56 protein-coding genes and 1 tRNA gene (1 of these 57 only partly in view) are annotated in these 56,284 nt (G+C 51.3%); 30 read left to right on the forward strand and 27 right to left on the reverse strand.

Annotation, left to right across the window (positions count from 1 at the left end):
* The 7 genes from rfbA to AC5FXQ_RS01765 form a co-directional block, all read right to left on the reverse strand.
* Window positions 1–166, reverse strand: partial view of a glucose-1-phosphate thymidylyltransferase RfbA gene (gene rfbA, locus AC5FXQ_RS01735; RefSeq protein WP_493600779.1) — the beginning only. The gene continues 698 nt to the left of window position 1, outside the view; only the first 166 of its 864 coding nucleotides appear in the window; its start codon is at window positions 164–166; its stop codon lies off the left edge, out of view.
* A gap of 98 nt (window positions 167–264) precedes the next feature.
* A complete protein-coding gene (rfbC, locus tag AC5FXQ_RS01740) occupies window positions 265–822 on the reverse strand; it encodes a dTDP-4-dehydrorhamnose 3,5-epimerase (RefSeq protein WP_493600780.1) in 558 nt (185 codons plus the stop codon).
* A 24-nt stretch (window positions 823–846) separates the two neighbouring features.
* Window positions 847–1,896, reverse strand: a complete 1,050-nt coding sequence (gene rfbB / locus AC5FXQ_RS01745) for a dTDP-glucose 4,6-dehydratase (RefSeq protein WP_493600781.1) — start codon at window positions 1,894–1,896, stop codon at window positions 847–849.
* Window positions 1,897–1,944: 48 nt separating this feature from the next.
* Window positions 1,945–2,958, reverse strand: a complete 1,014-nt coding sequence (locus AC5FXQ_RS01750; protein WP_493600782.1) for an SDR family oxidoreductase — start codon at window positions 2,956–2,958, stop codon at window positions 1,945–1,947.
* 86 nt (window positions 2,959–3,044) lie between these two features.
* Window positions 3,045–4,340 (reverse strand): nucleotide sugar dehydrogenase, encoded by a 1,296-nt coding sequence (locus AC5FXQ_RS01755; RefSeq protein ID WP_493600783.1) that lies wholly within the window; start codon window positions 4,338–4,340, stop codon window positions 3,045–3,047.
* 214 nt (window positions 4,341–4,554) lie between these two features.
* A complete protein-coding gene (locus AC5FXQ_RS01760) occupies window positions 4,555–6,912 on the reverse strand; it encodes a GumC family protein (RefSeq protein ID WP_493600784.1) in 2,358 nt (785 codons plus the stop codon).
* Between the two features lie 22 nt (window positions 6,913–6,934).
* A complete protein-coding gene (locus tag AC5FXQ_RS01765) occupies window positions 6,935–7,723 on the reverse strand; it encodes a polysaccharide biosynthesis/export family protein (protein WP_493600785.1) in 789 nt (262 codons plus the stop codon).
* 394 nt (window positions 7,724–8,117) lie between these two features.
* Between AC5FXQ_RS01765 and AC5FXQ_RS01770 the strand changes: the two genes are divergently transcribed.
* Entirely contained in the window at window positions 8,118–9,014 is an 897-nt protein-coding gene (locus AC5FXQ_RS01770) for a flavin reductase family protein (protein WP_493600786.1), read from the forward strand.
* 170 nt (window positions 9,015–9,184) lie between these two features.
* Here the strand turns inward: AC5FXQ_RS01770 and AC5FXQ_RS01775 are convergent, their stop codons facing one another.
* The 5 genes from AC5FXQ_RS01775 to AC5FXQ_RS01795 all read right to left on the reverse strand — a co-directional run bounded on the left by AC5FXQ_RS01775 (window position 9,185) and on the right by AC5FXQ_RS01795 (window position 13,492).
* Window positions 9,185–9,943 carry a DUF6503 family protein gene (locus tag AC5FXQ_RS01775; RefSeq protein WP_493600787.1) on the reverse strand — a complete coding sequence of 253 codons (759 nt, stop codon included), beginning with the start codon at window positions 9,941–9,943 and terminating at the stop codon, window positions 9,185–9,187.
* Between the two features lie 274 nt (window positions 9,944–10,217).
* Window positions 10,218–10,880, reverse strand: a complete 663-nt coding sequence (locus tag AC5FXQ_RS01780; RefSeq protein ID WP_493600788.1) for a YceI family protein — start codon at window positions 10,878–10,880, stop codon at window positions 10,218–10,220.
* A gap of 417 nt (window positions 10,881–11,297) precedes the next feature.
* Entirely contained in the window at window positions 11,298–11,711 is a 414-nt protein-coding gene (locus AC5FXQ_RS01785) for a helix-turn-helix domain-containing protein (RefSeq protein ID WP_493600789.1), read from the reverse strand.
* Between the two features lie 456 nt (window positions 11,712–12,167).
* Complete coding sequence (locus tag AC5FXQ_RS01790) at window positions 12,168–12,818, reverse strand: YceI family protein (protein ID WP_493600790.1); 651 nt, start codon at window positions 12,816–12,818, stop codon at window positions 12,168–12,170.
* 221 nt (window positions 12,819–13,039) lie between these two features.
* Complete coding sequence (locus AC5FXQ_RS01795) at window positions 13,040–13,492, reverse strand: MarR family winged helix-turn-helix transcriptional regulator (RefSeq protein WP_493600791.1); 453 nt, start codon at window positions 13,490–13,492, stop codon at window positions 13,040–13,042.
* Between the two features lie 547 nt (window positions 13,493–14,039).
* Here AC5FXQ_RS01795 and AC5FXQ_RS01800 point away from each other — a divergent pair.
* From AC5FXQ_RS01800 to AC5FXQ_RS01810, 3 genes are all read left to right on the forward strand, one after another.
* Window positions 14,040–15,047 carry a cytochrome c gene (locus AC5FXQ_RS01800; RefSeq protein ID WP_493600792.1) on the forward strand — a complete coding sequence of 336 codons (1,008 nt, stop codon included), beginning with the start codon at window positions 14,040–14,042 and terminating at the stop codon, window positions 15,045–15,047.
* Between the two features lie 98 nt (window positions 15,048–15,145).
* Window positions 15,146–15,667 carry a methylated-DNA--[protein]-cysteine S-methyltransferase gene (locus AC5FXQ_RS01805; RefSeq protein WP_493600793.1) on the forward strand — a complete coding sequence of 174 codons (522 nt, stop codon included), beginning with the start codon at window positions 15,146–15,148 and terminating at the stop codon, window positions 15,665–15,667.
* Between the two features lie 97 nt (window positions 15,668–15,764).
* Window positions 15,765–16,196, forward strand: coding sequence for an RDD family protein (locus AC5FXQ_RS01810; protein WP_493600794.1), 432 nt, complete (start codon window positions 15,765–15,767; stop codon window positions 16,194–16,196).
* A 3-nt stretch (window positions 16,197–16,199) separates the two neighbouring features.
* Here the strand turns inward: AC5FXQ_RS01810 and AC5FXQ_RS01815 are convergent, their stop codons facing one another.
* From AC5FXQ_RS01815 to AC5FXQ_RS01830, 4 genes are all read right to left on the reverse strand, one after another.
* Complete coding sequence (locus AC5FXQ_RS01815; RefSeq protein WP_493600795.1) at window positions 16,200–16,760, reverse strand: SixA phosphatase family protein; 561 nt, start codon at window positions 16,758–16,760, stop codon at window positions 16,200–16,202.
* Window positions 16,761–17,124: 364 nt separating this feature from the next.
* Window positions 17,125–20,001 carry a tetratricopeptide repeat protein gene (locus AC5FXQ_RS01820; protein ID WP_493600796.1) on the reverse strand — a complete coding sequence of 959 codons (2,877 nt, stop codon included), beginning with the start codon at window positions 19,999–20,001 and terminating at the stop codon, window positions 17,125–17,127.
* A gap of 123 nt (window positions 20,002–20,124) precedes the next feature.
* Window positions 20,125–20,206 (reverse strand) — tRNA-Leu (locus AC5FXQ_RS01825).
* 124 nt (window positions 20,207–20,330) lie between these two features.
* Window positions 20,331–21,038, reverse strand: a complete 708-nt coding sequence (locus AC5FXQ_RS01830) for a phosphatase PAP2 family protein (RefSeq protein ID WP_493600797.1) — start codon at window positions 21,036–21,038, stop codon at window positions 20,331–20,333.
* A 92-nt stretch (window positions 21,039–21,130) separates the two neighbouring features.
* Between AC5FXQ_RS01830 and thpR the strand changes: the two genes are divergently transcribed.
* The 12 genes from thpR to AC5FXQ_RS01890 all read left to right on the forward strand — a co-directional run bounded on the left by thpR (window position 21,131) and on the right by AC5FXQ_RS01890 (window position 34,157).
* On the forward strand, window positions 21,131–21,703 hold the full coding sequence (thpR, locus tag AC5FXQ_RS01835; RefSeq protein WP_493600798.1) for an RNA 2',3'-cyclic phosphodiesterase: 573 nt from the start codon (window positions 21,131–21,133) through the stop codon (window positions 21,701–21,703).
* Between the two features lie 33 nt (window positions 21,704–21,736).
* The gene (locus AC5FXQ_RS01840; protein ID WP_493600799.1) at window positions 21,737–22,228 is read left to right on the forward strand and encodes a CinA family protein; all 492 of its coding nucleotides are present in this window, start codon (window positions 21,737–21,739) and stop codon (window positions 22,226–22,228) included.
* A gap of 17 nt (window positions 22,229–22,245) precedes the next feature.
* Window positions 22,246–22,890 carry a class I SAM-dependent methyltransferase gene (locus AC5FXQ_RS01845; protein ID WP_493600800.1) on the forward strand — a complete coding sequence of 215 codons (645 nt, stop codon included), beginning with the start codon at window positions 22,246–22,248 and terminating at the stop codon, window positions 22,888–22,890.
* Between the two features lie 58 nt (window positions 22,891–22,948).
* Window positions 22,949–24,784 carry a M61 family metallopeptidase gene (locus AC5FXQ_RS01850; protein ID WP_493600801.1) on the forward strand — a complete coding sequence of 612 codons (1,836 nt, stop codon included), beginning with the start codon at window positions 22,949–22,951 and terminating at the stop codon, window positions 24,782–24,784.
* Window positions 24,785–24,786: 2 nt separating this feature from the next.
* Window positions 24,787–25,281 (forward strand): hypothetical protein, encoded by a 495-nt coding sequence (locus AC5FXQ_RS01855; RefSeq protein WP_493600802.1) that lies wholly within the window; start codon window positions 24,787–24,789, stop codon window positions 25,279–25,281.
* Between the two features lie 231 nt (window positions 25,282–25,512).
* Window positions 25,513–26,106, forward strand: coding sequence for a hypothetical protein (locus tag AC5FXQ_RS01860; protein WP_493600803.1), 594 nt, complete (start codon window positions 25,513–25,515; stop codon window positions 26,104–26,106).
* 161 nt (window positions 26,107–26,267) lie between these two features.
* The gene (locus AC5FXQ_RS01865) at window positions 26,268–27,284 is read left to right on the forward strand and encodes an MBL fold metallo-hydrolase (protein ID WP_493600804.1); all 1,017 of its coding nucleotides are present in this window, start codon (window positions 26,268–26,270) and stop codon (window positions 27,282–27,284) included.
* Between the two features lie 52 nt (window positions 27,285–27,336).
* A complete protein-coding gene (locus AC5FXQ_RS01870) occupies window positions 27,337–28,794 on the forward strand; it encodes a sodium:solute symporter (RefSeq protein WP_493600805.1) in 1,458 nt (485 codons plus the stop codon).
* Between the two features lie 744 nt (window positions 28,795–29,538).
* Window positions 29,539–31,359, forward strand: a complete 1,821-nt coding sequence (locus AC5FXQ_RS01875; RefSeq protein WP_493600806.1) for an ABC transporter ATP-binding protein — start codon at window positions 29,539–29,541, stop codon at window positions 31,357–31,359.
* A gap of 297 nt (window positions 31,360–31,656) precedes the next feature.
* Window positions 31,657–32,181 (forward strand): hypothetical protein, encoded by a 525-nt coding sequence (locus AC5FXQ_RS01880; RefSeq protein ID WP_493600807.1) that lies wholly within the window; start codon window positions 31,657–31,659, stop codon window positions 32,179–32,181.
* 99 nt (window positions 32,182–32,280) lie between these two features.
* The gene (locus AC5FXQ_RS01885) at window positions 32,281–33,159 is read left to right on the forward strand and encodes a DUF2911 domain-containing protein (RefSeq protein ID WP_493600808.1); all 879 of its coding nucleotides are present in this window, start codon (window positions 32,281–32,283) and stop codon (window positions 33,157–33,159) included.
* 80 nt (window positions 33,160–33,239) lie between these two features.
* Window positions 33,240–34,157: a class I SAM-dependent methyltransferase gene (locus AC5FXQ_RS01890; RefSeq protein WP_493600809.1), complete on the forward strand. Its 918-nt coding sequence runs from the start codon at window positions 33,240–33,242 to the stop codon at window positions 34,155–34,157.
* Here the strand turns inward: AC5FXQ_RS01890 and AC5FXQ_RS01895 are convergent.
* From AC5FXQ_RS01895 to AC5FXQ_RS01905, 3 genes are all read right to left on the reverse strand, one after another.
* Window positions 34,154–35,854: a sodium:solute symporter family protein gene (locus tag AC5FXQ_RS01895; protein WP_493600810.1), complete on the reverse strand. Its 1,701-nt coding sequence runs from the start codon at window positions 35,852–35,854 to the stop codon at window positions 34,154–34,156. The two genes, AC5FXQ_RS01890 and AC5FXQ_RS01895, sit on opposite strands and share 4 nt — an antisense overlap.
* Window positions 35,851–35,994: a hypothetical protein gene (locus tag AC5FXQ_RS01900; RefSeq protein WP_493600811.1), complete on the reverse strand. Its 144-nt coding sequence runs from the start codon at window positions 35,992–35,994 to the stop codon at window positions 35,851–35,853. Before AC5FXQ_RS01900 ends, AC5FXQ_RS01895 begins: the two co-directional genes overlap by 4 nt.
* A gap of 86 nt (window positions 35,995–36,080) precedes the next feature.
* Entirely contained in the window at window positions 36,081–38,612 is a 2,532-nt protein-coding gene (locus tag AC5FXQ_RS01905) for a PIG-L family deacetylase (RefSeq protein ID WP_493600812.1), read from the reverse strand.
* 409 nt (window positions 38,613–39,021) lie between these two features.
* Here AC5FXQ_RS01905 and AC5FXQ_RS01910 point away from each other — a divergent pair, with 409 nt between their 5' ends.
* The 4 genes from AC5FXQ_RS01910 (at window position 39,022) to AC5FXQ_RS01925 (ending at window position 41,148) form a co-directional block, all read left to right on the forward strand.
* On the forward strand, window positions 39,022–39,705 hold the full coding sequence (locus tag AC5FXQ_RS01910; protein WP_493600813.1) for a hypothetical protein: 684 nt from the start codon (window positions 39,022–39,024) through the stop codon (window positions 39,703–39,705).
* Window positions 39,706–39,815: 110 nt separating this feature from the next.
* Window positions 39,816–40,187, forward strand: coding sequence for a DUF3221 domain-containing protein (locus tag AC5FXQ_RS01915; protein ID WP_493600814.1), 372 nt, complete (start codon window positions 39,816–39,818; stop codon window positions 40,185–40,187).
* Window positions 40,188–40,195: 8 nt separating this feature from the next.
* The gene (locus AC5FXQ_RS01920; protein ID WP_493600815.1) at window positions 40,196–40,558 is read left to right on the forward strand and encodes a Rieske (2Fe-2S) protein; all 363 of its coding nucleotides are present in this window, start codon (window positions 40,196–40,198) and stop codon (window positions 40,556–40,558) included.
* A gap of 113 nt (window positions 40,559–40,671) precedes the next feature.
* The gene (locus tag AC5FXQ_RS01925; protein WP_493600816.1) at window positions 40,672–41,148 is read left to right on the forward strand and encodes a hypothetical protein; all 477 of its coding nucleotides are present in this window, start codon (window positions 40,672–40,674) and stop codon (window positions 41,146–41,148) included.
* Here AC5FXQ_RS01925 and AC5FXQ_RS01930 read toward each other — a convergent pair.
* Window positions 41,145–41,348 carry a hypothetical protein gene (locus AC5FXQ_RS01930; protein WP_493600817.1) on the reverse strand — a complete coding sequence of 68 codons (204 nt, stop codon included), beginning with the start codon at window positions 41,346–41,348 and terminating at the stop codon, window positions 41,145–41,147. The two genes, AC5FXQ_RS01925 and AC5FXQ_RS01930, sit on opposite strands and share 4 nt — an antisense overlap.
* 340 nt (window positions 41,349–41,688) lie before the next feature.
* On the opposite strand from AC5FXQ_RS01930, the gene AC5FXQ_RS01935 reads away from it, so the two are divergent.
* The 4 genes from AC5FXQ_RS01935 (at window position 41,689) to AC5FXQ_RS01950 (ending at window position 45,331) form a co-directional block, all read left to right on the forward strand.
* Window positions 41,689–43,176, forward strand: a complete 1,488-nt coding sequence (locus AC5FXQ_RS01935) for an APC family permease (protein WP_493600818.1) — start codon at window positions 41,689–41,691, stop codon at window positions 43,174–43,176.
* 105 nt (window positions 43,177–43,281) lie between these two features.
* Window positions 43,282–43,935, forward strand: a complete 654-nt coding sequence (locus AC5FXQ_RS01940) for an alpha/beta hydrolase (RefSeq protein ID WP_493600819.1) — start codon at window positions 43,282–43,284, stop codon at window positions 43,933–43,935.
* Window positions 43,932–44,189: a hypothetical protein gene (locus tag AC5FXQ_RS01945; RefSeq protein ID WP_007658959.1), complete on the forward strand. Its 258-nt coding sequence runs from the start codon at window positions 43,932–43,934 to the stop codon at window positions 44,187–44,189. The genes AC5FXQ_RS01940 and AC5FXQ_RS01945 overlap by 4 nt, the downstream gene beginning before the upstream one ends.
* 2 nt (window positions 44,190–44,191) lie before the next feature.
* Window positions 44,192–45,331, forward strand: a complete 1,140-nt coding sequence (locus AC5FXQ_RS01950) for an NAD(P)/FAD-dependent oxidoreductase (RefSeq protein WP_493600820.1) — start codon at window positions 44,192–44,194, stop codon at window positions 45,329–45,331.
* A 146-nt stretch (window positions 45,332–45,477) separates the two neighbouring features.
* Here AC5FXQ_RS01950 and AC5FXQ_RS01955 read toward each other — a convergent pair whose 3' ends face one another.
* The 5 genes from AC5FXQ_RS01955 to AC5FXQ_RS01975 form a co-directional block, all read right to left on the reverse strand.
* A complete protein-coding gene (locus AC5FXQ_RS01955; RefSeq protein ID WP_493600821.1) occupies window positions 45,478–45,699 on the reverse strand; it encodes a hypothetical protein in 222 nt (73 codons plus the stop codon).
* A gap of 240 nt (window positions 45,700–45,939) precedes the next feature.
* A complete protein-coding gene (locus tag AC5FXQ_RS01960) occupies window positions 45,940–46,395 on the reverse strand; it encodes a hypothetical protein (protein WP_493600822.1) in 456 nt (151 codons plus the stop codon).
* Between the two features lie 5 nt (window positions 46,396–46,400).
* A complete protein-coding gene (locus AC5FXQ_RS01965; protein WP_493600823.1) occupies window positions 46,401–48,068 on the reverse strand; it encodes a DUF8614 domain-containing protein in 1,668 nt (555 codons plus the stop codon).
* A 116-nt stretch (window positions 48,069–48,184) separates the two neighbouring features.
* Window positions 48,185–48,799, reverse strand: coding sequence for a deoxynucleoside kinase (locus tag AC5FXQ_RS01970; RefSeq protein WP_493600824.1), 615 nt, complete (start codon window positions 48,797–48,799; stop codon window positions 48,185–48,187).
* A 236-nt stretch (window positions 48,800–49,035) separates the two neighbouring features.
* Window positions 49,036–49,722: an RNA polymerase sigma factor gene (locus AC5FXQ_RS01975; protein WP_493600825.1), complete on the reverse strand. Its 687-nt coding sequence runs from the start codon at window positions 49,720–49,722 to the stop codon at window positions 49,036–49,038.
* A 138-nt stretch (window positions 49,723–49,860) separates the two neighbouring features.
* On the opposite strand from AC5FXQ_RS01975, the gene AC5FXQ_RS01980 reads away from it, so the two are divergent.
* A complete protein-coding gene (locus AC5FXQ_RS01980) occupies window positions 49,861–50,286 on the forward strand; it encodes a tRNA (5-methylaminomethyl-2-thiouridylate)-methyltransferase (protein ID WP_493600826.1) in 426 nt (141 codons plus the stop codon).
* A 147-nt stretch (window positions 50,287–50,433) separates the two neighbouring features.
* Window positions 50,434–50,613 (forward strand): hypothetical protein, encoded by a 180-nt coding sequence (locus AC5FXQ_RS01985; protein ID WP_007658968.1) that lies wholly within the window; start codon window positions 50,434–50,436, stop codon window positions 50,611–50,613.
* Window positions 50,614–50,704: 91 nt separating this feature from the next.
* Here the strand turns inward: AC5FXQ_RS01985 and AC5FXQ_RS01990 are convergent, their stop codons facing one another.
* Window positions 50,705–51,337, reverse strand: coding sequence for a hypothetical protein (locus AC5FXQ_RS01990; RefSeq protein ID WP_493600827.1), 633 nt, complete (start codon window positions 51,335–51,337; stop codon window positions 50,705–50,707).
* 238 nt (window positions 51,338–51,575) lie between these two features.
* On the opposite strand from AC5FXQ_RS01990, the gene AC5FXQ_RS01995 reads away from it, so the two are divergent.
* From AC5FXQ_RS01995 to AC5FXQ_RS02010, 4 genes are all read left to right on the forward strand, one after another.
* The gene (locus tag AC5FXQ_RS01995; RefSeq protein ID WP_493600828.1) at window positions 51,576–54,014 is read left to right on the forward strand and encodes a GAF domain-containing protein; all 2,439 of its coding nucleotides are present in this window, start codon (window positions 51,576–51,578) and stop codon (window positions 54,012–54,014) included.
* Window positions 54,015–54,248: 234 nt separating this feature from the next.
* Window positions 54,249–55,052, forward strand: a complete 804-nt coding sequence (locus AC5FXQ_RS02000; RefSeq protein WP_493600829.1) for a hypothetical protein — start codon at window positions 54,249–54,251, stop codon at window positions 55,050–55,052.
* Between the two features lie 143 nt (window positions 55,053–55,195).
* Window positions 55,196–55,420, forward strand: a complete 225-nt coding sequence (locus AC5FXQ_RS02005; protein ID WP_220627690.1) for a CDGSH iron-sulfur domain-containing protein — start codon at window positions 55,196–55,198, stop codon at window positions 55,418–55,420.
* A gap of 31 nt (window positions 55,421–55,451) precedes the next feature.
* Window positions 55,452–55,874 (forward strand): putative signal transducing protein, encoded by a 423-nt coding sequence (locus tag AC5FXQ_RS02010; RefSeq protein WP_493600830.1) that lies wholly within the window; start codon window positions 55,452–55,454, stop codon window positions 55,872–55,874.
* Window positions 55,875–55,923: 49 nt separating this feature from the next.
* Here the strand turns inward: AC5FXQ_RS02010 and AC5FXQ_RS02015 are convergent, their stop codons facing one another.
* The gene (locus AC5FXQ_RS02015; RefSeq protein ID WP_196118493.1) at window positions 55,924–56,175 is read right to left on the reverse strand and encodes an acyl-CoA-binding protein; all 252 of its coding nucleotides are present in this window, start codon (window positions 56,173–56,175) and stop codon (window positions 55,924–55,926) included.
* Window positions 56,176–56,284 lie beyond the last annotated feature (109 nt).

The raw sequence follows: 56,284 nt of genomic DNA on the forward strand, positions 1-56,284 counted from the left end.
GGGGGGTTGAGATGATTAGAATCTCCCGGATGCCGGCCAGCATCAAAGTGGAGAGCGGGTAGTAGATCATGGGCTTGTCGTAGACGGGCATGAGCTGCTTGCTCACGGCCAGCGTCAACGGGTGGAGGCGGGTGCCGGAGCCCCCGGCCAGGATGATGCCTTTCATTTGTCTTCGGTTGGTTTTTATGGTTGATGCCCGGGCGCCGCCTGTCGGCAGGCGCCTCCCAGGGCAAAGGTAAGGAATGTTTCGCAATGGCCGCCGCCCTAGCCTCCGAGGCCCCGCCTGAACTCGGCGAAGCTGCCGCTCTCGCGGTCCTTCTCAGAGACGATCAGCTCGCCCGGGTCCATGCCCCAGTCGATATTAAGCTCCGGGTCGCTGTAGAGGATGCTGCCCTCCGACTCCTTGTGGTAGTGGTTGTCGCACTTGTAGAAGAACTCCGCCTCGTCGCTGAGCACCGCAAAGCCGTGGGCGAAGCCGCGCGGGATGAAGAGCTGCAGCTTGTTTTCAGCGCTGAGCACCACCGAGAAGTGCCGCCCGAAGGTGGGAGACTCCGGCCGGATGTCCACGGCCACGTCGAGCACCTCCCCTTTCAGCACCCGCACGAGCTTTGCTTGGGCGTGCTCCCCGCGCTGGAAGTGCAGCCCCCGCAGCACGCTGCGGGCGGAGAACGACTGGTTGTCCTGCACGAAGCGCACCGTGCGCCCCGCCAGGGCGCTGAATCTGTCCTCGTTGAAGCTCTCAAAGAAGTAGCCCCGCTCGTCTGCGAAGACCGCCGGCTCAAGCAGCAGGCAGTCCCCCAGGAATATCTCTATAACTTTCATCTGTGTTCTTATCCTTCCCTCTTTTTATCTTCCCTCGTACTGCTTCTGGTAGTAGTCGCGGTAGTGGCCCGAGGTGACCTCCTCCAGCCAAGCTTCGTTTTCTAGGTACCAGTCCACGGTCTTTCTGAGGCCCTGTTCGAAGGTCACCGACGGCTCCCAGCCCAGTTCGTTCATCAGCTTGGAGGAGTCGATGGCGTAGCGGGCGTCGTGGCCGGCGCGGTCCTTGACAAAGGTGATCAGCCTTCGGCTCTCGCCAGGCTCTCGCCCCAGCCGCTCGTCCATCACGTCGCACAGCAGCTCTACAAGATCCAGGTTGCGCCACTCGTTCACACCGCCCACGTTGTAGGTCTCCCCCACCTTCCCGCGGTGGAAGATACAGTCGATGGCCCGGGCGTGGTCCTTGACGTAGAGCCAGTCGCGCACGTTCTCCCCCCTGCCGTACACCGGCACTGGCTTTCGGGACTTGATGTTGTGAATGGCCAGCGGGATGAGCTTCTCGGGGAAGTGGTTAGGGCCGTAGTTGTTGGAGCAGTTCGAGAGTTTCACCGGCAGGCCGTAGGTGTGGTGCCAGGCGCGGACGAAGTGGTCCGAGGCGGCCTTGGAGGCTGAGTAGGGCGAGCGCGGGTCGTAGGACGTGCTTTCGGTGAAGAGCCCGTCCTCGCCCAAGGAGCCGTACACCTCGTCGGTGGAGACGTGGTAGAAGAGCTTGCCGGCGTAGTCTCCCGCCCAACTGCGGCGGCAGGCCTCCAGCAGGTTCACCGTGCCCAGCACATTGGTCTGCACGAAGGCCATCGGCCCTGCGATCGAGCGGTCCACGTGCGACTCGGCCGCCAGGTGGATCACCGCGTCGAACTTATATTCGGCAAAGATGCCATCCAAATAAGAAGCGTCCGTGATGTCGCCCCTCAAAAAGGTGTAGTTCTCGCGCTCCTCCACGTCCACCAGGTTCTGCAGGTTGCCCGCGTAGGTCAGCTTGTCGAGGTTGAAGACATGGTACTGCGGGTAGGCCTCCACGAAAAGCCGCACCACGTGCGAGCCGATGAAGCCGGCACCGCCAGTAATAAGTAAGTTCATATGTTAGTGTTGGGTCACAGGGAGGTGCCAAACCACCCCTGCCCCTCCTTATCCAAGGTGGGGAGTTTTGTTATTACTTATTTGATACTTTTTATACCAATCGAATGCTATGGCTAAGCCTTCTGAGACAGAGAATTCAGGACTATAAGCTATTAGCTCTTTAGCCTTACTTATTTCTGCCAGACTATGACGCACATCGCCTTTTCTTTCTTCACGATACTCCGCAGCCAGGTCTATACCCGCAATTTCAGTAATTCTAATCCACAATTGTTTCAGCGTTGTTCTTTCCCCAAAAGCAATGTTGATTACTTCATGTTGCGCTATACCTTCCATCAACATAGCTTTTATATTCGCCTGCACCGCATTTTCTACAAAGGTAAAGTCTCTGCTCGTTTCCCCGTCACCATTGATATAAGGAGCTTTCTCCTCCAAGGCAGCTTCAATAAAGAGCGGTATTACGGCTGCGTATGGTCCTTTCGGATTCTGCTTCGGGCCAAATACATTGAAGTAGCGCAAGCCGATGGTATGAAAGTCATAAGTTCTGGAGAAGACGCTGGCATACAGCTCGTTCACAAACTTCGTCACAGCATAAGGTGAAAGTGGATTCCCGATTTTATCTTCTACTTTTGGCAATCCTGGATGATCCCCGTATGTGCTGGAGCTTGCCGCATAGACAAAGTTCTTAACACCCGCATCTCTTGCAGCAACCAGCATGTTGAGAAAGCCACTGACGTTTACTTCATTGCTGGTAATCGGGTCATTGATGGAACGGGGTACTGAACCTAGTGCTGCCTGGTGCGATACATAGTCTATACCTTCCAGCGCTGTTCTACAGGTTTCTAGATTTCGGATATCGCCTTCAATTATTTCAAAAGCAGAATGGCTCTTGAATTCTTCGATGTTGGCGTGGGATCCGGATGAGAAGTTATCAAGTACCCGCACCTTCCCTGCACCGTACTTGAGGAGGTATTCTACGATATTTGAACCGATGAAGCCAGCTCCGCCTGTAATGAGGAAGTTGCTTTGGCTTAAGTCTGTTGAGTGGTAGGGGGTGTTATACATATTTTTTATTGTAAAATAAGTTTGAATTACCGGGTCAAACCACCCCTACCCCTCCTTAGCTAAGGAGGGGAGCTTTGGTACTATATTTAAAGACGCGCGTCGGAAAGTTCTTTTGGGAGAACGCCTTTCACGTCGTAGATAACGGCTTTGTCTTTGCAGAGTTTACTTAGATCTAGTTCCCGGAATTCATTGTGAGACACGGCGAGGATAATGGCATCGCAATCTGTTACACCATTTAGCTCTTTTACGGAGTTCCAGCCATACTCATGCTTTACCTCTGCAGGTTCAGCCCAAGGATCATAGATCGTAATGTTGGTATCATAATCCTTAAGCGTATGCAGAATGTCTACTACTTTGGTATTGCGCACGTCCGGGCAGTTCTCCTTGAACGTGATGCCGAGCACCAGGATATTGGCTCCTTTAACAGGAATGTCCTTTTTGACCATTAGCTTTATCACTTCATGGGCTACATACTCGCCCATGCCGTCATTAAGACGACGACCGGCCAAAATGATCTCCGGGTGATAGCCGGCTTCCTGGGCTTTCTGTGCTAAATAGTACGGGTCTACTCCAATACAGTGACCACCTACCAGACCAGGCTTGAATTTGAGGAAGTTCCACTTGGTGCCAGCGGCTTCTAATACTTCGTCCGTATCGATGCCTAGGCGGTTGAAGATTTTAGCCAGCTCGTTCACGAAAGCGATATTGATATCACGCTGCGCATTCTCAATCACTTTGGCCGCTTCTGCAACTTTAATAGAAGCTGCTTTATGTGTCCCGGCTGTGATCACGGCTCTATATAATTGGTCTACTTTCTCTGCTGTTTCAGGAGTAGAACCGGAAGTGATCTTTAGTATCTTAGCAACGGTATGTTCTTTGTCACCTGGATTAATACGCTCCGGAGAATAACCTGCAAAAAAATCTTCATTGAATTTCAGGCCTGACATATGCTCCAGCACCGGCACGCATTCTTCTTCTGTTACACCTGGGTATACAGTAGATTCATAGATCACAATATCACCACTCTTCAGCACTTTTCCGACAGTCTCGCTTGCTTTGTACAGCGGGGTCAGGTCCGGACGATTGTTTTTATCAACCGGGGTAGGTACAGTAACGATGTAATAATTACAGGCCTCAATGTCTGACAGCTGGTTAGAGCAGTAGAGTCCAGCCTGACCGTTTGAGCTAGAGGTCAAAACAGATTTCAAGTATTCATCTTCTACTTCCAGGGTACGGTCATGTCCGGAATTCAGCTCCTGGACACGTCCTTCGTTGATATCGAATCCAACTGTCGGAAATTTCTTAGCAAACTCAACGGCTAGTGGTAAACCTACATAACCCAAGCCAATCACGGCGATTCTGGCATTCTCTATACCTGTCATATCTGAAATTGAGATCTTTTTTATGTTTGTTCTACTTTGTATGTTCTGTTATACCTTGGCTCATTTAACACACCCCTGCCCCTCTCAAGAGGGGAGTATCTCCTTTATAATTCCCCTCTTGAGAGGGGCAGGGGTGTGTTGATCGTGCACAATTCGGACAGGTCGCGACCTGTCCCTACAGGTTAAACCCTCTAATCCCTCTAAACTTTACGAACTACCCCTTTACCAATTTCCTCAACTTCCCTCCAAATCCTTTCTTCTCCTCTTCGTAATAGTTACCATAGCCATAACCATAGCCATAAGAGTAGCCATAGCTGTTCGACTTTTTGGCATCGTTCAGCACGATCATCGGATGTTTGAGCTTACGTGATTTGTAAAGGTCGTCAATGATCTGGAGCTGTTTCTTATGTGTATAGTTATAGCGTACTATATATAAGCTAGAATCTATATATGGCGCTAGGGCCAAAGTGTCTGCCACCTGTCCAACAGGAGATGAGTCCAGGATGATGTAATCAAATGCGGCCTTCAATTCATCGATAAGAGTACCAATTTTAGGCAGCAACATCAGTTCTGCAGGGTTTGGTGGGATAGGCCCTGAGCCAATAATAGCCAACTCCGGCATCTCAGGTGCAAACTGAATCATATCCTCAATCTGAACGCTGTCTGAGATTAAGTAATTAGTAATACCAATATTATTGGGCAGGTTCACACCTTGTGTTAACTTTGGCTTTCGTAAGTCAAACCCCAGCACGACTACCTTTTTGCCTGTCATCACCAAACTGGCAGCCAGGTTCAAACAAAAGAAGGTTTTCCCTTCTCCACTCATACTGGAGGTAACCAAGATCACCTTGTTTTCTTTGCCACCAGCGGCAAATTGCATGTTAGCACGTAATAAACGGAAAAGTTCAGCACTGGAACTACGACTCTCCTGGCTAATGACTAACATTTGCCCTGATTCATTATGTCCAATCTCCCCAAGGATAGGAGTGGAAGTAGCTTTTTCTACTTCCCGCACTTCCTGCACAGTGTCATTGAGCATATCCCGAAGGAAAATTCCGGCAAAAGGTATTGCCAGACCAGCTAACAAGGCCATCAGGTAGATGTTGGTGGATTGAGGCTCAATCGGACTGCCCCCGGCTGTCGCAGGATCAATCACTCTGGAATTAGAAGGAGTAATAGCTTGCGATAAAGCCGCTTCTTCACGCTTTTGAAGTAAATAAAGATATAGGCCTTCTTTAATGCCTTTCTGACGACTGATCTCCGTAAGCTCTCGCTGCATGGAAGGGACCTGACGTACCTGCGATTCAAACTGTTTAGCGTTGGCCTGCAAATTACGACGAATCACTAATAAACCTTCCCGGATATTTCGGATATTCTCCAGAATGTTCAGGCGGAGGATTTCGAGCTGTTCGTTGACATTGCGAAGGACTGGGTTATTTTCGGTGACGGTGCGCCCCAAGCGACGACGCTGATTTTGCAGGTCATTGAAATTCGAAATTAGCCCACCTAAGGTAGGATCTGCAATATCGAGACTAGTAGGTACTAGTTCATACTTATTCTCCTCTTTCTGCAGATAAGATTCTACCGATTTTAATATTTCAAGCTTAATTTCGTTATCCGTAATCTGTTGATTAAGGCCATGTGCAGTACTCAGGTATAGGCCACCACTAGCTGATTGGTCAATAATTCTATTTTCCTGCAGGTATTCCTGCACATCCTTCTCAACATCGCTTAGCTCACCTGTTAAATAAACTAATCGCTCATCAATGAATTGAATAGTTTTCGTTACCGCCAGGTTTTTTTCGTTGATGGTTTCCCGATTATATACCTCTATCAGCTTGTTCAGGATATCCTTGCCTTTTTCTGGGATCGGATCAGTAAGACTAAGTTCCATGACCGTAGCATACTCGTTCACGCTCCTGACACCCAACCTGTTGGCATAGCCATTCGCCATCTTGCGCAAGTCATTAAAGCGAACCAGGATTCGACGCCCTTTGTCATTTGTAACATCAGAGTCAGCTACAATGGTAAAACTGCCATATCTCTTCTTAACTTCTTCACCAAACTTATGCGTAGAAACTTTATTTTCACCTTCCCATATACTGAAGGTATTATCATTCTCAACCTCCACGACAAAGCTACGTCCCAGACCTGCAGAATCAATTTGTGCGATCACCGCCTTAATCGGACTACGACCTCCATAAAGCTCTGGAGATTTAATGCGTCCTTCACCGAAATAGGACACCTGCATTCCTAACTCGTTTAGGACACGTTCCATTAAGCCTTTTGACTTAATTACCAGCACCTCATTTGAAAATGACTTATTTGCTTTCAGCAAAGCCATATCACCGAACACCCCGCTACTAGCCAAGTCGGCACCGCTTTCATCCTTGATCAGAATGGTAGCCCTCACGCTATACACTGGCGTGGAGTAGCGCAGGTACAAATGGGCAACTGTAAGAGCAATGGCTGCCCCTATCACAAAAAGATACCAGTAACGCAGATAGCGCATGACCAGTGCTTTTACATCTAAAGAATCAGCATTATCTTCCTGAAAATCGAGTTCGGACATATTCTAAAAAAGGAAGTATTACTTATTGAAATAATCGATAAAGGACAAAGGCGGAAGAAACGATGCCCGCTGCGAAGGCCCAGTTACGACGAATGAAGCTAGTACCGGCAATCTTGGCCTTATCCGGCTCCACATACACAATGTCATTTTGTTGCAAATAAAAATAAGGGGAGGCCAAGGTTTCTTTGCTGTTCAGGTTCAGGCGAGCCATGCTACGCTGACCATCCTGCTCACGTATTATAAGCACATTCCCCATCTTGCCATAAATAGAAATACCACCTGCCATCGCTAAGCCTTCCAGTATATTCACTTCTTCGTTATCTGCTGGCACGGTCACTACAGTTGGTCCCGTTTCGCCCATCATGGTGAATCGGAAATTCTGTAATCTCACTTTCACGATAGGGTCCTGAACATAGTCGCGCACTTTTAACAGCAAGGTATCTCGTACTTGTTCCGTTGTCATACCTTGTACTTGCATATTTCCGAATACAGGAAAATCTATAGATCCTTTCGTATCTACCAGGTAACCCTCATTCTGATTTCCCTGCTGACGCATCATCTGCCCACCTCCGCCACCTTCTTCATCCATCACAATACCCCGATTAAAAAGCATGTTCGTTTGTGGATTAGGAGTAAGCACTTCTATTGCTAACAAATCACCCGGCTTAATACTCAAGCGCTTCATCTCCACCGGCTCAATAATAAGCGGTTTCTGTTCTAGATCACTAAAATAGACAATATTGCGGGTACGGAGAGAGCTGCAAGAGGCGAATAAGAGAAGACTCAGAAAGAGTACCAGTTTAATTTTCATATAGGGTAAAAAGCATTTGCTTTGCTAACAGGCCATGAAGCAAAAATGAAGAATATAGTTTTAAACACATTCTTGCTAGAAAGCAAAATTACATAAAATGTTTTTTAAAACAGTTTTTTAGACTTGGTAATTTAACAATCTTGTTCCCTCCCCGGCTTTATTACTCTTGCTTCAATCTATATAGTCTCTAACTGTCATCTCGACAGCATGAAGAGATCCGGATCAGCTTACAGCATTGATAATGCCCCTGATTTCTCTGAGCTGTGCTCGCCCCCTTCGACTCACGTCTCGGGCGTATTCGAAATGACACAATGGCGTTTTCATGCCTTTACTTTCTGCATCTCTACATTTTGTAACTTGCAATCTCTTTACCACTTACTTAAACAGACACAACATGAAAACGATAAACCCGAAAGAAACCAAAACGGCGGAAGTGCATGCTTTATTGCTGGGAGCCATCGCCCCCCGCCCGATCGCTTTTGCCAGCACGGTGGATGAGGAGGGGAACGTGAACCTGAGCCCTTTCAGCTTTTTCAACGTGTTCAGCGCCAAACCGCCGATCATGGTCTTCTCCCCTGCGCGCCGCGTTCGCGACAATACCAGCAAGCATACCCTGGAGAATGTGCTGACAACAAAGGAGGTGGTGATCAACATCTGCAACTACGACATAGTAGAGCAGATGTCGCTGGCCAGTACGGAGTATGACCATGGCATCAACGAGTTCATTAAGTCGGGACTGACGCCGGAGCCATCTGTGATGGTGCGTGCCCCACGGGTAAAGGAAGCTCCCGTAGCCATGGAGTGTCGTGTGAACGATGTAATCAGCCTGGGGCCTGAGGGTGGCGCCGGCAACCTCGTGATCTGTGAGGTGCTGCTGCTGCATGTTAGCGAAGACATCCTGAACGAGGAAGGTAAGATCGACCCATACAAGCTAGACGCTGTGGCCCGTATGGGCGGTGACTACTACCTACGGGCAAACGGCGATTGTATTTTCGAGCTGCCTAAGCCGGTGCGTAACAAAGGGATTGGCGTGGACCAGATACCGGAGCACATCCGTAACAGCAGCATCCTGACCGGTAATCACCTGGCTCGGCTTGGCAATACGGAAGTTATACCTAGCCGGGAGGAAGTGGAGGCCTTTAAGGCTGATCCATTGGTAAGCTATACCTTGAGCAAGTATGGCTATGACCAAGCGCTGCTGCGCGAAGAGCTGGAGAAATTGGGTAAGAAGCTGTTGGATGATCACCAGGTGCTTGAGGCTTGGAAGGTGCTTTTATTAATGAGCAGGTGAGTAGTGTTGGTGAAAGATTAACCCACCCCTGCCCCTCCTTTAAAGAGGGCCCCTACCCCCAGAGGGGAATTCTGTGCACGATTGTCATCCCCCTACCCTCTTCTTTGTCGAGTCCCACTTCCCCCAAGGGGGGCTTTTTGTGCACGATTTGGACAGGACGTGAGGTGTGCCTACAGGCTTTCTATATTCTTTACTTCTATATCTTCCAGCAGAATTTCTGAGACTTTCTCCATTTTCCCGGCTTCGAAAGCGCGATCGTAGTTTTCGAGTGGGGTGTCTTCTTTTAGGGTGTAGTTGATATAGTCCTGAAATAAGATGCCGCCGACGGTGCGGGGGTTGATGGCTTCGCGGAAGCGGGTGCCGCCGTCGTTTTCCTGGAAAGAGTAGGCCAGGTAATCCATGGTGTGGCGCTGCTGGTGGAACCAGTAAACGTATACATCCTGGTAGCCTTCGCCGCCGCCTTCCTGTGCAAAGGTCACCCGAACTTTGTGGTAGGGCTCTCCTTTAATAGTCGCTTCGCCGAGGTATTCTTTACGCACCGCTTCGTCGTTGAGGGCATAAGGCAGAAGCGCAAAGTAAATCACAGAATTAACGGAAGCGGTAAAAGCTTTCTGCCTTTCTTCGGGCAGGTCCACCTCCACGTCGTTGATAGTGCGGGTAAAGCCGCTGTTGCGCCACACATCCCGTACCTGCTGGCCCGTGGAATCAGTAAAAGTCCTGCTATACACAAAAGCCCCACCATTACGCAAAGCCCGGTACTGCCTGTCCCTAAACTCAAAACTGATCGCACTCTTGAGATAGCGCTCTCCTCCATGGACGGCAATCGCCTGGTCCACGATCTGCTGTGCATCCGGCTGTTTTTCTGTTTGGCAGGAGGCTATGGTGAGCAGGAAGAGAAATACAAAGGTATAGAGAGCTTTGTGCATCATGATTTGTCGGATTTTAGATGTAGGCAAGTTAATCATTTTTCGAATGTCTGCAGGGGCAGGTCGCGACCTGTCCGAATCGTTCATGAACAATTAACTGGATCCTGATACTGTCGACCTACATTTTGTCATTTCGACCAAAGGGAGAAATCTGAGCTATTATTCAAGTTCTGGTTAGATCCAGATCTCTCCTATTGTCGAGATGACAAAAGTAAAAATAAAAAAGCCCTCCCCTGTTTTAGGGGAGGGCTTGTGTGAGTTTACTTAGGAGAGGTAATTACTTCTTAGCCGTAATATCAAGGCTTACCGTGAAGTTATCGTCGATTACTTTGTCGCCCAGGTCATCGAAGAAGCTCTTAGAGCCGTAGCGAACGTCATACTTGGCGCGGTCAACAATCACATCAGCTTTGGCAGTTGCTGTGCCGTTTTCTACGTTGATTGTAGCCGGGAAGCTTACCGGGTTTGTTTTGCCTTTGATGGTCAGGTCGCCTTCTACGTTATAGTTGGGCTGGCCGGCAGCTGCGTCTGCAATCGGGCTGATGCTGTTAATTTTGAAGTTAGCAGTCGGGTGCTGCTCTACACCGAAGAAATCGTCAGACTTCAGGTGACCAACCAGGTCGCTATTATACTTTGCATCTTCGATGTCAGTGTTTGTGATAGAGGCCATGTCGATAGTGAACTCACCACCTACTACCTGGTCGTCAGCTACCACGAGTTCACCACCTTGCAGGCTGATGTTACCAGAGTGCTCGCCACCTACTTTTTTACCATTCCAGGTCAGTTCACTGGCAGCCGGATCCACTGCGTAAGCATCGCCTTCAGCTGTAGCAGTAGCTTCAGTAGTTACGGCATTCGTGTTCTCAGTTGCAGTGTTGCTGTCGGTGCAGGCAGTAAAGAAAAGCGCTGCGGCCATAGAAGCAAGGATTGCTGTCTTTTTCATGTGATTCTAATTTAGATAATAATAGTTTTCTGAATTGAGCTACAAATTTAATGTATATACATTTATTGTACAAACATGCTTATAGTTATTTTTTGTTCCTTCTCTAAAATATTTGACTGTTCTGGATCAAGCAGGGCAAGTATTTACGGCTGAATCTTATTCTTTAAACCTTAAACCAACTCATTAGCCGAAATCTTCAGATGACCATTAGCTCATAAGCGTCAATGGAATTTAGGTCAATAGCCTTAATATCAGATTGGGCCAAGTAATACGAATGGCGTGGTTATGTAGGAAGGGGTAAATAAAAAAAGCCACTCAACAGTTTTAACTGTAAGTAGCTTTTTTTATGATTGACTAGCTGAGATCCCCGTTTATCTAATTACAGGCATTTCCATCAACATATTATTCGGAATCAACCTATTCGCCGGGCTTTTGGTTCTTCAGCATTCTTTCCAACAACTCCACTTTCTCCCTTTCACTCTTAAGCAAAGCATCATATAGCTCCACGATTTTTTCAATGGGATTGAAAGTGTAATTGTTAAAGTTTCCTGAAGCAATGTTCCCTGATGAACTATCGTGTAATGTCTGTATATTAAACATCGCTCCCTCTTCAGAGAAATTCTCAATAGCTTCAGGTGTAACACCAAGCGCCTGAGCAATTTTATTTAATGTTACTTTATCCATATCCTCTTCCTGCTCAATGCGGGAGATGTTCTGCTGGGTCATGCCCAGCTCACTGGCTAAGGCGGATTGCTTTACGCCCAGGGCCGTCCGCATCCTACGGACATGATCGCCAAGGTGAATTGGTCGTTTTCTTGCTGCTGTTTCCATGATATGAATATACGAATTCCGTATTACTAAATCAAGTAAAATTATTGGTATTTTACAATTAACTAATTGTCTATCATAACCTTACCAACTATTAGACCCTACAAGATGCCCATCAATTAATACGCTCTCAGAACCTCGCATACCCCCTGTTGATAGCCTCAAAGATAGCAGGCAATCCTGCGATATCAAAGCCACAAGCCATATCCGAAGCGCCCAGCATTCCTGTTCTCACCTGTACTGGCAAGAACAGCATCTTTTCTGCTCCAAAGGATTTAACACTATCACCCTCTTATCACAGCCGCAAGTAGCAGCAACGATAAAGTCCACGAGGGCAGGGCAATCCGCCCTTAGATACAAACGGCCAGAAACAAAGCGTTTTGTAGCTGGCCGTTTGTTGCAAAGCTTCTCTCACTTCTGGGCGATGGAGCAGCTTGACTGATTATCTAAAGCGATATGTTATTGCTTGGCCTTTACATTTAGGCTCACTGTAAACTCATCATAAATCGCTTTGTCGCCCAGGTTCTCAAAGAAGTTGCTTGAGCGGTAGCGGATATCGTATTTGGTGCGGTCAACAGTAACATCTGCTTTGGCTGTGGCCACGCCGTCTTTTACAGTGATGGTGGCAGGGAAGCTTACCGGATTCGTGATGCCCTTGATGGTCAGGTTGCCTTTTACGTTGTAGTTTGGCTGTCCGGCGGCGGCTTTCGCGATTGGAGTGGTTTCCGTGATCACGAAGGTAGCGCTTGGGTGCTTGTCTACGCTGAAGAAATCGTCAGATTTGAGGTGACCCACCAGTTTACCGTTTGAGCCGGCGTCTTTGATGTCTTCTACCGTGATGGAGCTCATGTCGATCTCGAAGGTGCCACCCGTCACACGATTCTTATCTACCTGCAGCTGACCGCTTTTCAGGGAAATCTTGCCATAGTGTTCGCCTGTCACTTTTTTGGCGTTCCAGTTTACTTCGCTGGCAGTAGTTTCAACAGCAAAAGTTCGTCCTTTGGCAGGAGCGGCCACTTCTGTTGCATTCAGATCGGTGTGAGAGGTGCCGGTGAAGGCAGATAGCATCAGCGCAGCTGCGAGTGATGCCAGAATAGCGGTCTTTTTCATGTGTTGATTAATTGATTTTTAACTACTTGGATGGTTTATTTTTAAAATGGTTTAATGATTGAATTGTTGATTGCTGATTGATAATTGTTAGGTGCACGATTCGGACAGTTCACGACCTGTTCCTACTGGAAAACGGTAATGCTGCGTAGCACCACGACGTTACGGAGTAACGTCGCTACGTATCATTCTCCGACTCCTAAACTCCCAAACTCCTCAACTCTCTAACTTCCCCTTACTTTATCCAGCAGCTTGCTCAGTTGCAGGGCTTCTTCGTCTGACAGGTTGGTGATGCCGGTTCCCTTTCCTCCCTCCAGTTCGTCCATCTGCTTGAGCAGGTTCAGGCCCTTGGCGGTGATCAGCACGTCTACGGTGCGACGGTCGTTCGGGCACTGCTGGCGCGTCACCAGTTCTTTGGCAACCAGCTTATCCACGATGCGGGATGCGTTGGAAGTCTTGTCGAGCATACGCTCAATCAGCATGCTAACGGTAGCGGGCTTAGGGTATTGTCCGCGCAGGATACGCAATACATTATACTGCGGCAAACTTACTCCGAATGGTTTGAACTGCGCACTCTGCTGCTGCTCTAACCAACCAGCTGTATACACCAGGTTGATGTAGGCCTTCTGGTGCGGGCTCCTGAATACCGACTGCTTTATTTCTTCTTCTATCTTCATGTTCTGTTGTTTCGATTTTAGGATTGACCTGCTGCTGCCACCATTAAGGGCATCCACTGAAGTAAATACCCATGCCGCAAGTTACCGCTTCGCTCAAACTTGCGGGATAATCGGGTAAAGCTAGTAACGAAGGGTTTATACCAAACGCCAACACCCCTATTGACCGATGGTCGCAAGTTTCGACTCTCGTCTCACTTGTCCAGTTTCTCCTGATAAACCTACTCTCAAAGGTGCTGGAATGCGCTTTGAGTGGTTTCTAACAGTAATGGTATGGCTCCTTAAAAATCCTGTAAATCCTCGGGGTAGGGGCCCTATGTAGAGATTCAGACAATTACTCCTCACAAATATATGTACATACATTTAATACAAAAACATAGTTCAGGATTCTACTCAAATATATTTCCCTTCTGCTATCTCTAAGCAGCCTTGTACTAAAAATAAGCAATCATAGCCACACCACCACTTGATTATAAAAATATTTATTTTAATTATTACACTTTACAGTTAAACTCGATTCCTATCTCTAAACCTTATACCTCTCACTATTATGAAAAAAGCATTTAAAATTATTGGCATGCTGGTGGTGGCACTGGCGGTCATTGTGGCGGCAGGGGTGGTATACCTGCGCTATACCTTCCCGAAGGTAGATGCGGCGCCGGTTATCACGATTGATAAAACACCCGAGATGGTGGAGCGGGGCGCTTACCTGGCCAACCATGTGGCGGTTTGCATTGACTGCCACTCTACACGAGACTTCTCCCGCTTCTCAGGGCCTATCGTGGAGGGCACCTATGGCAAAGGCGGTGACGTGTTTGACCACTCCATGGGCTTCCCCGGCACATTCTATGCCCGCAACATCACACCCGACAAAGAAACAGGTATAGGCAACTGGACCGACGGCGAGATCTACCGCGCCATCACGACCGGGGTCAGCCGCAACGGCGATCCGCTCTTTCCGGTGATGCCTTATAAGTCCTATGCCAGCATGAGCACCAATGATGTGTATGCCATCATTTCGTATATCCGCACCCTTGACCCTATCAAACACAAGGTACCAAAGGGCGACCCGGATTTCCCGATGAATTTGATTCTGCGCACCATCCCCTCTGGTAGCCCTACTCCTACTGATGAGCGAACCTTAACCAACGAAGTGCTGCGTGGCAAGTACCTGCTATCCATCGCCGCCTGTGCCGATTGCCATACCCCACAGGAAAAAGGAGCTCCCATTGAAGGCAAGTACCTGGCAGGTGGCTTTGAATTCAAATTTCCAAATGGAGCCGTGTTGCGCTCCGTTAACATCACACCGGATAAGCAGACAGGTATAGGTAGCTGGACTGAAGACGCCTTTGTGCAACGCTTTAAGAACTATGAAGCGCCCGAGGCCACTGCCGCAAAACTGGAGCCGGGCGCCTTCAACACGATTATGCCCTGGGCCATGTATGCCGGTATGAAAGAAGAAGACTTGCGTGCCATCTACAAATACCTGATGTCTGTGGAGCCAAACAACAACAAAGTAGAACGCTATACCCCGCCAGGGGCTGTTGCCAAAAAGTAGGGAGAAATCATTGTTTAAGTTGCCGGCCGCAGTTCAGAATGACAGGAAGACGTGGTTTAAACGTAGTGAAAGAGGTATGAAAAAGTTAACTTGCAGGTATGACAACAAACAGTCTTATGCAGGAAATCACTTATACTACTTATATCAAAAGTCCGCTGGGTCTTTTGCGCATTAGTGGCACGGAGCAAGGTATAAGCGAGATCAGGTTTGAGGAAGAGGAGGCTATACCTGCTCTTCCGGAATCACCGGTACCAGCTTGTCTGCAGGCCTGCGTACAGCAGTTGGCAGAGTATTTTGCGGGTGAGCGCCAGGGCTTCGACCTGCCACTGATACCTGCAGGCACAGCCTTCCAGAAGCAGGTGTGGCAGGAACTGCAAGGCATACCGCATGGTAAAACCACCAGTTACCTGGCTGTGTCAAGGGCTGTTTCGGGCGAGAAAGCCATACGTGCGGTGGGAGCTGCGAACGGACGAAACCCGATCTGCATTGTGGTGCCCTGCCACCGGGTGATTGGCAGCGACGGAAGTCTGACCGGTTATGCAGGCGGTCTTTGGAGAAAAGAATGGCTGCTGAGACATGAAGGTGCCCTGCGAACAGCTACACAAACCTCACTCTTTTAAAAATTCTAATATTAACCAAAATACTGCAACCCACTTGCAGGTATGTAGTATAAAGTAAAAGCACCCTATGTTAAGGTGCTTTTACCTGCTATTACGTATGCAATTGTCTTATCAGAAAGCGAAATCACACCTGCTCGAAGCCCAATTGGGTGCGCGGGTGCTCGCTTTTTGCCTGGACTCACTCTTCTTGATTTCCATCATCGGTCTGATCGAGTACTTTACCTTCAGCAGTGACGAGGAGGCGTTGCTTCTTAAATCAGAGCGGCTGCTTCACATGCTGCTGGGCTGGCTGTACTTTGCTGGCACCGAAAGTGCTGCCTGGCAGGGCTCTATCGGAAAACACCTGCTGGGGCTTCGCGTCGTAGGGCACAGCGGCGACCGCATTTCGTTCCGGCGCGCCAGTCTCCGCTATCTGCTCAAGCCAATCAGCATCTTCGTGCTGCTCATGCAGGCATTGACAGGGGCTCCGGTCGCTTCCTACTCCCGCCTGTTTCACGACCGCATCTGCAAAACCAGGGTGTTGTCCTAGCGTCTAAGCTCCAAATTCAGTAACCTCTACGCTAGCTGTATTGTCCGGGCGAACAGTCAGTTTGAACAGGTAGCGGTACTGGCTGTCTGCAATCTCCTCAAAAGGCTTTTGCGCACCGAATGCCTCCATGATCGGCAAGAGCGTATTGGAGTGCCCGGCCACCACAACCGTTTGACCGCGATGCTCCTGCAGAATACGCTCCTTCAGGCCTTCAAAATCATGACCTTCATACTGCACCACCTCGATGTTGCGTTCCTGCGCCAGCGGATAAAGCGTCTGACCGGTGCGCATGTACTTCGTAGCGTACAAGGCATCCACCTCCTGCCCTTCCAGTAAAGCACGCAAGGCCTCAGCACGGGCATGCCCTGCCTCTGTCAGTTCCGGATCTTCGTTGGAAGCTTCCGTGGTATCCTTCTCGGCATGGCGCACCAGGTATACAGTAGTCACTTCCGTAGCGGTCTCAATCTCCTCGATCTGCTGATCAGAAGTAGCGGAGCCGGAGTTGCAGGCACTGAACATGCCCAGAAATAGCAGGAAAAAGGAGATTTGGAAGAGGTTTTTCATAAGTCAGAAAGTTTAGGAGTTTGAAAGTTTAGGAGTTTGAAAGTTGAAAATGTAGTGACGTTACACTGTAACATTATGGTGCTACCTGGATTTAACGTATCTCTGTAGGGACAGGTCGCGACCTGTCCGAATCGTGCACCGACAACCATGCATTGGCAAATATACCCTGAAAAGTTTCAAAACCGCGTTCTACCGTACGCCGTTGCCGGATCTGCCATTCTTGTTTCACAGCACAGCCACCGCGAGGACAGGTCGCAACCTGTCCCTACAAGCCTTAATCCCGTGAATCCCTGGATAGGGTCTCATCCAGATTTCAACAATCACCCAATTAACCATTAACAATTTAACCACCAACAATTCCCCCCTACAACTTATACCCCAACTCTATACCTGCAGCGAGCAGGCGTTCGGCCTGGCTGTTTTTACCTTCCTGGTGCAGGAGCTTTACCAGGCTTTGGCGGGCTTCGTACAGGTATGGATTTTCGCGAAGGGCGGCTTCATAGGCTTTCCGGGCGCGTTTCGGCTCTTTCTCCGTTTCCCATACCTTACCGGAGGCAAACAGAAAATCGGCCAGTTCGGCAGGGGTGTGCTGCACGGGTTGTTTTTTGAGTTCTTCCTGCGCCTTGTGGGCATCCCCGAGGCCGGCGTATACCCGGGCCAAAAGGGTAGCTTCGCTGCGGGCACGCACTTTCCCGCTGCTGATAGGCTCCAGCAACTGCTGCGCGGCTGCTTTGTCACCGAGCTGCAATTGCCAGGCGGCCATGCGCACCATGTAGCCCGGGCGAGGAGTCCCTGCTGCTGCCAGTATACGTTGCGCTTCTGCCAAAGTCGCAATCGCTTCGGTATACTTGCCCTGTGTGGCCAGTACCTCGGCATACTGCTGGCGAAGTTCGTAGTGCTGCGGCTTGCGGGCAACCAGCGCCGCCAGGGTACGCTCCGCTTCCTGCGATGGAGCGGCCGTGCCACGCAACCAGCTGGTATAGGCCTGTGCCTCGTCGCGACGATCGCGCAGGTAGGTGGAGATGGTCGGTGCTTCCTGCACGTAGCGCTCTCCTACTGCAATCGCCTCGGGTAGCCGTCCGTAGGCAGTGTACATTTCACGGAAAGCCTGGTTCATGCGGGCGCGGGTGAGCAGATCATCCTCCAACAGCAGCGCCTGGTCGTAGCGTAATTGCTGCTCCTGCACGGCACGGCGGGCAGTCAACTGACCGGCTCTGCGACGGGCCTCCAGCAGCTCGGCCTCGGCTGTGTAGATCGGCGCATAGTCTTTGTTCACTTGCCGGGCACGCTCCAGCCACTGCTGCGACTCATCGAAGGCCAGCTGCCTTTGCTTCAGACCTGCATAGGCCAGCAGGGCAGGTTGGTAATTGGCGTCCCAGATCAGGGCAGAGTCCAGCAGCGCGGCGGCTTTCGGAAAATTGTGCGCCCTGGTTTCGCGCTCAGCCAGGTTCAGGTATACCTGCGCCCAGTTGCTGGCCATGGCCTGTTTGTCTCCAGCCAGGTAGGCTTCCTGCCGCTTCACCAGTTTATCCAGGAAGGTATACAGCTCCGGATCCTTTGTTTTGAGATCTCCGGTGGTGTTGATGGACTTGTGGTTGAGTGGGTGCACCTTCACAGGCTCAAAATAAGCCGGATAGGTTTGGGCCAGGTACTCGTGCTCATTGTTGGCTGAATAATAGTCGAGGGTTCGGCCCTCTTTCATGGCATGGTGGTAGAGACGACGTACAGCCCGGTTTTCGGCATCGGTAAACACCCGGCCATGGAACAGGTGCACATACTCGTGCAGCACCACGTTGCGCTCCAGGTAAGCACCCCGGATCACATATTCAATGGCGGCGGCTCCGCTTCCCACGCCCCGGATATCCATCCACTGGCGGTTGTCGAAGGTGGTGGCCTGCCGGAAGTAGGGCGAGTTCATGGCAATGGCCAGGTCGATGTGCAGGGGCGGAATGACAAATTTCTCCCCCTGCCGCGACAGGAACGGGAAGTATACGGTGCTGGCGTATAGCTGCGACCAGACCATTTTCTGCACCGTTTCTCCAGGATAGTAGGTCACATCCGGAAACACACGGGCGAAGTTAACCGGATCGGCAATCTTTGTTTGCTGAATGATCTGCGTGAGCGAATCATAAGCTGCCAGGTAGACGAGTTGCTTTTGCTTGATCACAGCGGCCAGGGCATTATGCGCCGGACCGTAGTGCTGCTTCCGGCGCAGGATACGCTGAAAAATAACTTCGGCTGAGTCGAGGCGCGGCTGGCGCGGCAGGTCGAAGGCCATGTAGTAAGCAGAGCCCCGCAGCATGTCGGGCAGTACGGAGGTCGGATATGCTTGCTGTACTTTGCGTATTTCGGTCAGCGCCTCCTGTAGTTTGCTTTGCGAGATCAGCTGATCGGCGGGCTGCAGGGCTTTCCGAACGGCTTCGTCTTCAGGCTGGGCATAGTCGGCATAGGTAAGGTTGGTATGCCCATTGCCCCAGTGCCAGTGCGTGACATAGTGCAGCGGGTTGAGCGCCAGCGCCAGTTCCCACTGAGCGGCCATGGCGTTGAGCTGTGTGGCATCCACCCGACGCCAGATGGCATAGCCGTAGTTGAAGCGGGCATCAGCATCAAAGGGGTTCAGCGTCAAACTCCTGACAAGTGGCTTTTCGGCCTCTTCGGGTTTCTGATCCCAGAAAAGCACATCCGACTCCAGCAGGTAGGCGGCCGCATTGTTGGGGTTCCAGCGCTGCACCTTTACTGCCTGGGCCAGGGCTTCGTTGTACTTCTTCTGAAACATCAGGATGCGTCCCACAAGCAAGGCAGCCTCTTCATCCTTTGCATTGCTACGCAGCAGTTTTTGAGTAGTGATCAGCGCCTTCGGCAACTCCCAGGCCTGCACCTGCAGCTTCGTCTGCAATAGCAAAGCCGCCCTGTTCGCCGGCTCCTGCTTCAGCACCTCTTCTACCAGTACTTCGGCTGCATCGTACTCGTGGCGCAGCATAGCAAGCCGGGCTTTTGCCAGCATCACCTCCTTGGAGGCAGCTGCCTTTTGCAGCAGCGCCTCCGCCTCCTGCCACATGCCGAGGTCCAGCATGCGGTTAGCCCTGTCTGCGACTGGCACTGCACCGTTCTGAAGCAAGGCACTCCGTTCCTTCTGCAGCCGGGCTTTTACTTCGGCAATCTGGTCAGGGTGCTGGGCAAGCGCAGGTATAGAGAACAGCAGCAAGGTATAGCCAAGGCAGGCAACAAGGAGGCGAGTCATAGTTTCAGTTTTAGAAAGGCGGTTGAGAACTCTAAGTTAAGCGGCCTGATGCTTATGACAAAGGAGAAAGGTATAAAAACAAAAAAGCCGGCTTTGCAGCCGGCTTTTAACATTTTGGATTAGTGCGCACGGGGAGAGTCGAACTCCCACGCCCGAAGGCACAGGCTTCTGAGACCTGCACGTCTACCAATTCCGCCACGTGCGCGCTTGGTAGTAATCAAAATGTAATTCCCAAAACCCTTTAACCCTTGTTGATTGGGATTGCAAAGGTATAACAGAAATTATTATCTGCAATAGTCCACCCGAAAAAAAATTGCTTTCACTAAAAATCAATCTTCCTCTACCACCGGAGCGATTTCTTTGCGGGTATACTTCTCGATGCGGCGCAACAACCAGATACCGATGATAACCCACAGAATACCAGCCGCAAAACCCGCCACCACATCTGTCGCATAATGCACCCGCAGGTAGATGCGGCTGAATCCGATGAGTAAAATAAAAATTACGAGCAGGGCCACTAAAAAATTTCGCAGGGGCTTGGACTCCACATGTCGCCAGGTCAGGTAAATGATCAAGCTGTAGAACGAGGCGGCGATCATGGAGTGTCCGCTCGGAAAGCTCAGGCCCGAAGCGTCGACCAGGGGCATGGCGGGCCGCTCCCTGTCGAAAAAGAACTTGAGCACCAGGTTGAGCGAGATACTGCCAAGCGCCACCACCGGCACTTTGAGAGAATACCACCTGTGCCGCCGCACAAACAGAAAGTAGGCGATGAGCAAGAGGCCTGCCGCTGTCATGAAGTGGCGGGAGGCGAAAAAGGTAATGAACTCGATAAACCGTGTAAAGCCGGTGCTTTGCATATCAGCGGCAACTGCAAAAGCTGCTTCGTCGAACTTGATCGGGCCGGCCGCAGAGGCAACCTCGGCGCTGACATATAAAAAGACGATGACACAGGCCAGGAAAACGGCCATCACAAAGATCAGTTCGAGGGTGAACAAGGCAAAGCCTGCTGCCAGCTTCTTATAATAGTGTCGTATCATGAATATCCAGGGGTCTTGTTTCTAGCATAGGCTAAGTATACGCCTGCCCACTAATTACGTATGCGAAGCCATACAGGATAGATACGCAGCACATGGGCCAAACCACCAGACTATTCATTGCAGCACCGCTCCCCGAGGAGTTAAAGCAGTACCTTAGCGAACAGGCAGGCAGGTATAAAGATGAAGCCATCCGCCAGGTTCCGGTAGAAAACCTGCACCTGACGCTTTACTTTATCGGCAACGTGCCCGCCAGTCAGTTAGACGCTATACAGGATGTCACCGCACACATGGCGCAACAGTTTGCCCCCTTCACGTTGCAACTGGAGGCGATAGAACCCGGACCCAAACCCCGCTCCCCACGCCTGATCTGGGCCCGGTTTGGAAGCCACGATGCCTTTGCCCAACTGAGCCGCAGCCTTACGCAGGCACTTTCAGAGGAGCCGCCTCTCAACCGTGAGCCTAAACCGCACGTCACGCTTGCCCGCTTTCGCAAAGACCGCCCGGTGCCGCATCACCTCGAATCGCTGCATCCGGATAGCCCGATCACACTCCAGGTGAACGAGATTGCGGTCTGGCATTCAGCGTTAGGATCGCCACATCCCCGCTACAGCATCCTGCACCGCTACCCGCTGACAGGTAACCCCCCGGAGGGCAAAGCAGTATGAGTAGCACCCCTTATCTGAATACGAATATACCTTATGAACCAAACAGAGCTTACCGAACTGACCATGATGCTGAAAGACAATGGCCTGACCATTGCCTTTGCAGAGAGCTGCACAGCTGGCATGCTATCTTCTGAACTGGTAAAAGCCAAAGGCAGCAGCGATGTGCTGATCGGCAGCCTGGTGGTATACAATGTCGAAGCCAAGAAAAAGCTGCTGGGCGTAAAACAGGAAACCCTGGACCTCTACACCGCTGAGTCGCAGCAGGTAACCAATGAGATGGTCATGGGATTGAAGAAGGCGCTCAATGCCGATATCAGCGTCGCTACCACGGGACTTGCCGGGGCTGGAGGCTCTGAGACTTCCGAGAAGCCGGTGGGCACTATTTTCGTGTCTTTTCTATATGATGGCAAGGCAGAGGAGTTCAGGGAAGTCTTCAAAGGCAACAGCCAAAGCCTGCTCAAACAATTCACCGAGTATGTGCTGGAGAAACTCAAAGGGATTGTAGAGGAGCATTATGCCCGGTAAGATCTTACCTTTGCAAGGTGAGCAACACCAACTTCGACAGCATCGCCCCGGTTTATGACGGCCTTTCCCGCTTGGTGTTTGGCAATGCGCTGCGGCGGGCGCAGGTACAACACCTGTCGCTTATACCTGCAAAAGCGAACGTACTGCTGATCGGCGGTGGCTCTGGCTGGCTACTGGAGCAGCTGCTCAGGTATAGCCCTCTGGCGGAAGTCACTTACCTGGAGGCCTCGGAGAAAATGCTGGAGATGACCCGGAGGCGCATCGGGCAGAGAATCCCCTCTGCTCTTTCAAACATCACTTTCCGGCCTGGCACAGAAGACAACCTGCAGCAGCATGAAACCTTTGACGTCATCCTCACTCCTTTCCTGCTCGACCTCTTCCCGGATGAGCGGCTGACATACCTGATGAACCGGCTGTGCACTGCGATGCGTCCGCAGGGACTTTGGCTGTTTAGTGATTTCTGGCCTGCGCAGGTGCCGGCTCCGGCCTGGCAGCGGCTCTTACTAAGGAGCATGTATACCTTCTTCGGAAAAGTAAGCCAGGTAAGCGCTACCCGCCTGCCTGATTTTGAGCGCCATTTCGCCAGACTGCCCCTGCAGGAGTTACAGGCAGCGTCATTTTACGGCGGACTGGTGCAGGCCAAGGTATACCGGAAGGTATAGCGGCTTTGCGCAACAGCTATAAAATCCCTACTTTTATTTTCGAACCAAACACTCCCTTATGTCCACGAGACTTTTTGGCGCCCTGTGTGCTGCCTTGTCGCTGACGCTCACGCCACTACTGGCACAGGAGCAGCAAGTGCGCTACCACCTCTCCTTCCCGAACGCCGTGCACCACGAGGCACAGATCAGCGTGACGTTTACAGGTATAAAAAGCGATACCCTGCAGGTGCTCATGCCACGCAGTTCGCCGGGCCGCTACGCCTTGCATGAGTTTGCCAAAAACGTGTACAGCGTCAAAGCCACCGACAGCAAAGGGCAGGAACTGCGCGTCAGCCGCTATAGTCCGCACCAGTGGCATGTGAGCGGGCACCAGGGAGAAGTTATCCTGAGCTATACCTTGTTCGGCGACCATGCCGACGGCACTTATACCGGCATCGACGAGACGCATGCACACCTGAACATGCCCGCTACGCTCATGTATGCCCGCGGCTTCGAGCAGGCACCGGCCCGTGTGACGTTCCGCATACCACAGGGCAGCAACTGGAAAATAGCCACGCAGCTGCAGCCGCTGAACGACTCGACTTTCCAGGCTCCGAATTTTCAGTACCTGATGGACAGCCCGACAGAGCTGAGTGACTTTGCCTTTGCGGAGTGGCAGGTACAGAATGGCGCCAAAAGCAAGACCATACAGGTAGCCATGCACCACCAGGGCCCTCAAACGGCATTCGACAACTATGTGGCCAGCACCAAAAAGATCGTGGCAGAGCAGCAGGCCGTTTTCGGGAAGTTGCCCGACTTCGACTTTGACCGCTATACCTTCATTGCCTGCTACATGCCACAGGCGGTGGGCGATGGCATGGAACACCGCAACTCCACCATCCTGACCAGCTCAAGGCCTTTAGCCACTTCCATGAATCCGCTGCTCAATACGGTGTCGCATGAGTTTTTCCATGCCTGGAATGTAGAGCGCCTGCGCCCCGCCAGTCTGGAGCCATTTGATTTTCAGGAAGCCAACATGTCGGAGGCCCTATGGCTGGCAGAGGGCTTTACCACCTACTACGGAGACCTGACCATGCGCCGTGCGGGCATCTTCGACTTAAAGAAATACAGCAGTGATCTGGCCGGAGACCTGAATTATGTACTGCTCTCACCGGGCCGCCACTACCACAGCCTGGTAGAAATGAGCCTGCAGGCTCCTTTCGTGGATGCCGCCCGCTCCGTGGACCCGCACAACCGCCACAACACCTTTATCTCCTACTATACCTATGGCAGTGTACTCGGCTTGGGGCTGGACCTGACCCTGCGTCGTGACTTCAACACTACCCTGGATGCTTATATGCAGGCGCTCTGGCAGAAATACGGTCAACCGGAGAAGCCCTATACCTTGCGTGACCTGGAGCAGACGCTGGCCGAAGTGACAAAAGACACTGCCTGGGCCGCTGATTTTTTCAGACGACAGGTATACGGCAGCGAATTACCTGACTATGCCGCGCTCCTGGCCGAGGCAGGTCTGCAGTTACGGAAAGACAACCCAGGCAAAGCAGGCCTCGGCATGGCCAATTTTGAATACAGCAAGCAAGGCGCTAAACTCATGAACGGCACCTATGTGACCTCTCCACTCTATAAAGCCGGCCTCGACCGTGGCGACGTTATCCTGACGCTCGATGGAAGAAAAGTAACCAGCGAAAAGGAAATGGAAAAGATCATGAACAGGCTCAAGCCAGCCCACAGCGTGCCCGTAACTTACCAACGCCACGGCACCGTCAGAAAGGCAACCCTGATCATGGAAGAAATTCCTACCCTGGAGGTTGTACCATTTGAAGCGGCTGGCAAAGAGCTGACGCCAGCCATGCAGCAGTTCAGACAAGCCTGGCTGGGAGCCAGGACAAAGTAACCATGCAAGGTATAAACCCAAAAGTAATCCTGCTGTATTGTCTGATCATGCTGCTCACCTCCTATGCCTTTGTTGCGTTGGGCTACATCTATGACATGCCGCTGGCTGAGTTATACCTGGAAACGGACAACTTAGGAGACTTTGAGGAAAGCGCTACCAAGTATGGCGTGAACAATGCCCGCATCGACAGATTCAAGCTGGTGCTACAGGGCGCTCCCTATGTCGGGGCACTGTTTGGCGTGGTGCTTTCCTTTATCGCCATCAGGCGCAAGAAACTGGGTTTGCAACATGCTGGATTTGTGCTGGTCATCGCTATCGTATTTGCCCTCCTCGGTTTGTTAGACAATGGGATGATGAAGGGCATCCTTTTTGCTCCCGGCAGACTGGTTTCTGATTCCGTTGCAACCATCTATACCTTGAACTACCTGCTATTGCTGGGATTTAGCTTCTGGTTGGCCTTTTCGGGCAGGCTTATACCTGCAAAAGACAAGAAATAAGCTTCCGGCTAAAAGCACTTGGGCAGGTGAGTAGATTTTTTGAGGCTGTACACTATGCAGCAGGTATAGCCGCTGGCAACAAAAGACTTAGGACCTCGTTTGGAAATAGACATCCGCTTGTTTCAGAAGCATTTGTACCTTAACTTAGTACCACATTCAACAGCGATTTTTCACGTGAAAATATTTTTGAGCACCATACTGACCTGCAGCCTACTTTTTGCCGGTAGCGCTATGGCACAGACAGGCCAGAAAGCCAGTCTGGAAACCGCGCCGGCCCCTACCCTGCAGGAAAGGCCAGCCTCGGCTTCTGAGGAAGAAAGGCCGACAAAATTTGAGATGCCAGCAAAGCGCCTCAGCTATAGCCTGGCCGCTGGCGCCAGCTTTGGCAGCGGTTTTGGCGCCACCTACCTGGAGCCGACCGTTCGTTATCAGCTCAATCCGCGCCTGCGTGTGTTCAGCAGCCTGACTTACATGTCGGTGATGCCGGGCCAGTACAGCGTTCCTACTACAGACGGAGGCACCACGCTGATGCGTACCAGTCCGAGCAACCATTACATCGCCCATGTGGGTGCCGACTACCTGGTAAACGAACGCCTGATCCTGAGCGGCAGCATCTGGAAGGACTTCTCGAATGTTCCGGCCCAGAACCCGGCTTACATGAACTTTATGACGCCGGGTCGTCAGGGTATGGATTTCCGGGCAACCTATAAAATTACAGAGCACTTTTCGGTGACGGGCGCTATGCGCTACTCCAATGGTGCTTCTCCCTTCTATGGACCTTTCCAACACCCGGTATCTGTGGGCAGAGGCGGTAGCTTCTGGTAACAGCTCCCTGCATAGCCTAAGAAAATCAAGTGCGCCTTTTCTGAATGGAGAAGGCGCTTTTTTTATGCCCACTGACGTATTTTAATTAATTTTCCGCACACGTTTCAACTTTCGTGCGCGTTATCGTGTTAATAATCCCTGAAAACAAGCTTATTCAGATTTTGAGGCAGAAGAACGAAACAGTAAGACATCTGAAAAACGACAAACTTGACGTGGTGAAGCCAGATTTCCGCGGCAACAAGACCATCAATGGACAGTTTGTGAACGGCGGCGAGCTCTACACCCCTAAACTGAGCAAAGTGCTGCGCTGGAAAACTACCCGCAATCCGCAGCGTGAAGAGAAGAAAGCCGACAACTATATCCCACCCGTTGTCTACGGCACCGACTTCATCAACTCTAAAGAAAACATGGTGGTATGGCTCGGGCATGCGACCTTCCTGATTCGGGTAAACGGACTGACCATGATCACAGATCCTGTGTTCTATGACCTGCCTATGATCAAGCGCCGCATCGGTCTGCCCTGTGCGCCGGAGCAACTCACAGGTATAGACCTGGTGCTGTTTTCGCACGGTCACCGCGACCACCTCGACGAGCGGTCCATCAAAACCCTGTACCGTCAAAACCCTGACCTGAAGGCGCTGCTGCCGCTTCGGGCAGGCGATCTGCTGCGCAGTGCTGAGCCGCATATGCCTTATCAGGAAGCAGGCTGGTATCAGAAGTTCGACCTTACCCCGCAAGGTATAGAGATCTATTTTTTGCCTGCCTCACACTGGCACCGCCGCGGCATGTTCGACATGAACAAGGTGTTGTGGGGAAGCTTCCTGATCAGGACGCCCACCATGCAGCTGTACTTTGCCGGCGACACGGGTTATAACGGGCATTTTGAGGAAATAGAGGCGCTTTTTGGGCCGATGGATGTGTGCCTGATGCCGGTAGGTGCCTATCGTCCGAGTTTTCTGATGCAGAAGAGTCACCTGAACCCGCATGAAGCAGTGCGGGCTTATAATGTATTGCGAGGGGGTACGTTCATCCCGATGCACTACGGGACCTTCGACTTGTCAGATGAGCCGGCGGGTGAGCCGGTGCGTCTACTCGAGCAGATAGCCGCTTCGGGCATGATGCAGGGGCTGCGTATACCTGCCATCGGGGAACCGGTGCTGCTGCGCGAGCTGCTATAGCCCGAAAACCGGCGGGCTGTGCTATATTTGCAGCCTCACGACGGCAACACACATGTCTGCAACGCTTATCATCAGCCTCATCATCGGCTATTTCGGCATCCTGATCCTGATCTCTTTCCTGACGGGCAAGAGCACCGATTCTGACACCTTCTTTCTGGCCAACCGCAAATCGCCCTGGTATGTAGTGGCTTTCGGGATGATCGGCGCGACGCTTTCGGGGGTAACTTTCGTGTCAGTGCCAGGCATGGTGCGCGACCTGCAGTTCACCTACATGCAGCTCGTGCTGGGCTACCTGGCAGGCTATGTGGTCATTGCCACGGTACTCCTGCCGCTTTACTACCGCCTCAATTTAGTCTCCATCTATACCTACCTGGATCAGCGCTTCGGCTTTTGGTCCTATAAAACCGGGGCTGGCTTCTTTCTGCTTTCGCGCACCCTGGGAGCCGCCATTCGCCTCTTTCTGGTAGCCAGTGTGCTGCAACTGGCCGTATTTGATGAGATGGGCATTCCTTTCGCGGTGACGGTAGGCATTACCATTCTGCTGATCTGGGCCTATACCTTCCGGGGCGGCATGAAAACTATCATCTGGACCGATACTTTTCAGACCACGGCCATGCTACTGGCAGTTGGAGTGAGCATCTGGGTGGTGTCGGATGAACTAAACCTGAGCTTTCAGGGGATGGTTGACACGATCTCAGCCAGTGAGTATGGCGATGTGTTTAACTGGGAGTACAAGGAGAACACCTATTTCCTGAAGCAGTTCTTTTCGGGCGCCTTTATCACAATTGTGATGACGGGTCTTGACCAGGACATGATGCAAAAGAACCTGAGCTGCAAAAACATTGGAGAAGCGCAAAAGAACATGTTCTGGTTCAGCGTGATTCTGGTGGTCGTGAATGTCATGTTCCTGTCGCTGGGTGCGCTGCTATACCTGTACTCTTCTTCCAAAGGCATAGCCCTACCTGCACGTGGCGATGATGTGTTCCCTTTCCTGGCACTGAACCATTTCCCGGCTGTGGTAGGCATCGCCTTTATCCTGGGCATTATCGCTATTGCCTACGCCTCCGCCGACTCTGCCCTTACCTCGCTCACTACTTCCTTCTGTGTAGACTTCCTCAATTTTAAAGAACGCAGCGAGCACGAACGGGTACGTATGCGCTACATCGTGCATATTGGCTTTTCGGTAATCATGATGCTCGTGATCCTAGCCGTGAATGAGATCAACAGCCAAAGCCTGATCTCAACGCTGCTGCAGGTGGCAGGCTATACCTACGGACCGCTGCTGGGGCTCTATACCTTTGGCCTCTACACCCGCCGCCAGGTACGCGACCGCTTTGTCCCGGCCATCTGCCTCGTGGCTCCCATGCTCACCTACATCATCAGCGCCAACTCCGCCGAGTGGTTCAACGGCTACCAGTTCGGTTTTGAAGTGCTGATTTTGAACGGGTTCCTGACTTTTGTGGGTTTGTGGGCGGTGTCTGAATCAGGATTGACAGGATTAAAGGATTGACAGGATTCTTATGCACAATTAACCTGCCCCTCCGAGGAGGGGAATTATGATATTGCCGCTGCGCAGGTATATTACTCGTGGGACGTCTTGTGCATGATTATCATCCCTTGCCCCTTTTTTTCGAGGGCCCCTACCCCAAGGGGGACTTCGGCTGTTCCAGTTTGGCAGGTATTGGGACTTAAGTTAGTGCTACAGATACCGGGTCAAACCACCCCTGCCCCTTAGAGCTACGCTCGCAATCTTCGAACTCGCGTTCTCGATTGTCTAAGGAGGGGAACCCTGTCGCTGCCATTTTATAGGTATAAGCCCTGTCGAGACTGTAAAAAATCACTGGCAAGTATCGAAAGACTAACTTGCACGCTGGCAATGCAACAGATAACCTGAGCCCGGTGCACCCTGTGACACTCCACTCTTTGAGCGTTCAGCGAGTGGGGGTAGGGGCCCTCGATTTGTGTCAAGACAAAAAGTGAGGCCCGCCCGGCCAGGGCAAAAGCTGCCCGCCGCACAGGCGAAATGCCAGCTATGCAATAGTACACGCTAAACTTGCGGCACCCAGCTACAACATGAATAATGATATCTCTCACTATGCAAATAGAGCCGCTATATCCCATACTTTACTTACCTTTGTAAGATTTTTCGGGTATGTGGCATTTTTAGCACGCATCAGCTGTTATACCTGCACATTCCCGGGCCGGCGCAGTCATACCTGTGGTTGGCACACATTATTAAGTATAGATTTCATTAATGGCAAAACGCGGAATCGGGCTAAACGACGGCACGCAGGAGAAAGAAGGCAGAAAGAAGATCAGCAAAGACAGCTTTCGTCGCGGCATCAGGATCTTTAGCTACGTACTACCCTACAAGTTTAAATTCCTGGTCGGTCTGGGCTTTCTGGTGCTCTCCAGCCTGACTTTCATGATCTTCCCGCTGCTCACCGGCAAGCTGGTTGACTCCTCCACCGGCAACGCCGACTGGTTCCTCGAAGACATCGACATGATCGCGCTTGGCCTGTTTGCCGTGATTCTGGCGCAGGGCATTTTCTCTTTTTTCCGGGTATACTTTTTTGCGCAGGTAAGCGAAAACGCCGTGGCCGACATCCGTCGCGACCTCTACAGCAAGTTCATGATGCTGCCCATCCCTTTTTATGAGAAAAGACGCGTAGGCGAGATCACCAGCCGCATCACTACCGACGTGGCGCAGGTACAGGATGCCATGTCCATTACGCTGGCCGAGCTTTTCCGCCAGATCACCACGCTTCTGGTAGGCATTATCATCATTCTTTGGACCTCTATTAAGCTCTCCATGTTCATGCTGGCGACCTTCCCGGTGCTGGTGGCGCTTACGCTCGTTTTCGGACGCAAGATCAAGAGCCTTTCCAAGAAAACACAGGACGAACTGGCCAACACCAACGTGATCGTAGAGGAAACGCTGCAGGCGATCAACACCGTGAAGGCCTATACCAATGAAAACTTCGAGATTGGCCGTTACCGCCATTCCCTCAGCAAAGCTGTAAAAGCTGCTCTTTCGGCGGCGAATTACCGGGGTGCTTTCATCTCCTTTGTGATTGTGGGCCTGTTTGGTGGTATCATCCTCGTGATCTGGTACGGCGCTACTTTGGTGCAGAATGGTGACCTGACCATAGGTGAACTGATTTCCTTTATCATTTATACTGTATTCATCGGCGCCTCTGTGGGTGGTTTGGGTGAACTGTATGGCAAGATCCAGTCGGCACTTGGTGCTACGGAGCGTATACAGGAAATTCTGGCCGAGACAGAAGAGCCAACCGATAAGAGCCTGCGTCCGCTGAGCGAGATCAGACGGGTGCGTGGCGATATCAGCTACAATCAGGTGGCTTTCTCCTACCCTACCCGTCCGGACATTCAGGTACTCCGCGACATCAACTTCAGCATCAACTCAGGTGAGAAAATCGCGCTGGTAGGTCCAAGTGGTGCCGGTAAGTCTACTATAGTGCAGCTCCTGCTTCGTCTCTATGATGTGAGCCACGGCAGCATTACCGTAGACGGTCAGGATATCCGCCAGATGAGCCTGACCGAGCTTCGTGCCAATGTGGGCATTGTGCCGCAGGAAGTTTTGCTTTTCGGCGGTTCTATTCGTGAGAACATTGCCTATGGTCGACCGGAAGCGACAGAAGAAGAAATCATTATGGCGGCCCGCAAAGCCAATGCCTACGACTTTATTAGCTCCTTCCCTGAAGGTCTTGATACCCTGGTAGGCGAGCGCGGCATCAAACTCTCTGGCGGTCAGCGTCAGCGTGTGGCCATTGCCCGTGCTATCCTGAAAAACCCGGCGATCCTCGTGCTCGATGAAGCCACCAGCTCCCTCGACTCGGAGTCAGAGCACCTGGTGCAGCAAGCCATGGACGAACTGATGCAAGGCCGTACCACGATCATCATTGCACACCGCTTGGCTACCATCCGCAAGGTGGATAAGATCCTGGTGATTGATGGCGGGGAGATTGTAGAGGAAGGCTCGCACGAAGTACTGTCGCTCAATGACAATGGTATCTATGCGAATTTGCTCAGGCTGCAGTTTGAAATGAGTTAAGGCTTGAATCTTTAAGGTATAAGGGCCCTGTTAGTGTAGAACTGACAGGGCTTTTTTATTTTGCTACAGGGACATGCCTCACCCTATTCCGTCAACTTAGGTAATAATGAAGACCTAGAATTTAAAGCAAAATTGACACCATGGGGTCGCCACCCGTCCGGATCGTTCACTAAATAACCAGTAACTAGCAATTCTATTCATCCTCCAAATCCTGATTAAGACATTCATATATCCTAATAAATCATTAATTTGCAAAGCAATTGTTTATACCTGAATCAGTCGCTCCTAAACCTTTTTATGCACTTAACCAGCGCTTTCACCCGAGGCTTTCTTCTTTGCTTGCTGCTTTTGCTGGGCTACTCGGCTTCAGCTCAAAATTACCGTGACACTTTCAGGGCGCGCAATGCGGTGTATGCTGAACTGGGGGGAAACGGTGACTTGCTGTCCGCTAATTTTGACCGCATCGTGTACCAGAAGTCCATGTTGAAGGCAGCTTTCAGGATAGGTATAGCAAGCAATACCTTTTTCTCATCGGAGGAGCCGGGCTTTTATCCGGTGGTGCCGGTGGAAGCCTTGGGTATGATCGGCCGATTTCAGAAGCACTTTGAATTCGGATTGGGCTATACCCGTCGTTTTACCAATGAGCCGGACCTGCTGCGCAATATGTACTTCAGCCGTTTAGGTTTCCGGTACCAAAACCCGACCGGAGGACTTGTGGTGCGGGTTGGCTTTACTCCTTTTCTTTCCACAGAAAGCAATACCAAGTCACCGGGTCCCGCATTCATTCCCCGCTTTGGCTTCAGCGTAGGGCGAAGTTTTTAGCGAATCACCAAAACTTATTCTGAAAGATCCGGTTAAGGGGAATAATCAGCATTTTTCACTATTTTCGAGTCGCAAACCATCATATTCAAATATAAAACCATGAAAAAGATTTTATTCAGCATGCTGCTGTCAGCTGCGTTGCTAGGCGGCACAGCCGTAACAGTTCAGGCTCAGCAACAAGGCATCGCCATGCCAGCTGCCAGCCCAGCGTCTACCGTGACACAGAAAATCGGACTTACTGATGTAACTGTGGATTACTCCCGTCCATCCATGAAAGGACGCTCGGTATACGGTGGCGATATTGTGCCTTTCGGTAAAGTATGGCGCACAGGTGCCAATAACTCTACGACCCTTAAGTTCAGCGACGAGGTGACCATTCAGGGAAACAAAGTACCTGCCGGTGAGTATGCCCTGCTGACCATTCCGAATCAGAACGAGTGGACCGTCATTCTGTACAAAGACACCAAGCTCGGCGGAAACGTAGCGCAGTATAAGCAGGAGAATGACCAGCTGCGTTTTACTGTGAAGCCACAGACTAACCCGAGAACAATCGAGACTTTCACCATCAACTTCGCCAACCTGAAGGCCAATAGTGCTGATCTGGAAATCCTGTGGGACAAAACCATTGTCAGCTTCACTATTGAGTCGGAAGTAGACAGCAAAGTGATGGCACAGATTCAGGAGCGTGTGGTAAATGGCAAAGAGGTGTCTCCTGCGCTTTATGCTGCCGCTGCCAACTACTATGCTGATAACAATAAAGACATGAAACAGGCGCTGGAATGGATGAAAAAAGCCAATGCCAGTGAGCCGCGTTTCTGGAACCTGCATGCACAGGCCAAGATGCAGGCGAAACTGAAAGACTACAAAGGCGCCGTGAAAACCGCTGAGCAGTCCATAGAACTGGCCAAAAAGGCAAACAACGAAGACTATGTGCGTATGAATGAAAAAGCCATAGCCGAGTGGAAGAAAATGAAGTAAGCACTTAGCTGCCTACTTACTACCGAAAGCCTCTGCTCTGGCAGGGGCTTTCCTTTTTATTACCTGTTAACTTATACCTGTTGGAAGAGAAAAAACATTCAGAGGACCACCTGGGTCCGGCCCGCGAATACTGGTGGAACGACGATTACTTAGAACTGCTGGCCCACCGCCTGCACCTGGATTATACCGGCTCGCTGGTGGATATCGGTTGCGGCAAAGGTATGATGGGCTTCATGTTTTCGCGGCACATGCCTCCGGGCGCCAGGGTATACGGCGTCGATTTTGAGCCGGAGTACATTGAGGAAGCCAAGCAGAAAGCCCAAAGCATCTACCTGCACAACGACATCTCCTACGACTTCCGGGTAGGCAACGCGTCTAACATCCCCCTGCCCGATAACCTGGCTGACATTACCCTCTGCCAGACCTTGCTGATTCATGTGAAAGACCCGAGGCAGGTGATCGACGAGATGATCCGGATCACGAAGCCGGGTGGCTGGGTGCTGGCGCTGGAGCCGAACAACCTCGTGCCTAACCTGATGTTCGATCGCTACGGCGAAACGGACTTTGACGTGGAAAGCACCCTTGAAGTGCTGGAGATAAAGCTTCGCATCGAGAAAGGCAAGAAGCGACTCGGCGAGGGCTTCAACTCGCTTGGTGATGTTATACCTGACCTATACCTCAAAGCCGGCCTCGAGAACATCAAGGTATGGATCTCCGACAAAGCCCTCTCCATCATCCCGCCCTACGACACGCAGGAGAAAATGCTGCGCGTAGAGCAGATGCTGCAGTGGATCGACTCCGACTCCATGGGCTACGACTATCAGGACAACTTAAACTACTTTATGGCCGGTGGCGGCGACAAAGACAAGTTTGATGCCTACTGGCAACGGCTGCTTTACAACAAGATTGCGCTTAAGCAAAGGCTTCTGAACGAAGAGTACGTGTCAGCAGGCGGCAGCTTAGTCTATATCGTGGCGGGGCAGAAGCCGCGGCATTAGTTCAACCTTTCATCTTTCTGCCCTGTGAAAAATTGAAGAATCGCGCCAAATACCACCACTGCCACACACCCGATCACGTTGAACCACAGGAAGGCAATCTCGGTGTAAAAGTGGCAGTACAGCACCACCGCCTCAGCCATCAGAGCTGCAATGAACACAGCATGTCCTTTAATGTACTTCACGTAGAAAGCCACGAGGAAAATACCCAGTATGGTGCCGTAGAAGATGGAACCGATGATGTTAACCGCCTGTATCAGGTTATCGAGCAGAGAGGCATAGGTGGCGAAAATAATGGCCAAGGTGCCCCAGGCGGCTGTGAAAACGCGGGAAGCCCTAAGATAGTGGAAGTTATCTTTTTCCTTTTTGACGGAACGCTTGTAGATGTCGACTACCGTGGTAGAGGCCAGTGCATTGAGTTCAGATGCCGTGGAAGACATGGCCGCTGAGAAGATCACGGCCAACAGCAAGCCTACCAGACCGGCCGGCAGGTATTTCATCACGAAGGAAATGAACACATAGTCGGTGTCTTTGGTCTCGGCATCAGGCGTGGCTTTGGCGATCAGCGACTTCACCTCGGTGCGCACCGCTTTGGAGGCATCGGTTATACCTTGCACCTTAGCTTGCGCAGCGGCTATGGCCGTTTCGTCGTCGGTTCGCAGAGCGGCAACCAGGCCATGCACTGCTTCCTGCTTTTGGTTGAACAGCGTGGTGTGCTGCTCTTCAAGCGCCTCCATCTCGGGGGCAAATTCTGTAGCGTATACCTTGTCCTTAGCCGCTTCATTAAAAAAGAGCGGCGGCTGGTTGAACTGGTAGAACACAAACACCATCACCCCGATGAACAGAATAATAAATTGCATCGGGATCTTGAGCAGACCATTAAAAAGCAAACCCAGCCGGCTCTCCCCTACCGACTTGCCACCTAAGTAACGGGCCACCTGACTCTGGTCCGTGCCAAAATAAGAGAGCGAAAGAAACAGTCCCCCCGTCAAGCCGGACCAGAAGTTGTATCGGTCGTTCCAGTCAAAGGAGAAGTCCACCACGTTCATTTTGCCCATTTTACCGGCCACAGCCACGGCATCACCGAAGGACACACTTTCAGGCAGGTAGCGCACCACCATAAAACCTGCCACCAGCATACCGCCCATCATCACGGCCATCTGCTGCTTCTGCGTCACGCTAACCGCCTTAGTGCCACCCGACACGGTATAGATGATCACCAGTATACCAATCAGCATATTCGTCGCCGTCAGGTTCCAGCCCAGGATAGTAGACAGGATAATGGCCGGCGCATAGATCGTGATGCCCGCCGCCAGTCCGCGCTGTATCAGAAAGAGCAGGGCCGCCAGCGAGCGGGTCTTGAGGTCGAAGCGGCTTTCGAGGTACTCATAGGCGGTGTATACCTTGAGCCGGTAAAATATAGGGATGACCGTGATCGAAATGATGACCATGGCAATCGGGAGGCCGAAGTAGAACTGCACGAAGCGCATACCGTCTTCGTAGGCCTGTCCCGGCGTCGAAAGAAACGTAATGGCACTGGCCTGTGTGGCCATGATGGACAAACCGATGGTCCACCATTTCATGCTATTGTCACCTTTGAGGTAGCCTTCTATATCCTTGCTGCCGCGTGTTTTCCAAACGCCGTAGCTCACAATAAAGCCCAGTGTGCCGAGCAGTACAATCCAGTCGAGTAGCCTCATGAATAGATGCGGGTGATGATGTAAAACAGGGTGATCAGAAAAGCGAGATTGCCCAGCACCAGCCAGTACATACTTTTCCAGCTCTTAAAGAAGGGTGGCTTGTCGAGCTCCTCGTTAGGCTTGCTATCGGTTTCTTTCATGGTTTTCTTTAGACAGTAGTCTTTGTAACAAAAAGCACAGGACTACTCACTGGGTATCTTGAACTGCAGATTTTGAATGGCTCCTTTTATTTAACAGCACTTTCTGTGCTGCTCCCCTGGTTGCCGTGCCCATTACCGAGGGAGATCAGGTTCGTGAAGATGCGGTAAGCACCCGGCACACCGGCAGGCAATTGCCTGAACCAGGAGTAGCCGGTATACACAAAGTGCCCTTTGCCATAGCGGGCAATCAGAAGACCACCGTCGCGGGCAGGCTCGCCCGGATCGTTGCTCGAAAGGATGGCTTCGAACTCCTTGCTCCACTCACTTGGGAAGTAGAGGCCCCGCTCCTGTACCCAGCCTTCAAAATCCTTTTTGGTGATCTTGTTCGGGCTGTTCAGCGCCTGGTGATTCGGCTTCAGAAAACGTACCTCGGCATCTTCTACCGTCACCCGCTGGCTTGATATCTTCAAAGGATAAGGAGCGATATTGTTCGTCTTGAGGCTGTGCCCGGTGTTATACTGCACGATGACTGTACCGCCTTGCTGCACGTAGTTGAGCAGGCGCGGCTGGTAAAAGTTCATGCGCTCCACCGTATTATAGGCCCGAACACCCAGTATCACCGCATCGAAGCGCTTCAGATTCTGGTCTGTGATGTCCTCGTCTTTGAGCATCGTCACATTATAACCGATCTGTTGCAGACTCGCAGGTATATCATCACCCGCGCCCATCAGGTATGCGATCTGCTCTCCGTTGCGCTTCAGGTCGAGGCGCACCGCTTTGGTTACAGCCTCCGGGAAGGTAGTCTGGGTAGGGATGTGGCTATACTGGATCATGTTGAGTCCGCGGGTATAAGGCTTGCCTGCTACTGTGGCGACTGCTTTCAGTTCTACTTCCTGCTGCCCTTTGGGCGGATGCACCATAAAGCGTACCAGCTGCTCAGCTCCGTTCTGCTCCAGATCAAATGCCACTTGCACCGGCTCCGCACGCCAACCTTTCGGGAGTTGCAATGCCAGGTTGCCTTTTATACCTGCCTTACCCGATTTCACCAGCACGTGCACTGGCTTCGGCTCCTGCGAGGCGAACATCAGCACTTTCTCGGAGATGTTCACAAACACAGGCGGCGTAATGGCGAGTGGTCTGTACTGCTCCCCATCCACCGGATCGTTGCGCTTGTACACCACCGGCACGGTATAGCGGAAAGGCTCTCCGCTGATCAGCAGGTTCATTTGAACCTCAGCGGCCGGCTGATTTTCGGGGGCACCGATTTCCTGTAGATCATCTACCCGGAACAGGCCCAGCGTTCCCTCCTGCCGTAGCCAGTACGGCTGCGAGAGTGGTGCCGAAGCCGGAATCTGCATTTTGAAAGGTATAAGATGCCCCTCATTCGGAGCGAGTGTTTTGTTCAGGCTGCTGTCTTTGGCGGCGAAGGAAGGACGCATACTCACCAGTTGCACAGGTATAGCCGATCGGTTGATGGCTTCCAGCTGCAAGCTCAGGCGCTCACCCGGTGTCACGGCATATTCCGTAGCCACTGCCTCCAGGTATAGACCCAGGCTATGCTTCACCACCTGCTCCAGTTCCTGCGTCTTGAGTTGCTTCCAATAGCTATCGGGCAGCTTAGCCAATTCTTTTCGGGCTGCCAGCAGCGTCGGCACTACGGCCGCGGGCTGCTCCGGCTTAAACTCCGCCACTGCCTGCTGCAGAAGGGCTGCTACTTTTTCGCTGCCTTTCACACGGCTCCAGCTGGTATTTATACCTTCAAACAATTCTTCTTTAGCTCGTTCGCCTTTTGTGTGCTCCAGGTACTCGATGGTAACACCGCGTGTACCCGTTGCGCCAAAGCCCTGACTCTTGTGCATGCTGCGGCTCAGGGCGGCGATCTCCGGGTATGACTTGCCCAGCAGCGGATTATAGCCGCCTACATCCACTTTTAATAGTTGTGAACCGTAGTCTTCAAATTCTTTCTGGCTGCGGAAGGACCAGACGCCAGTATTCCAAAGTACTCGTTTGGCCTGCCATACCTGCACGTGCTTGAGCTGCTCCGGAAAGCGCTTCGGGTCAGCGGCGGCTTCAAAAGCCTCGCTTGCCAGCATGGCCGAAGCGGTGTGGTGCCCGTGGGTTTCGGAAGGCCTTGGAGAGAAGCGGGTGATGATCACATCAGGTCTGAACTTACGGATTGCCCATACCACATCGTGCAGCACCTTCTCCTTATCCCAGATCGCAAAGGTTTCCTCAGGGTTTTTAGAGAAGCCAAAGTCGTTGGCGCGGGTAAAGAATTGCTTCCCTCCGTCCGTGCGGCGGGCCTGCAGCAACTCCTGCGTACGGATAATCCCCAGCCCCTCCCGGATCTCTGGCCCGATCAGGTTTTGCCCGCCATCACCGCGGGTCACCGACAGATAACCGGTGTTGTAGAGTTTTTCGTTGGACAGGTAGGCGATAAAGCGGGTATTTTCGTCGTCGGGGTGTGCCGCCAGATACAAGACGGTACCCAGCACGCTCAGCTTTTTGATATCCTGCAGTAGCTCGGCAGCATGCGGCTTGGCAGGCGACTGCGCCTTGAGTGCCCCTACAGAAAGCAGCGAGCACAAGACAAAAAAGAGCGAAAAACTTTTTTTCATGGTTTTAGTTAAAGAAGCAGTGAATTGAACCTTCATCACCATGCTGTAAATCTAAAAAATTTGTGTCAGCCTACCCAGTTTTGTATGGTTATACAAGACAGAAAGTCGCTCAAACCCGACATATAACAATGGGCATAATCTTTTTGTACTTAAAACAGCCTGCTACTTGATGGTTTAAATCCAGACAATATAGTATTGTAATATGACTAGTCAGGACTTAGCCAAGAATGCTATAGGTTAAAGTAAATTTTACAAAAAAATAATCAAATTAGTAGCTTTATATTTTACGCTTCCTATATTTGTAAAAAAGTGGAAGACACTTACCGCATCCTGCCTAAGGCTCGTCAGTTTAACTGGGTAGCCCCAACTATGAAACAATATATCTGAAGGCTACAAACATCTGACGCATATGGCAGAAAACAGAATTGGAGACCAAGCTATTGATTTTCTTGGTTCCTACTATGCCAAACATGAAAAAAAATCCGGCTTACTTATAAACAGACTGGTGCCCACGCACCAGGGCACTTTTGCCGATGCGCTGTTTGCCTATCAGAAACACGACAATTGCTTTTTTGCCGTATCGCTCAATATTTCTGCCTCTAACAAACTGGCGCGCCTGCTGAGCACTTACAAGAAAAAAGGACTGGGCAGAAGTCGTTATTTAACTGCTGCCTCTATTTTTGGCGCAGCAGCCTACCTCTGCTACCTGGCCGGCAATTGGCTGGCGATGGCCGTAATACCTGCAATACTTGCAGTGGCTGGCTTTATGCTCCATTCCAGCCTGCGCAAGCGCTATATGCAGCAGCAACTGAAAGCAGCAGTTGACCAACTCAAGCAGCAGCCTGCCGACCACCAGTGGTTGGGGCTACAGGTTAGCAGCCTGTGCTGGCGCGGCAATGCCATGGCAGACTACCTTTCCAAACTATGTGAACGAAAAGGCATAGGCCTGCTGACAGTAGGGAAGCGCTCCCGGCTCACGCTGCGGCAGGAGCCGCGCCTGGCCACCTGTCGCCGCACAGACTTCCTCTCTTACTATTCACCAGGCGAGAACCTGCGCAGAGAGTTGTCAGACCAATTTATGCGGGTAGCATAGGCCTTAAATAAAATGCGCCTTAGCCATTACTAATCATCTCCCTCCTGCGTACAAATGTCAAAAGTATGCCCTGCCTGTAAGGCAAAGGGCTTGAGACGACTCTTGAACCCATGAGAAGATACCTGAATATTCTACCCTTGGCTGCTCTCCTACTGGCTGGATGCCAGACCCAGGATGGCTTTCAGATTCCCAACACGCAGCCCGACATAAAGGGCAACATCACCAATATCAAAAAAACTAATTCCAAAAAGAAAGCAGGCGTGGCCGTTATACTGGTCGAGTCAGTGGAAGGTATGCAGACTAACCACACCAAGGCGACACTGCGCATAGATGCCAATACCCACATCGAGAACGTAGAAGGAGCCACACTGCGACTGGAGCATCTGCGTGAAGGACATTTAGTGGAGGCCTGGTTTGACGAGCAGGTCATGGAATCATTTCCGGTGCAGGCCCATGCCACTGCCATACGGGTAAGCCACTAGCAGATCAGATGGAAGGAAGCAAAGCAGACTATACCTGGCACAAAGTATTTGACAGCGCGGCCGAAGCCCGCGAACAGGTGCCCCTCCGCAAACTCAAACAACTGGTGCTGGACGGACGGACTATTTGCTTTGCGCATACTGCCTCCGGCTTTTTTGCGCTCGACGATGCCTGTCCGCACCTGGGCTATGCGCTCAGCAAAGGTACTACTAACTATCTGGATGAAGTGATATGCCCCTGGCACAGCTACAGGTATAGCATGCAGAATGGGCGAGAGTGCGAATTTCGCACGCGCAAAGCAGTTCTCCACCGGGTGGAGATAAGGGAAGAAGGTGTGTTTGTGGGAATAGAGCAGACAGCCGCTAGTGTCTGAAATGGCGCTTTTTACCCCTCTTCAGAGGCACTCCACTCAAATTAAGAGCATTCTTGCGGGCGAAGCGGCCAATTTGTTTACATTGCGAGGTGCAACCATCCGATGTTACCTCTATGGCACCCAGAACAATTAGACCGGAGACCCCTCCAGCTGCGCCGATAGAGTTGCGCCATATGATGGGCGATGTGTATGTCACCATCCAACGTAAGGAGGAGTACATCGAGGCAAAATGGCAAGGGCATATAACCGCTGATGATGTTGTATGCGCTTCACTTGCTTTTCTGGAACTGCTCAAAAGCAACCGCTGCTCCAAACTGCTCAACGACAAGTCAGGTGTAACCGGCGACTGGCAGGAAGCCAATGACTGGCTTCAGTTTGAATGGCTGCCCCGGGCTATGGAAGCCGGCCTGCGGTTTATGGCGCATGTGTACTCTTTTAATATGTTCAGTCAACTCGCAGCCCGTGAACTCCAGGAGCGCATCACACCTGAAATCAGTATGAAAAGCTTTTACGAACGCTCCCCTGCGGAGGAATGGCTCCGGGAACAGGATGACACTGCTACTGCCGACAGGCGGGCTGCCACGGCTTAACGCACGTTAGCAGCTACCGCACTTGGCGCAACAGGTGTGATCAGGACTGTGTCGAGCAGGACAGTCATCACAGGCTCCTCTATTTCCATATCGACAGTGCTGGCGACAGCAGCATCTACTGGTTGAGTGTTTTTGGTATCTGGTTGCAGTGCAAGACCGAAGCATGATACAGTGGCGGCGATTAGGAATAATACTTTCATGGCTATAATATTTAGTGGTTATCAATTAATTACTGTGACAAAGTTATTCTATAGTACTTTGTTATGCAAGGTACTGTTGCTTATATTACTACTATTTTATACCAAGGGCCTCGAAATACCCGTGAAGCACCCAAAAAACCAGACGAACGGCCGAAGTTTTTTAAAGCCAAAAAGAGCAATAATTCCCAGGTATCTTTATATATTATTTACTCACTATTGGCTTTCCTGCAGATAATCCCCCGTATATGTCCTTTCACAAAAAATTAGCTTTAATTTTGCTTTCCGGCCTTTGCCATTTTATTGGGCTATCGGCTTTACAGGCAAGTATCAGACAGCTACAATGCAGGATTTAGAAGAAGTAGAGCGAGTACAGAAGGAAGAGAAAGAAAGCGGGTTTAAACGTGAGATCAAGCTTTTTGACGCCATCATGATCGTGACCGGCGGTATGATCGGTTCGGGTATATTCATCGTGACAGCCGATATATCCAGGGCCGTCGTAAGTCCGGGCAACATGCTGCTGGTCTGGGTGCTCTCGGGTTTCCTGACCATGGTGGGTGCCATCAGCTATGGCGAGCTGTCGTCTATGTTCCCCAAAGTGGGCGGGCAGTATGTATACCTGAAGGAGGCTTACAACAAGATGGTGGCCTTCCTCTATGGGTGGACGCTCTTCCTGGTGATCCAAACCGGGGTGATCGCAGCGGTGGCGGTGGCTTTCGCACGTTTTACAGGGGTACTTATACCTTGGTTCAGCGAAGACAACGTGCTGTTTTCCCTGGCCGGCTTCAACTTCACCTCCGTGCAGCTGCTGGCCATTCTGAGCATTCTATACCTGACCTATATCAACTCACGCGGTGTGAAGAGTGGCAAGCTGATCCAGAACATCTTTGGCAGTACGAAGCTGATCGCTTTGTTTGGCCTGATCCTGTTCGGTTTGCTTTTCGGCATCAACGATACGGCGGTGCAGGCCAATTTCTCTGATTTCTGGGGATCTGCAGCAGCTGCTACCGGAGCCAGTGAAGCGCCTCCGGTAGGTATGGCGCTAATCACGGCCATCGGCATTGCCATGGTAGGCGCCCTGTTCTCTGCCGACTCCTGGAACAACATCGGCTTTTCGGGCGATGAGATTGTGAATCCAAAACGCACCATCGTGCTCAGCATGGTGATCGGCAGTGCCATCGTGATGGGCCTATACCTGATCATCAACCTGGTATATCTGCTCGTGCTGCCCCTCAACGGCGACCCGAACGCAACCGATGTGATAGGCCAGGGCATCAAGTACGCCTCCAACGACCGCGTAGCCACGGCCGTGGCGGAAGTGATCGGCGGTTATCCGGCCACAATCGGTATTGCCATTCTGATCATGATCTCGACCTTCGGCTGTAACAACGGCGCCATCCTGTCCGGCGCGCGGGTATACTATGCCATTGCCAAAGACGGCCTGTTCTTCAAGAAGATGGGGCACCTGAACAAAAACGGTGTACCGGCTGCGGCTCTGTGGTTACAGTGTATCTGGGCCTGCATGCTCTGCCTCTCCGGCACCTACAACGACCTGCTCGACTATGTGATTTTTGCGGTGATGCTCTTCTACATCCTCACCATCATCGGGGTGTTTGTGCTACGTGTGCGTCGTCCGGACCTGAAGCGCCCTTACAAAGCCTTCGGCTACCCGATTCTGCCAGCGCTGTACGTGCTGCTTGCCTCTGGTATCTGTATCATTCTGCTTATTTACAAGCCGGTCTATACCTGGCCGGGCCTGATCATTGTGGCGCTGGGCATACCTGTTTATTACTTCTTTGGAAGCAAGTTTAAGAAGGAGTCCGGTTTGTAGGCAGAGCCCTAAAGTATAATTGAAAAGCAGTCTGTCAGGTATGGCAGGCTGCTTTTTTGTAGCTTTGCTGCCGTACACGGCCACTTGCCGTAAACGCAAAGCTGTATGAGCACCGTTTATTTTATCAGCGGCCTTGGAGCGGACGAGCGCATGTTTCAGTTTCTGCACCTCAAGTGCAAAAACAAGGTATACGTACGCTGGATTCGACCCTATGACGATGAACCATTACATGATTATGCCGTGCGGCTGGCAGAGCAGATCACCGAACCCAACCCGGTGCTGGTGGGCATGTCCTTTGGCGGGGTGGTGGCCATTGAGCTTTCCAAATTCCTGAACCCGCGCAAAACCATCCTGATCTCAAGCATCGCCAGCAGCAAGATACTGCCCTGGTACTACCGCCTGATGGGTTTCCTGCGGCTGCACCGTATCATACCTGTGCCCTGGCTCAAACGCTTCCATTTTGTGGGCCCGCTGCTGTTCGGGGCCAGCACCAAAGCTGAAAAAGCGCTGCTTAAACAGGTAATCCTCGAAACCGATCCGCACTTTCTGCGCTGGGCCGTTGGGCAACTGCTCAACTGGCACCAACCGGACCACTATGAAAACGCCGTGATGATACACGGCACCGCCGACCGCATCCTGCCGCTGGGCACTTACCCGGGCATTATCAAGGTAAAAAGAGCCGGCCACCTCATGGTTTTGAGCCATGCTTCCGAGATAAGTGCTATCTTGGATAAGATTTTAGATGATTGCGAAACATGACAACAGATAAAAAGAAATTCATCATCAGGACGCCGGACGGCCAAACGGCTGACCTCACCAATGCGACCACCCTCCGAAGCAATAACCTCTACCCTTTCGGACGTCACAACTACTCCATCTACGAAAGTCCGGAAGGCGTATTCGTGCGCGGTTATAACAGCGGCGAGCGGGAGATCATGCTCACCGGTTTTGAGATAATAGACGAGGCGACAGCCCGCAACTATAAGCATACCTACACCCGCGAAGACGAGTAGCCATGGAGTTGAGTTTCTGGGAAAAGGAATCGTATTTCAGCCACGTAGATGTGCTGATTGTGGGCAGCGGCATCGTGGGTCTGAATGCGGCGCTATACCTGAAGACGCAGCAGCCTGCCCTGAAAGTAATGGTGGTGGAGCGCGGACTGCTACCGACCGGAGCCAGCACCCGCAACGCCGGCTTCGCCTGCTTCGGCAGTCCCTCTGAGCTGCTCGACGATCTGAGCCACCACAGCGAAGACGAAGTATTTGCGCTGGTGGAGCGCCGCTGGCGTGGACTACAGCGCCTGCGCCAGAACCTCGGCGACCAGGCCATTGACTTCCACCGTTGGGGAGGCTACGAATTGTTTGAGAAAAGCCAGCAGCCACTCTACGAAGCCTGCCTCGAGCAAATGCCTTACCTGAACAAGCAGCTGCAGCAGGTAACGGGTGAGCAGGATATCTACCGCCAGGCAGATCACAAAATAGGTGAGTTCGGCTTTAAACAGGTAGCGCACCTGATCGAGAGTACGGCCGAAGGGCAGATTGACACGGGCAAAATGATACTGGCGCTCACGCAGAAGGTCCAGGCCCTGGGTGTGATCGTACTGAACGGACTGGAGATTGAAAGTCTGCAGGAGGAGAGCACAGGTATAACCGCCCTGACCAAACAAGGCATCGCCATACCTGCCCGTGCGGTGCTGGTCGCAACCAATGGCTTTGCCCGTCAGTTGCTCCCAGAACTGCAGGTGGCGCCAGCCCGGGCGCAGGTGCTCATCACCAAGCCTATACCTGATCTGCGCTTCAAAGGCACTTTTCATTACGACAAAGGCTTTTACTACTTCCGCAACATCGGCAACCGGGTACTGTTCGGAGGGGGCCGCAACCTCGACTTCAAAACAGAAGAGACCACCGAAATGGGCCTGACAGAGCTGGTGCAGAATAAACTGGAAGAGCTGCTGCGCGAAGTTATCCTGCCTGGTACCCCTTATGAGGTGGAGCAGCGCTGGAGCGGCATTATGGGGGTAGGACCTGGCAAAACCACCATCGTGCAGCCGGTATCGGAGCATGTGTGCTGCGCCGTGCGCATGGGCGGTATGGGGGTGGCGATCGGTTCGCTGGTAGGTGAAGAGGGAGCTACGTTAATATTGGAGAAGCTTTGACCAATATCCCGCTTCTCTGTAGTCGAAAAGGCCTTAAATTATAATACAAAGCGAGAAAACAAGTAAAACTGATTGATAGGCTTTTTAAAATAAAAAAGGTAAACCGCTGGTGGTTTACCTTTTTCAATTGCTATAGTCAGTACGAGTTACATTCGTATCCATTGATTCGAGGGATTAGGGTTGGGGATTATCAGGTGTTTGTTGGCTTCTTTTTCTGCTTTAAAAAACTCCTGATACTCTTCTTCGCTCATTTCTTCGCGAAGGGCAATGTGAAACTTGGCCAGTTCAGGGTATAGTTGATTGCGTTCCTGGCGCTCCTGCGGACTGTCTCTGTTAAAATCGTAAAAGGATTTCACAAAATTTTTCATAATTAAACAGTTGATTTAAAGTGAGTTGGAAAACAGTTTTACTCCCTACCCATTTTTAGGTTGTCTATATTTAAAAGCAATTTTCCACAATTTGCCCTGAGTGCCTGTAAACCTACAAAAAGCTACCACTGAGGTCAGCAATCAAAAAGCCCCTGCCGATTGGCAGGGGCTTTTGGTCAAAGCATCAAACAGTTAGATGGTTTACTCTGGCAAAATTTGCCATAAGAAAGGGTGGTTCCGTTACCGACCGAGGTGCTTAAAGTAAAGCCCTGTTGCTATTAGCAGCAGCCTGGTTAGCTCTGGAATATCCCGGACAATGGAAATATGACCACCTGTAATACTAAAGCTTTCCTGCTCAAAGCGCATCAGGGTATTGCCTACTTCGTCCAGTAAGTCTCTGCTGCTGTCTAATGCTTTGCCCTTGAAAGTAAACTGCTCGCCCGTAACCAGGGTAGTCGTGGTTTGGCCAAAGCCAGACGTCTTGCTCATACCTACCACCTCATCTTTGAAATGTATAGTGACATCATGTTCGAGCCAGCCTTGCCTTTGGAAATAGAGGTTTATGCGCTCTGAACTGAAGTCGGCGTCGTTGCTGGTCCAGCCTCTGAAGGCAAGCTCCCCGACTAGCCCATCTTCTCCGCTCACGGTATACCTTCGCGAGGTTAAGTTCACCTGTTTCCACTGCAGCAACTCCATACCTGTTATTTTAATCCGAGCACATCCACACCCTGCTCAAACACCACGTCTACCGGAATGTTGTTGCGGCTGAGGCGGTCGAGGTCGGCCTGCAGTTCGGCACTGATCTGCCCTTGTTCGTTCAGCAATTTGCCAACGCCTGCATAGTCGCCATTGCCCTGCAGCGTCAGGATCAGCTCCGACAGCTTGTCCATGGCTTCTCCCATTTTCACGTAGTTCACGCGGTACTTGCCGGTTTGGGCATCCCGCTCAAAAGCACCATTTTCTTTAAAGAAATTGAAGCGCACCATGTTAGCCTTGCCGTGTGCACTGGCCGCACCGAAGCGCACCGAACGGAAGATGCCCGCCATAAAGGTGGTGTAGTAATCCTCCAGGCTGCCGCTCACCTCACCCTTCTTGTGCAGCTGCGTGATCATGTAAAGGCCCAGGATGTCAGCCTTGCCTTCCTCCAGGGCTGAACCGTGCTCTTTCAACGCTTCACGCACGGTACCCTTTCCGTTGATGGTGTTCTTTATACCTAAACCATGCGCTACCTCGTGAAACATAGTGTTGGCAAAGAAGGCGTCGAACGTGATATGCTGCTTCTGATCGTCGGCAATCAGCTCGTCGGCTATGGGCAGCATGATCTTGTCAAACTTGGCCTGCATGGCATTCTTAAGCTGCAGACGGCGCGTACCCTTCTTCAGCTGCACCTCCTCGTCGTTTGGTAAGTTGATAGCAATGGTCTTACTGCCCGCATTACAGTCGCCGGCGTAGTACACCACGTCGTAGGCGTTCAGGTCAGAGTCGGTGCCCGGCGTTTCTTTCTTGTAGTTGGCTGGCACTGGCAAACCGCGCTGCAGTTCTGGCAGGAAGGCCGCATACTTCTCCAGTCGCTTGCTCCAGTCCATGTCCTTGATCAGCACATAGGCTTCGTGGGCAGCTTTGTAACCAAACAGCTTGTCTTCGTATGTCTCGATCGGACCGATCACCACGTCGATGCGGTTGTTCTTCATGTCCATCCAGGCCAGGTCGCTTGGCTGGTAGTTGTCGTTGAGCAGGGCGTCCGCACGCAGGGTCAGGTATTTTTTCAGTCCCGGCTCCTCGGCCAGGTTCGCAGCCTGACGCAACAGGTCGGAGGCACGCTTTACCTGCTCTTTGAACTGCACATGGTAAGGCACCGTGATCAGGTTACCGTTGGCATCGCGGCGCAGGAAGGTATACTGACTGGCTTTGTCTTTCAGGTTCGCCTTCTCAAACTCCTCCTTGGTCATGTCGTGCGGGTAGAAGTTGGCTGCGTCGGGCTTTGGCCCCACGCCAGGTATAAAGGGCTCGTTGTTGTTCAGCCGGTCCCAGGGGCCGTAGTTGATCATCACAAACTGCTTCGCGGCATCGTCTGTCAGCGCATTCAGCAAAGAGTCCCTCTTACCATAGGCTTCGTACCAGAACAGTTCGTCCATGATGTTACCGGCCTCGATCAGCAAAGGAATCATCTGACGCTCTTTTTCGCTCAGGCCACTCAGGTCGGCAGTCAGGCGCACAGTGGTGTACATGCCCAGCTTATGCTGCAGGTCAGTAGCTACTGCATCGGTCTGTTCAGTTCCGGTGGTTTGGGCTTCGTTGGTCGTGCTGCCCGTGCAGGCAGCCGACATGGCGGCCACAGAAGCGGCCAGTATCAGGTGGCGTGATTTCATGTAGGTATAAGGTTAGTTTTTTTCAAGATGGAAGATACAGTATTTGAAGTAAAAGAAAAAGCCGCTACTCTTCACCAGAGCAGCGGCCTATATCTACATAAACTGATTAATCTAATCTAGAACAAGCCGAACAGCTCGCTGTTGATACGTTCAATAATGCTTCCCAAATCCTCAGGGTTGGCAACGAAGTCCATGTTGTTCACATCGATCACCAGCAGTTTGCCCTGATCATAAGTGCTCATCCAGTTGTTGTAGTGCTCGTTGAGGTTGCGCAGATAATTGATGCTGATGTTGTTTTCGTAGTCGCGGTTGCGCTTCTCGATCTGTCCGATCAGCTTTGGCAGGTCAGCCTTCAGGTAGATCATCAGATCAGGCGCTTTCACCATGCTGATCATTGACTGGAACAGGGCGAAATAGTTTTCATAGTCACGCGTGCTCATCAGGCCAGACTGGTGCAGGTTCTTGGCAAAGATGTAAGCGTCCTCATAAATGGTGCGGTCCTGAATCACATGCCCGTCTTTAGACTGGATCTGCTGCACCTGACCGAAACGGCTGTTCAGAAAGAACACCTGCAGATGGAAGGCCCAACGCTCCATATCCTCATAAAAATCCTTCAGGTAAGGATTGTTCTCTACTGCCTCCAGGTATAGCTCCCACTTGAAATGCTGTGAAAGTTTGGTGGCCAGGGTGGTTTTGCCGGCGCCAATATTGCCGACGATCGCAATGTGCATGGTAATGGTGTAATAGTTGAAAAAACCGACTGCAAATTACGGCTTTTTCGGTCATGCCCCAGCCTAATTCCGACCCCCAGGTCCTGTTTTTTTTGGTGCTTCTGCTCACCAACAATTCGCGATCGCCTTATCTTATTAATCCATAACTACTTAGCATCAGCACTCCCTGTAAACTACACTTGCGTTACGTCTTCTGCCAGCTAAGGCATAGCACTCCGTTTCAGGCTCTGCTTATTTCAGCTTTGTGCTTTCCAGTCCGGAGGCAAGGCACGGAGCACACGCATCACTACTGCATCGCAGCGCCTGTTGCCGAACTCAAACACATCCCCAACGATCGACAGCTTGAACAGGCTTTCTTTGAGCATGGATTTTGCCCGGTGCAGACGCACCTTCACGTTGCTTTCAGAAAGATCGAGACATTGAGCGATGTCATGAATGGACGTATCTTCCATTTCGCGAAGCGTATAGACGATCCTATACTTTTCAGGTATGTTATCGATGGCACGTTCCACCAGCTGTTTTACTTCCTGCCGGATAGCAGCCTGCTCCGGGTTCGCAGCGTTCATTTGGCTTAAGAGGGAAGACAAACCCTCCGGCTGGTCAAGCAGGTACGTGGCAGAAGATAGTTTTTTCTGTTCCCGCAGCCTTGCCAGCGCTTTGTTGATCCCGATCCGGATGAGCCAGGTAGAGAACATGGCATCGCTGCGGAACTGCGCCAGCTTTTCAAAAGCCTTCATATAGGTCTCCTGCATGACATCCTCCACCTCCTGTTCCTGCTTCAGGTAACTTCTTATCACCCGGTAGAGCTTCTGGTTGTGGCGGCGCATGAGGAGCTCATACAGTGACACATCCCCGTCGAGCACCCTCTCCACCACTGCTACATCACTGAGTGCCGCTTTTTCGGTTGCTGTTATCTGTTTCATGATCTTATAGGTATGATACATACAGTAGATGCGTTTCAGACTAATTAGTTACATCCTTTTGTAACGATTTCCACTTATAATCATCTAACTACCAAAAGCAAACAAAATAAAAAATCAACTAAAACGGAGGAAATCATCATGGAAACAATTGCATCAACAACAACCGGTGCGCAGCGGGCTGAGCGCCCGGCGTACGACCGCATCGCTACCGTCACCGCTTTAACAAAGTACACTTATGCACTGGTGCCTATCCTGGCGGGGCTCGACAAATTTCTACACCTGCTCACTGACTGGGACAAATACCTTGCGCCGGTAGTCGCCGATATCCTGCCTTTCAGCACGGGCACTTTTATGAGTCTGGTGGGTATCATTGAGATCATAGCAGGCCTGCTTGTGCTCGTAAAGCCAAAGATAGGGGCGCTGGTGGTCGGCTTATGGCTGGTAGGCATCGCCATCAACCTTTTGTTAACGGGTGAATACTACGACATTGCTGTCCGTGACCTGGTCATGGCTGTAGGTGCTTTCTCGCTATACCTGCTTCTTCCTGATGAGGGCAAAGCTTAGTCTGGCACAAGGGCCGTTTATTCACAATCGGCCTAACCCTTGCGCTCTTAGGGTCGTTTATTGAGTAACGTGCGTGTATCAGCTGGAGAGCAGCCTGAAGGTGTCACGCACACGTTTAATAAATTCCCAACATCTTATTTAAAAGCTATGACAAAAGGACACAATCAGGATAGAAACAAGTCGGAAAACAAACCGGAAGCCAAGCACAAAGGCGGACAGGAAGGACATCGCAGCCTGAGCGATCAGCAAAAAGACAAGAGCCCTAACCAGGGCCGCAATGACAAAAAAGACCAGTCTGGCGGCACCAAAGGCCAGAATGCCATTTAGCGGAATGTATTGAATTGAGAATAGCCGGGGCGTGTAGCGATCACTACATGCTCCGGCTATTTTTATGTTATTGTCTTACTGAAGGCTATACCTACCGTTGCTCCCGCATGTAGTTATACCTGTCTTTGGCATCACGGCTTTTGCGCAGGGTATTGAACTCCACTTGCAGGGCCGCTACCTTGAGTTTGTCGCTGTTTGTCATTTGATCCAGCACCTGCTGCTTGCGGTCGCTGAGCAACAGGTATACGTGCTCGGCGTAGTCCCAGTCGCGGAGGCTCCAGTCGGTGCGCTGTGCCCGTACGTTTTCCATGAACCTGACAAAAGTGCCGCGCAGTTGGCTGGCTTTAAGCTGACCAATCTTGTTGGTACCGGCCAGGCGGCGCTCCCAGGCAGCTGCTGTCTCACGATTGAGCGGCTCGCCGTAGCGTTCCTCCTTCTCCGCCTCCCACTCGTTGTAGCGGGTCTTGAGCTCCCCATACTCCTGCTTCGAAGCTTCACTCATCTGGCTGCTACTACGGTCCAGGCTCTGGGTACGGGCCCTGAACTCTTGCTTGATTGCCGGCCATTCGGCCCTTGTTATACTGTCGCCCTGGCTTACTCTTTTATTCATCCAGGCACGAAAATCTTCCAGGTCCTGCTCCAGCTTTGATTTAGTTTGGGCCTGGGCACCCAGCGAACTCAGCACCATCAAAAGCGACAGGGCGGCAACAAATAACTTCTTCATAGGTTGGTTTTACTTTATCAATCACTTTTCTAACACCACTTCCCCAATAAATATTATGCCAGAATATTCTAAAGGAGCTATATTTTTGTTCTGCTCCCTATACCTGCACCAGGAATAACAGGCCGTACACTATCTTTTTGCAGCCGCTTACGTTTAAAGCAAAGACAGGCATTTCGCCTGCACTGCACCTGGGATTGTGCCACACACGTTCTTCCCCTATCCATACAAAAAAACTTATATGCGCAAAACGAGGGACAACTTCCACGAAACCGTTGTTTCTATACCTAACCGGGATGAGATCATCCTGAGTGCCGAACAGTTTCCGTTCAAGACCACGCTCAGCCTGTCGCCGCTTGTGACCTACTGGGAAAACAAGATCGAGACTGACCCCAACTGCAACGTGGCCCGTGTAAACGAGCTGGCCGGTCTGCTGCGCAAAAACCCCGAGCTGCTGGAGCCTATCGAAGACGTATCTATTATTGATAAGTATATCGACACGGTGGATATCCTGATGGAGGACATTTTCCCGAGTGCTCTCTGGGAGAATGACCTGCGAGCCACGGTGCTGCCCTTTCACTTCGACAGCTTTTATGCCACTCCCCGCCTGGAGGAACTCGACCTGCTGGGAGGCGGTAACTATACCCAGAAACTAAACCTCGACCTCAAAACACTGCTCTTCCGCCAGACGCTCTCGGCTTATACCCTGATCCTGGAGAAGTTTTACAATGCCAACTTCATGGTAGATGAGCCTTTTATCTTCAGCATCAAGGACAAGTTCACCAAACTCGACCGGCACTACAAGCTGATCATCGATCTGAAGTTTATGAAGGTGAAGGCCAAAGGTCCGATCAAAAAGCTCAGTCCGCAGGAAATCAACTTTCTGATAAACCGCTATAATGACCTGGACCTCTGGATGCAGAAGCTACCGCCTGATAATTATGAGTTCAGCGGCTTTGCCATCTACGACTTTACGGACGTAACCAACGAAGAAACCATTTCCTCGCTGCGCTACGACCTGCTCGACCAGGACTCTGTGACCACACAGGAGGGCTTTGAGAGCCTGCAGCAGAAACTCCGTGTGCTTTTCGGGCTGCCGGGTCTGCGACTGGGGCTGGCCTCCTTCCCTGCCCTGCAGGAGTTTGACACCAACTACGCCCGCAAAACCTGGAACGGACTGGTCCTCACCAAGAGCTCTCCCATTAAGCTGGAAGATCTTACTGATTCGATCTATGCGCCGGTACTGGCCAAAGGCAACACCATTGTAGTAGATGACCTGGAGCAGCTCGACGAGCCGGGAAGACTGGAGCAGGAGCTGATCAAAACCGGCATACGCAACCTGATCATCGCGCCGCTGCACTACGAAGGTAAAACGATCGGGATGCTGGAACTGGCTTCGCCTATACCTGGCGAACTGAATGCGCTCTCCACAATCAAGCTCAAAGAGATTCTGCCGCTTTTTGCCCTGGCACTGAACCGTATGCTCGAGGAACTGCGCAGCAGTATACAGAACATCATCAAAGAGAAGTATACCGCCATTCACCCGATCGTGGAGTGGCGTTTTACGCAGGCGGCCATCAACCTGCTCGACAAGATGGAGCGTAATGTGCCGGCCGAGATCGAGCCGATCGTGTTCCGCGACATCTACCCGCTTTATGGCGTATCGGATATTCGCAGTTCGGCGTCGGAGCGCAATAAGGCTATACAGGGAGACCTGCTCGACCAACTGGTGCTGGCCAAGGAAGTGATACTGGCGGCCAAAGACGAGCTGCCACTCTCCATACTGGACGAGCTGGTGTATAAGATAGACAAGTACTCTCAAAACCTGGTACATGAACTGAGTTCCGGCGACGAGGCTTCGGTGCTGGAGTTTTTGCGCACGGAGATTGAGCCCCTTTTCAATCACTTTTCCCACAAATATCCCTCTACCCAAAAGGCCATCGAAGCCTATCGCAAGGCGACCAACAATCCGAGCGGCGTTGTGTATAACAAACGACGTGCGTACGAAGAGAGCCTATACCTGATCAACGACACGATCTCCAGCTTCCTGGACCGCGAGGAGGAAAAGGCGCAGCAGATTTTTCCACACTACTTTGAGAAGTATAAGACCGACGGGCTGGAGTATAATATCTACATCGGGGCATCGCTGCTGAACAGCGGGCACTTTGAGGAGCTATACCTGAAGAACATGCGCCTGTGGCAGCTGATGCTTACCTGCGAGATTGCCCGCCGCATACACAAACTGCGCGCTAACCTGAAACTGCCGCTCGAGATCACACAGCTGATCCTGGTACACAGCAGCCCGATCTGCATTCGCTTCCGGCTGGACGAAAAGAAATTTGACGTGGAAGGCGCCGACAACATCCGTTACGAGATCATCAAGAAGCGGATCGACAAGGCCACATTGCGTGGCACAGACGAACGCCTTACCCAGCCCGGCAAGGTGGCCATTGTATACACGCAACCCCGCGAGGCGCAGGAGTACCGCCGCTACATTGATTTCCTGCAGGCCGAAGGTTACATTGAGCCCGTAGTGGAAGACCTCGATATCGAGGAGCTGCAAGGGGTGCAGGGGCTGAAAGCACTCCGCATTTCGATCAATTTCCAGGAGCAGTTACGCCACGATATCGATGCCGGAGACGAGCTTCTGCAGATCGCCCAGGCGGCCACACTCAACTAAAATTGCACTTTTATACAAAACGTAATTTTTTTATAAATTCAATCCATCACACAATCAACTAAATATCAGCATCTTAAACTTAAATTAGATTTGTAAAATTCGACCAATTACAGGCTCTTCTGTAATTTTCTCTGCATCGGTGCAATTATTTTAAAGGAAAGGGCGTTTTACCTGAGACTGCCGGGGAAGCGCCCTGTGCTGTTTATTTATTTTCACTTTTCAACTTTTAGCCAAATGAAATTGAAAAACAGTTTTTTACCTGCCATGCTTGTATTTGGCGTGGTAGCACTATCATCTTGCGAAAAAAACGATCACGAAGAGTCTGCACAGCCTACTTTTGATCAGGGTGCACTATCCCATGTGATGCTGGATTCCGCAGAGGTTACATCTTTCAAAGTAGCAGGCAAACAGCTTAGCCAGGTAAACCACTACAACCAGGAAACCGGAGAAGTAGAGAGCTTCGACAAGTATGAGCGTGACAACAAGGGTCGCCTGATCAAGAGCACAACCTACGCTGGCAAAAGCCAGACTGTGCTGACAGAGCAGCATTTCACTTACAGTGACAAAGGCGAGTTGAGCAAATCGGTAGCTACTTACTTTGTGGGTGGCAAGCCGGAGTACCAGAACTACACCACTTATTCTTATGACGCTGCCAACAAGCTGAGCAAGAAGTCAGTTTACGAAGGCACAGAAGAGAAGGGCAAACTGAAGTCTTTCACGACTTATCAGGCAATGCCAAACGGTAACTATGCGCAGGAGAAGCAGTTTGTAATTGACGGTACTGGAGCAGCTAAGTTATACGCTACTACTACCAACTCTTACGATTCTAACCCGAACCCACTGCATGCGTTTGCAGAGCCAGGCGCTGCCAGCAGCCCGAACAACCTGGTGCGCTCTTCTATGGAAGTGCACAACAGCAAGAAGGCTTTCACGCGTTCTTACTCTTACAAGTATGATGACAGCGGTATGCCGATCAGCCAGACTGTGACGCTGCCAAACGGTAAGTCTCAAACATTCAACTACGTGTATAGCAACTAATGCTGAAACGTAATTAGAGTCACAGCCCCCGGCCATAAACGTCCGGGGGCTGTGGTGTTTATGGGGTATTGCCTGCTGCGAGCCGGCATCTGGTAATTGTGCCGCAAAAAAGCTATATTTGTTATTGTACTAAACACAAGACAATGGCGAAGACAAAAATAACGGTGAACAACAATGGCTCACTCAGAGTTGAAGGTGAGTTTGAGATCGTGGACAAGAATGGCAATGTATACGGACTCGGTGGTCGGGAACTCGTTTCGATCTGCCGTTGCGGCATGTCTAAGAACAAACCATTCTGCGACGGCTCCCACAAAGGACACTTTGAGCACGAAGCGGAAGCCTTTGACCTTCCACCTAAGAAGCAGTAAACACAGCCTGACCTAACACTACCTGTATACCATGGCAGAGCGCCTGATTACTGTTGCCACCTTCAGCCAACCCACTGAAGCTCACATTCTGAAAGGCCGTCTTGAAGCGGAGGGTATCCTCTGTTTTTTAGGGGACGAGCAAATTATAGCAGCACAGCCTTTCTACTCACTGGCAGTGGGTGGCGTGAAACTGCAGGTGACGGAAGGTGATGTGGAAGAGGCGCTCGAACTGCTAGGCAGGATAGAGCGCGGCACCAGCGAGTACATCATCGACGACAACATTGAACTGGCACCTCCTGCTCAGGTATACCTGGACACTGAATCCTGCCCGATATGTGAGTCAAAAAACATCTCTGCAAGGGGATTTTTCGGTTCTGTGCTAGGCATTACGCTGCCCTTCGTCAGTAAGCGCTACGGGTGCCACGACTGCGGCTATACCTGGAAAGAAAAGTAAAAAGCGCCCCATGGGGCGCTTTTTTTATACCTGCCGGGCAAACAATGCCTTACTTCAGGCTGTTTACTAACTGCACGTACTGTGCACGGGCATCCTCCTGGCTGGTGCCTTCCAGGTTTTTCCAGGCATCCCACTTCGCTATGTTTTTGAAATCAAAACCTCCCGGACGCTCGGTGTTCACATCGCCTTCAGTAGCCTGCTTGTACAAACTGTAGAGTTGCAGCAGAACATTATTGGACGGACGTTCCGTGAGCTCCTTCGACTGGGCCACTGCCTGCTCAAATTCTTCTTGTGTTGCCATAGTATGTCAGATGATTGTTTTAGGTACTGACAAGGTATAAAAAAATACGCTGCATGCATAACTTTTATTTAAAATTATAGTGTCGTATTTTTTCTTATTTTTATACCCT

The sequence above is a fragment of the Pontibacter sp. LHS1 genome, assembly GCF_058932855.1.

Bases quoted from the DNA above. Each gene is read 5' to 3' on its own strand.
- AC5FXQ_RS01785 (WP_493600789.1), bottom strand. From the start codon at position 11,711: ATGGAAACAGCAGCAAGAAAACGACCAATTCACCTTGGCGATCATGTC.
- AC5FXQ_RS01875 (WP_493600806.1), top strand. From the start codon at position 29,539: ATGGCAAAACGCGGAATCGGGCTAAACGACGGCACGCAGGAGAAAGAA.
- AC5FXQ_RS01780 (WP_493600788.1), bottom strand. From the start codon at position 10,880: ATGAAAAAGACAGCAATCCTTGCTTCTATGGCCGCAGCGCTTTTCTTT.
- AC5FXQ_RS01760 (WP_493600784.1), bottom strand. From the start codon at position 6,912: ATGTCCGAACTCGATTTTCAGGAAGATAATGCTGATTCTTTAGATGTA.
- thpR (WP_493600798.1), top strand. From the start codon at position 21,131: ATGGGCCAAACCACCAGACTATTCATTGCAGCACCGCTCCCCGAGGAG.
- AC5FXQ_RS01790 (WP_493600790.1), bottom strand. From the start codon at position 12,818: ATGAAAAAGACCGCTATTCTGGCATCACTCGCAGCTGCGCTGATGCTA.
- AC5FXQ_RS01775 (WP_493600787.1), bottom strand. From the start codon at position 9,943: ATGATGCACAAAGCTCTCTATACCTTTGTATTTCTCTTCCTGCTCACC.
- AC5FXQ_RS01880 (WP_493600807.1), top strand. From the start codon at position 31,657: ATGCACTTAACCAGCGCTTTCACCCGAGGCTTTCTTCTTTGCTTGCTG.
- AC5FXQ_RS01935 (WP_493600818.1), top strand. From the start codon at position 41,689: ATGCAGGATTTAGAAGAAGTAGAGCGAGTACAGAAGGAAGAGAAAGAA.
- AC5FXQ_RS01870 (WP_493600805.1), top strand. From the start codon at position 27,337: ATGTCTGCAACGCTTATCATCAGCCTCATCATCGGCTATTTCGGCATC.
- AC5FXQ_RS01925 (WP_493600816.1), top strand. From the start codon at position 40,672: ATGGCACCCAGAACAATTAGACCGGAGACCCCTCCAGCTGCGCCGATA.
- AC5FXQ_RS01830 (WP_493600797.1), bottom strand. From the start codon at position 21,038: ATGATACGACACTATTATAAGAAGCTGGCAGCAGGCTTTGCCTTGTTC.
- AC5FXQ_RS01910 (WP_493600813.1), top strand. From the start codon at position 39,022: ATGGCAGAAAACAGAATTGGAGACCAAGCTATTGATTTTCTTGGTTCC.
- AC5FXQ_RS01930 (WP_493600817.1), bottom strand. From the start codon at position 41,348: ATGAAAGTATTATTCCTAATCGCCGCCACTGTATCATGCTTCGGTCTT.
- AC5FXQ_RS01795 (WP_493600791.1), bottom strand. From the start codon at position 13,492: ATGAAGATAGAAGAAGAAATAAAGCAGTCGGTATTCAGGAGCCCGCAC.
- AC5FXQ_RS02015 (WP_196118493.1), bottom strand. From the start codon at position 56,175: ATGGCAACACAAGAAGAATTTGAGCAGGCAGTGGCCCAGTCGAAGGAG.
- AC5FXQ_RS01975 (WP_493600825.1), bottom strand. From the start codon at position 49,722: ATGAAACAGATAACAGCAACCGAAAAAGCGGCACTCAGTGATGTAGCA.
- AC5FXQ_RS01955 (WP_493600821.1), bottom strand. From the start codon at position 45,699: ATGAAAAATTTTGTGAAATCCTTTTACGATTTTAACAGAGACAGTCCG.
- AC5FXQ_RS01840 (WP_493600799.1), top strand. From the start codon at position 21,737: ATGAACCAAACAGAGCTTACCGAACTGACCATGATGCTGAAAGACAAT.
- AC5FXQ_RS01990 (WP_493600827.1), bottom strand. From the start codon at position 51,337: ATGAAGAAGTTATTTGTTGCCGCCCTGTCGCTTTTGATGGTGCTGAGT.
- AC5FXQ_RS01965 (WP_493600823.1), bottom strand. From the start codon at position 48,068: ATGAAATCACGCCACCTGATACTGGCCGCTTCTGTGGCCGCCATGTCG.
- AC5FXQ_RS01985 (WP_007658968.1), top strand. From the start codon at position 50,434: ATGACAAAAGGACACAATCAGGATAGAAACAAGTCGGAAAACAAACCG.
- AC5FXQ_RS01940 (WP_493600819.1), top strand. From the start codon at position 43,282: ATGAGCACCGTTTATTTTATCAGCGGCCTTGGAGCGGACGAGCGCATG.
- AC5FXQ_RS01755 (WP_493600783.1), bottom strand. From the start codon at position 4,340: ATGACAGGTATAGAGAATGCCAGAATCGCCGTGATTGGCTTGGGTTAT.
- AC5FXQ_RS01970 (WP_493600824.1), bottom strand. From the start codon at position 48,799: ATGCACATTGCGATCGTCGGCAATATTGGCGCCGGCAAAACCACCCTG.
- AC5FXQ_RS01950 (WP_493600820.1), top strand. From the start codon at position 44,192: ATGGAGTTGAGTTTCTGGGAAAAGGAATCGTATTTCAGCCACGTAGAT.
- rfbB (WP_493600781.1), bottom strand. From the start codon at position 1,896: ATGAACTTACTTATTACTGGCGGTGCCGGCTTCATCGGCTCGCACGTG.
- AC5FXQ_RS02005 (WP_220627690.1), top strand. From the start codon at position 55,196: ATGGCGAAGACAAAAATAACGGTGAACAACAATGGCTCACTCAGAGTT.
- AC5FXQ_RS01850 (WP_493600801.1), top strand. From the start codon at position 22,949: ATGTCCACGAGACTTTTTGGCGCCCTGTGTGCTGCCTTGTCGCTGACG.
- AC5FXQ_RS01855 (WP_493600802.1), top strand. From the start codon at position 24,787: ATGCAAGGTATAAACCCAAAAGTAATCCTGCTGTATTGTCTGATCATG.
- AC5FXQ_RS01960 (WP_493600822.1), bottom strand. From the start codon at position 46,395: ATGGAGTTGCTGCAGTGGAAACAGGTGAACTTAACCTCGCGAAGGTAT.
- AC5FXQ_RS01920 (WP_493600815.1), top strand. From the start codon at position 40,196: ATGGAAGGAAGCAAAGCAGACTATACCTGGCACAAAGTATTTGACAGC.
- AC5FXQ_RS02010 (WP_493600830.1), top strand. From the start codon at position 55,452: ATGGCAGAGCGCCTGATTACTGTTGCCACCTTCAGCCAACCCACTGAA.
- AC5FXQ_RS01810 (WP_493600794.1), top strand. From the start codon at position 15,765: ATGCAATTGTCTTATCAGAAAGCGAAATCACACCTGCTCGAAGCCCAA.
- AC5FXQ_RS01805 (WP_493600793.1), top strand. From the start codon at position 15,146: ATGACAACAAACAGTCTTATGCAGGAAATCACTTATACTACTTATATC.
- AC5FXQ_RS01770 (WP_493600786.1), top strand. From the start codon at position 8,118: ATGAAAACGATAAACCCGAAAGAAACCAAAACGGCGGAAGTGCATGCT.
- AC5FXQ_RS01860 (WP_493600803.1), top strand. From the start codon at position 25,513: ATGGCACAGACAGGCCAGAAAGCCAGTCTGGAAACCGCGCCGGCCCCT.
- AC5FXQ_RS01915 (WP_493600814.1), top strand. From the start codon at position 39,816: ATGAGAAGATACCTGAATATTCTACCCTTGGCTGCTCTCCTACTGGCT.
- AC5FXQ_RS01800 (WP_493600792.1), top strand. From the start codon at position 14,040: ATGAAAAAAGCATTTAAAATTATTGGCATGCTGGTGGTGGCACTGGCG.
- AC5FXQ_RS01750 (WP_493600782.1), bottom strand. From the start codon at position 2,958: ATGTATAACACCCCCTACCACTCAACAGACTTAAGCCAAAGCAACTTC.
- AC5FXQ_RS02000 (WP_493600829.1), top strand. From the start codon at position 54,249: ATGAAATTGAAAAACAGTTTTTTACCTGCCATGCTTGTATTTGGCGTG.
- AC5FXQ_RS01900 (WP_493600811.1), bottom strand. From the start codon at position 35,994: ATGAAAGAAACCGATAGCAAGCCTAACGAGGAGCTCGACAAGCCACCC.
- AC5FXQ_RS01980 (WP_493600826.1), top strand. From the start codon at position 49,861: ATGGAAACAATTGCATCAACAACAACCGGTGCGCAGCGGGCTGAGCGC.
- AC5FXQ_RS01995 (WP_493600828.1), top strand. From the start codon at position 51,576: ATGCGCAAAACGAGGGACAACTTCCACGAAACCGTTGTTTCTATACCT.
- AC5FXQ_RS01765 (WP_493600785.1), bottom strand. From the start codon at position 7,723: ATGAAAATTAAACTGGTACTCTTTCTGAGTCTTCTCTTATTCGCCTCT.
- AC5FXQ_RS01905 (WP_493600812.1), bottom strand. From the start codon at position 38,612: ATGAAAAAAAGTTTTTCGCTCTTTTTTGTCTTGTGCTCGCTGCTTTCT.
- AC5FXQ_RS01885 (WP_493600808.1), top strand. From the start codon at position 32,281: ATGAAAAAGATTTTATTCAGCATGCTGCTGTCAGCTGCGTTGCTAGGC.
- rfbC (WP_493600780.1), bottom strand. From the start codon at position 822: ATGAAAGTTATAGAGATATTCCTGGGGGACTGCCTGCTGCTTGAGCCG.
- AC5FXQ_RS01945 (WP_007658959.1), top strand. From the start codon at position 43,932: ATGACAACAGATAAAAAGAAATTCATCATCAGGACGCCGGACGGCCAA.
- AC5FXQ_RS01815 (WP_493600795.1), bottom strand. From the start codon at position 16,760: ATGAAAAACCTCTTCCAAATCTCCTTTTTCCTGCTATTTCTGGGCATG.
- AC5FXQ_RS01895 (WP_493600810.1), bottom strand. From the start codon at position 35,854: ATGAGGCTACTCGACTGGATTGTACTGCTCGGCACACTGGGCTTTATT.
- AC5FXQ_RS01820 (WP_493600796.1), bottom strand. From the start codon at position 20,001: ATGACTCGCCTCCTTGTTGCCTGCCTTGGCTATACCTTGCTGCTGTTC.